Here is a 55116-nt window from a genome sequence, read left to right on the forward strand (position 1 = left end):
ACCATTCGCGGAAGCGGAACGTAAAGCCAGTCGTAACAGGATGAGCATAATACGGTTCCGCGCAAATTGCCTATGCTCAAAATTGAACTTTTCAGTAGGAGGTTGTCGATCATGGTTTAGGCGTCTCGAGTCTGAAGCGTCCCGCGCCGCCTTGACCGAGCGGCTTCTCGAGTTCGGGCAGGATGACCTTCAACTCATTCGCCAGCGTCCACGGCGGATTCACCAGCAAAAGCCCTGTGGAAACGAGGCCTGCGCCTGCTTCTTGCGGTGCCACACTGAATTCCAATCGCAGGCATTTGCCGGCGGGCCGGCTGCTTGCTGCTGCAGCAGCCACACTGCGCGTTAGCTCATCGGTGGCTCTCCGGGTTTTTACGGGGTACCACAAAAGATACGAGCCGGTCGGCCACTTCGCGTACGCTTCCGTGAAAGCACTGGCCAGCCGCTCGAACTCGTCCTTCGCTTCGAACGGCGGATCGATCAGCACCAGGCCGCGCCGTTCGTTCGGCGGCACGAATGCGGGCAGCGCCATCCAGCCGTCGAGATCGACGACGCGCGCTTGCGCGTCGCGTCGCAGCGCGTCGATCAGTTGTTTGCGCGCCGACGGTTCGATCTCGCAGGCGGTGAGGCGATCTTGCGGACGCAGCAGCGCCCGCGCGATCAACGGCGAACCAGGATAGGCTTTCAGCTCGCCTTTCGGATTGAATGCTCTGACGATGTCGAGATAGGGCGCGATCAGCGGCAATGCCTGGTCGGAGAGCCGCGCCTGCATCAGCCGCGCGATGCCGGTGAGCCATTCGCCGCCGCGCTGCGCTTCGCTCGACGTCAAATCATAGAGACCGGCGCCGGCATGGGTGTCGATGACGCGGAACGGCGCCGGCTTGTCCTGCAGATAGGTGAGCATGCGCACCAGCACGATGTGCTTGATGACGTCGGCAAAGCTGCCGGCATGAAAGGCGTGACGGTAGTTCATGTGATGATCGTGCTGCGCTCCCAAAGGGTGCGCATGTTGTACTCGTCATGCCCGGGCTTGTCCCGGCCTTCGCTAAAGCTTCGGCGGGGGTAACGTCCGAGCTCGGCGAAGCCTTGGCGTAGCCGGGGCTCCCGGGCATCTGCGCCTTATCTTGCTTGTTTCGCGATGGCGCAGGTGGCCGGGACATGCTGCGCGACGACGCGCAGCGCGGGTCTGCCGGCCATGACCCAGAGTTTCAGCCGCCGCGAACCGGCGGCATCAGCACCTGATCGCGGCGGCAGGCGCGGCGGTCGATTTCCTCGCAGGAGCGGAATTCCAGATCCTTGCTGAGGCAGATCCGCACCTCGCTGAGCCGCTTGCTGTCGCAGGTCACCGAGATCGCGGAGTTGCTGAGGCCCGGATTGACCTTGATGAATGCCGTCTCCAGCTCGTCGGGCGCGACCGTCTTCGGCTCCGACAATTGCAGGAATTCCTCGGGGATCTTCACCGTGGCGCGGGCCTTGCGGATGGCTTCGAAATAGGCGCGCTCGCCGAGACCGGAGCAGGTGCCGTGCTTGTCCCACTCGTTGTAGATCAGCCCGGGCGCCGGCATCAGGTCGAGCATCGAGCTCATGATGCTGCGGGCGAGTCGCGGCGAAGGCCGCTGGCAGTATTCCGGAAAGCCCCGCTCATATTGCGGCCACAGGCCGTGCACCACGAAGGAATATGGCCGTCCGCCGCATTGCGCCTGCGTGCCGCGGCCGTTGTTGCCGCGCTCGCTCGCCGCCTCGCAGAACGAGGGCGACCACGACAGCGACAGCACATAGAAATCGAACTCGCCGGGCGCATTCTGGCGGCGATCCTGGGCCGACGCCCCGACCGCACCGCACAGAATAATGGCAACCGAAATCAAAAATCGGGAAATCGTGTCCAACCGAGGCATCAAACGCTCCCTCACTCGACCGCCCAGAGCCTAGCAGGCCGCGAGAACATTTCAAGAACAAAAAGCCGCCGTCCAAATGGCGGCGGCTCCTGCTTTAGCAATCTGGTCGGAGATCAGGGCCGCGCGGCCTTGCAGGACGGGTTATAGGTCCAGTTGCGGTCGAGCCCCGCGACGCACCATTCGACGCCCTGATTGATGCTGGCAAAGCCGCCGTCCTCGATGATCGAATAGTGCACCTTGCGCACTTTGCCGTCGCTCAGCATCGCCTCGCCCGTGCAATAACGGCGCGGGATATTGTCGGACTGCCAGGGGCGGAAGGCGGTTTCGTGAATCCCGTTGAAGCCGGTGATCACGAGCGGCGAATTCCAGAAGGTGGCTTCCTTTTCCTGGAATTGCGTGCTGATGACCGTCAGGGCCTTCTCGCATGGGGCCACATTGCCGTCATAGCGCGGGCCGGACAGCCAGAAGTTCATTTCGAGCGGATTGGCGGCTTGGGCCGTACCCCCGAAAGCCAGCAGGCCGACCACGAGTGCGGCGCCGAGGCCGAGCTTGCGGCCGAGTTTATTGCGGGAGTTGAACAGGTTGCGCATGGGAATCCACCCGATTATCCGATGCCGCGGACGGTGCCGCGAAGCCCCGGCAAGGTCAAGTGCAGGGCGGCAACACCTGCGGAGAAGTCCACTTTGGGGAGCCGGCTCGTTCTTTTCACGGTCGCCGGCGCACTCTATGTTGGCTCGAAGCGAAATGGAGTCTGCGATGCGAAGGAAATTGGCCGCGTGCCTGGTTGCCGTTTGCGGGATGCTGGCCGTTGTGCCGGCGCGGGCGGATTGGATGCAGCCGGTACCGCCGTTCAAGGGCAATGATACCGGCGGTATCATCGCCTATACGCTGGCGACCCAGAGCGACGCCCGGCAACTCGCAGTCGATCACTGCGCCTCCTACGGCAAGGTGGTTAAGTTCCTTGCGATGCAGAACTATCCGGGCGGCTACATCTCTTTCGCCTGTCGCTGGGTGCCCTATGGCGCAGCCCAGAGGCCGCTGCGCACGCTCTACTGAGCGCGCACCGGATCTTTCGATCGTTCAGCCGGGAGCCGACCGCATGACCCGACAGCTTGCCTTGCTTGGTTCGGCTGTGTGCCTTGTCCTGTCCGCTGGCGCCGCAAGTGCCGTCGACCTGCCGATCCGCAAGGCCGGTCTGTGGGAGATGAAGATGGTGCGCACCGGCGGGCCGATGCCCGAAATCACCATGCAGCACTGCACCGACGAGACCACCGACAAGGAGATGAGCGCGGCGGCCTCGCCGATGGCCAAGGAAGTCTGCTCGAAGCAGGATATCAAGAAGACCGCGACCGGCTATGTCAGCGACAGCGTCTGCAGCGTCGCCGGCATGACGATGCAGAGCCATGCCGAGATCGTCGGCGATTTCAATTCCGCCTACACGGTGAAGAGCACCTCGCATGCCGAGGGCGGCGCGGCCGGCTCGCGCGACACCACGATGACCATCGAGGCGAAATGGCTCGGCGCCTGCAAGAGCGACCAGAAGGCCGGCGACATCATCATGCCCGGCGGCATGAAGATGAACGTCAAGGACATGGAAAAGCTGAAGGGCCTCATGCCCAAGCAGAAGTAGCGCGCAGCGCATCCGGCTGTTGCCGGGCGCCCGAATGCATCGCCTCGCATGCTGAGAGGCTGCGCAGCTTGCACCACCATCACTTCGAGTAGCTCGCGACAAAATTGCAAAGCAATCTTGCGCTGAGGCGATGTGAAATCCATCCGATCCCTCCCCGTCATCTCCGCGCAAAGGCGAAGCCTTTGCGCGGAGATGACGGTTCACCGCGTTCGTGCGCTCCTTGGCGCGCGATGACGTCGACGGATGCAACATCATCGAATGATCGCCGCGTGCTCCCGCGTTCGAGACTCTCTGCGAGAGACGACGCGCATCGCATTCGCATTCGTTGTGTCGAAAGCCTGACGCGCCAACATGTCGTTTTGAATCGTTCCAGCGTTGCGCATCTTGAATCACTCCAGTGTTGCGCTTCGTTTCTGCTTCCATCGATTCTATTTTGCGCGTGTGGAATTTCGATCATCCCGCCGATAGAAGTCCGCCCCAATCGATGCCGGCCTTGTCGCAAACGCGGCTCGATCGATGTCGGCGTAAGGCAATGTGGGGATTTGTTCGGTGGGAATGGCTTCGTTGCGGAGCAAGCGCGGCTTGCTCGCATCAACGGCTGCGATCAATGCGGCGCTACTCGGTTCGGTCATACTTGTGTCAATGGGTGCAGACGTCGCCAGCGCTCAGGCGCAGACAAGTCCTCCGCAGAGCAATGTCAGCGAACTTCCCGCAGTGACGGTGGATGAACCTGGCGCCGCAAGGAAGCGCGGTGCCGTCGTTTCAAGCCAGAACACCAGGACTTCGCGCGCGGTCGCGGCGAACCGGCGCCGCAGTGCCGCGGCGCCCGCCCGGAGCCAGGCTCCGCGGTCGCAAGGCACAGGAGGCGCGATCGGTACGACCACGGGGTACGTCGCAACCGCGAGCACGGCCGGCACCAAGACCAGCACAGCGCTGATCGAAACGCCGCAATCGCTCTCGGTCGTGACGCAAAAGGAGCTAAGGGATCGCAACGTTCAGACGCTCAAGGACGCCGTCAGCTACACGCCCGGCGTGACGACCACGGCGTTCGGCTATGATCCAAGGTTCGATAGTTTCTACATCCGTGGCTTCGACGCGACCTATACAGGGATCTATCGCGACGGCCTGCGCCAGGGCGGCGGCAACTTCGCAATTCCCAAGATCGAACCTTACGGTCTCGACAGCGTGTCGATCCTCCGCGGACCAGCCTCGGGCCTCTATGGCCTCGGCTCTCCGGGAGGCATCGTGGATGTCACGACCAAGCGGCCGCCTTTGACGGCATTCGGTGAGGTGCAGCTGCAGGGCGGCACCTACGACCGTTACCAGGGCAGTTTCGATGTCGGTGGTCCGGTGCCCGGCAGCGATCAGCTGTACTACCGGCTGACGGGCCTGCTTCGCGACGCAAAGACCTGGTACCCCGGCAACGACGACGATCGCGCCTATATCGCGCCGGCGCTGACCTGGCGGCCGGACGCCGACACGTCCTTCACCATCCTCAGCGAATATCAAAAGAGCCGAACCGCCGCCAGCATCGGCAATTTCCGCACGCCTGACGGACAGTTGACCAACATCTATTCGAATGATCCGGCGTTCAGCGCCATGGATCAGAAGCAATATCGCATCGGCTACGCGTTCGAGCACAATGTCGACGACGTGTGGACGGTGCGGCAGAACTTCCGCTTCTATCAGGTCGACGTCGACGCGAAATACACCCAGATCGATTCAATCGACAGCAGCACCAATCTGGCGTCGCGGTCCGCGTGGCGGATCCTGGACAGCTTCAACATGGTGACGCTCGACAATCAGGCCGAGGCCAAGTTCATGCTCGGCGCGATCAAGAATACCGTGCTGTTCGGCGTCGACTACGGTCACTCCTACTACAACGACAAGATCGGTTACGGCCCGGCGCCCGATCTCAATCTCCTGAGCATGAACTACGGCGCCCAGGCCATCGCGACGCCGGCATTCTCGATCTTCAACAAGCAGTCGACCGACGAGGTCGGTGTCTATGCGCAGGAGCAGGCCAAGCTCGGAGGCTTTATTCTGACGCTCAACGGCCGCCAGAGCTGGGTGTCGCAGACCACGACCGCGGGTCTCGACGGCGTGCCGTCAACGCAGAAGGCGACCGCCTTCACGGGCCGTGCGGGCCTGAGCTACGTCTTCGACAACGGCATTGCGCCCTATATCAGCTACGCGACGGCATTCGCCCCGCAGGTCGGCGTCGACGCATCCGGACTGCCGTTCAGGCCGACCACCGGCGAGCAGAAGGAAGTGGGCATCAAGTACCAGATGCCGAACGTTCCGGTGCTGTTGACCGCCGCGGTGTTCGACATCACGCAGGACAATGTGCTGCGTACCGATCCGAACAACATGGCATTCCAGGCAGCGACCGGGCAGGTCGAATCCAAGGGTGTGGAGCTCGAGGCGAAGCTCGCGCTCAAGCAGGGATTTGATCTCACCGCCGCCTACACCCATCTCAACGTCGTGATCACGCAGGGCAATCCCGATACGACCGGCAATGAGCTCTCCGGCATTCCGGGGAATTCCTTCGCCGCCTTCGGCAAGTATACGTTCCAGTCCGGCGTGCCCGTCGAAGGCCTCGGGCTTGGTCTCGGCGTGCGTTATATCGGCACGAACTTCGGCAACGACCAGAACACGTTCCAGAACGCTGCGACGACGTTGTTCGATGCGGTGATCGATTACGATCTGGGCAAGCTGGACCGGCGCTTCCTCGGCGCCACGATGCGCGTCAACGCGACCAATCTGTTCGACACGCACTACCAGACCTGCCAGTCCGGTTACTGTTATGCCGGCGAACGGCGGCAGGTCATCGGCACCTTGTCCTACCGCTGGTAGGTTACACCGGCACCCGCACGACGGCGCGCAGGCCGCCCATCGGGCTTTCGCTGAGCATGATGTCTCCGCCATGCGAGCGGGCGATGTCGCGGGCGATCGCAAGCCCGAGCCCGGTGCCGCCTTCGTCCTGGTTGCGGGCATCGTCGAGCCGCAGGAACGGCTTGAACACTTCCTCGCGCATGTCGGCGGGGATGCCCGGCCCGTCGTCGTCGACCGTGACGTTGAGATAGCGATGGTCGCGATGGCCGGTGATCGAGATCGTGTTGGCGTGGCGCGCGGCGTTGGAGACGAGGTTGGCGAGACAGCGCTTGAACGAGGCCGGCTTCACCGTGACGACGGGCAGGCCGTGGAACGCAACGGTCGCGGTGTGGCCGTGGCGCTCGGCGTCGCTGCGCAATTCCTCCAGCGCCAACGCCATGTCGGTCGGCTGCGCGACCTCGCCGGAATCGCCGCGCGCGAAGGCGAGATAATCCTCCAGCATCATCGACATCTCGTCGACGTCCTTGCGCATCGCCTCGATCTCGGGGCCTTCGCCGATCAGGGCAAGCTCGAGCTTGAACCGGGTCAGGATGGTGCGCAGATCGTGCGATACGCCGGCGAGCATCGCGGTGCGCTGCTCGATCGAACGTTCGACGCGCGCCTTCATCTCGATGAAGGCCTGCGCCGCGCGCCGCACCTCGCGCGCGCCGCGCGGCCGGAAGTTCGGTGCCTCGCGGCCCTTGCCGAAACTTTCGGCGGCGTCGGCGAGCCGCAGGATCGGCTTGATCTGATTGCGCAGGAACAGCACGGCGACGATCAGGAGGATCGTCGAGGTGCCGAGCATCCAGAAGATGAAGATCTCCGAATTGGAGGCGTAGGCCGCGCTGCGCTGGGCGAAGATCCGCATCACCGAATCGTCGAGCTGCACGCGGATCTCGACCAAATTGGATTTACCGACGGTGTCGATCCAGAACGGGCGGCTGATCTGGCGGCCGAGCTGCACCGACAGCGTCTGGTCGAGCAGCGAGAAGAACGGCTTCGGCCCCGGCGGCGGCATGTCGCCGGCGGGAAGGAAGTCGACCACCAGCTGCAGTTTCTGGGCGATGCGGCGAAGCTGCGCGCGGTCCTTGTCCTGCGGGTAGCTCTTGTAGACGTCGATCAGCGCGGCGATATCGGACACCACCGCGGCCGACAGGCGCCGCGTCACCGTGTTCCAGTGCCGCTCCATGAACACGAACGCCACCACGGTCTGCAGGATCACCATCGGCACGATCATAATCAACAGCGCGCGGGCATAGAGGCCGGTCGGCATCCAGCTCTTGAACGCGTTGCCCATCCAGCCGTTCGCCTTCGAGACGCGCTGCGAGGCGTTGCGGATCAGGGTCAGGCCGGAGTCGAGCGTGCTCATGTTCGATACTTATAGAGCGATGGGATTTCGTAGCCCGGATGAGCGAAGCGATATCCGGGGCTTGCTAACCCCGCATATCGCTTCGCTCATGCGGGCTACTTTCTGGGTCATGCTCAGGGCGAAGCCACCAGGCGATAGCCGATGCCGCGCACCGCCTGCAGAAACAGCGGATTGGCAGGATCGTGCTCGATCTTGCGGCGCAGGCGGTTGATCTGCACGTCGACCGCGCGTTCGTTGACGGTACCGCCGGAGGTCAGCTCGGCGCGCGGCACGGTCTCGCCGGGCGCGCTGGCGAGGATGCGCAGCATCTCGCGCTCGCGATCGGTGAGATGGATGATCTCCTCGCCCTGACGCAGTTCGCTGCGCTCGATGTGGAAAATATAGGGGCCGAACGCGATCTGCTCGACGACCGCGACCTGCGGCGGCGCGGTGCGCTTGAGGATATTGCCGATCCGGAGTACCAGCTCGCGCGGCTCGAATGGCTTGGCGACATAATCGTCGGCGCCGATCTGCAGGCCCTCGATGCGGGCTTCCGCCTCGTGGCGGGCGGTCAGCATGATGATCGGCACCGTCGAGGAGCTGCGGATGAAGCGGGCGAGGTCGAAGCCGTTCTCGCCGGGCATCATCACGTCGAGGATCAGCAGGTCGAAATGCAGCCCGAGCAGCTTGGCGCGCGCATCGGTGGCGCTCATTGCCGTCGTGACCCGGTAGCCTTCGCCTGAGAGAAAGCGCGACAACAGGTCGCGAATGCGGCGGTCGTCGTCGACCAGCAGAAGATGCGGCGCGTCGTCGGCCGGCTCGACCGGCGCGCGCATCATGGTTGCAGCCTGCACCAGCTCACTCCCTCGTTTTTCTGCCGCCGCCGAAGATCGCTTCGAGCACCTTGTCGGGATCGTCGCGGTCGATCATCGCGCGGAGGAATTGGCGAACCGTCTCGACGCCGGCCGGATCGATGCCGGCGACCGCGCGGTTGATGCGGTCGGTCTGCAGCCCCGCGAGCTTGGCGACCAGCGCCTCGCCCTTCGGTGTGGCGTAGAGCAGGCGCTGCCGGCGGTCGTTGTTGCCGGTCTTCTGCACGATATAGCCCTCGTCCAGGAGCTGCTTGAGCACGCGCCCGAGCGACTGCTTGGTGATGCGCAGGACGTCGAGCAGGTCGGCGACCTTCAGCCCCGGATAGCGGGTAACGAAGTGGATGACGCGGTGGTGGGCGCGGCCGAAGCCGAACGCCTCCAGCTCCTGGTCGGCATCGCCGACAAAGTCGCGGTAGGCGAAGAACAACAGCTCGATGATATCCCAGCGCAGGTCGCGCGCCCCCGCCGCCGGGGCGTTGTCGTCTCCCTGCGAATCGGGCTTGGCAGCCATGCCTGAGAAATTTATGTCAGTCATATTGACGTATCTTGGGTTCAATGTTACAAAACTGCCTGTCACGACGAAACATTAGGTCGTCTTGTCCTCGACAGCGTTTAAGGCGGCCTGAACGAGCCTGTGAGGCGGTTTGGGCCGCAAATTGGACTACCGTGCGATTGTCGAGCGGCATTTCGGCAAACATACTGGACTTCAGCATTCCGCAAAAGCATGTCTAAACGGCATGTTGGCGATGGAAGCCGGCGGCGCGGCCGGCGGTGGTGAAGTTCGGGCCAGCCGAGCCTGATGGCTCCGGGGGAAACAGGCCGGCGCCGGGTATCGCGCCGGTTCCGACAGCGGAAAGCAAGAAAAATGACTTTGAAATTTGACATCCAGCCTTCGCCGAATGCGACATCCGACAAGGATCGCGCGGCGAAGCTCGTGGACCCCGGCTTCGGCCGGGTCTTTACCGATCACATGGCGATCGTCCGCTACAGCCAGGGCAAGGGCTGGCACAGCGCCCGCATCGAGGCCCGCGCCAATTTTCCGCTCGATCCGGCCGGCGCGGTGCTGCACTACGCCCAGGAAATTTTCGAAGGCCTCAAGGCCTACAAGCGCGACGACGGCGGCGTGAACCTGTTTCGGCCGGACGCCAACGCCCGCCGCTTCCATGATTCGGCCGAGCGCATGGCGATGGCGCCGTTGCCCGAGGATTTGTTCATCGATGCGGTCGAGCAGTTGGTGCGGATCGATCGCGCCTGGATCCCGGGCGGCGAGGGCAGTCTCTATCTGCGGCCCTTCATGATCGCGAGCGAGGTCTTCCTCGGCGTGAAGCCGTCGGCCGAATACATCTTCTCGGTCATCGCCTCGCCGGTCGGTTCCTATTTCAAGGGCGGCCCTGCGCCGGTGTCGATCTGGGTGTCGGAGAATTACACGCGCGCCGCAATCGGCGGCACCGGCGCCGTCAAATGCGGCGGCAACTACGCCGCCAGCCTGCGCGCGCAGGCCGAGGCGATCGAACGGGGCTGCGACCAGGTCGTGTTCCTCGATGCGGTCGAGCGCCGCTACATCGAGGAGCTCGGCGGCATGAACGTGTTCTTCGCGTTCGACGACGGCTCGCTGCTGACGCCGCCGCTCGGCACCATCCTGCCCGGCATCACCCGCGACTCGATCATCGCGCTTGCCAAGGATGCCGGCACGCGTGTGCGCGAGGAGCCCTATACGATCCAGCAATGGCGCGCTGACGCCGCCAGCGGCAAGCTGAAGGAGGCGTTCGCCTGCGGCACCGCGGCCGTCATTTCGCCGATCGGCAAGGTGTGCTCGGCGAGCGGCGATTTCCAGATCAGCGGCGGCGTGGCCGGCCCGGTCGCCATGGGCCTGCGCAAGAAGCTGGTCGACATCCAGTACGGTCGCACCAACGACCCGCATAACTGGATCAGGAACGTCGCCTGACGCGCGGGCTGTACGGTAGGCACTCTCTCTCGCTCCCTCGCCCCGCTCTTGCGGGGAGAGGGTGGGGTGAGGGGCTGCTTGCGCAAACATGGTAAGAGCACGGCTCGCGGAGAGTCCCCCTCACCCGGAATTCAAGCTACGCTTGAATTCCGACCTCTCCCCGCAAGCGGGGCGAGGTAAGAGCGGCCGGATACCTTGCTCCGCGCCGCCTCGGCTGGTAACCCGGCGTATCTTTGTAAGCTACCGCGGCTTACAGACCTTGCAGCGCATGACATGGCCGAGAAACCCAAAAAACCCCAGAAACTGAAGGCGCGCCTGCCGCGCGGGCTGGAAGATCGCGGCCCGGCCGCGATCAATGCCACGCGGGCGATGGTCGAGAAGATCCGCGCCGTCTACGAGCTCTACGGCTTCGAGCCGGTGGAGACGCCGGCGATGGAATACACCGACGCGCTCGGCAAGTTCCTGCCCGACCAGGACCGGCCCAATGAGGGCGTGTTCTCGTTCCAGGACGATGACGAGCAGTGGATATCGCTGCGCTACGACCTCACCGCGCCGCTGGCGCGCTATGTCGCGGAAAACTTCGACGCGCTGCCGAAGCCTTATCGGTCGTATCGGTTCGGCTATGTCTTCCGCAACGAGAAGCCCGGTCCCGGCCGCTTCCGCCAGTTCATGCAGTTCGACGCCGACACGGTCGGCTCGGCGACGCCGGCGGCCGACGCCGAGATTTGCATGATGGCGGCCGACACGATGGAAGCGCTCGGCATTCCGCGCGGCTCCTATGTCGTGAAGGTGAACAACCGCAAGGTGCTCGACGGCGTGCTCGAGGCGATCGGCCTCGGCGGTGAGGAGAATGCGGGCCGCCGTCTCACGGTGCTGCGCGCGATCGACAAGCTGGACAAATTTCCCGCCGACGAGGTTCGCAAGCTGCTTGGTCCCGGACGATGGGATGGCGGCGAAGAAGGCAAGGGCGACTTTACCAAGGGCGCCGACCTGAGCCCCGCGGATGCCGATATCGTCCTGGCCGTCACGCAGCAGCGCGACGATTGGCGAGAGGCGATTGCTGCGGCGGAGACCTATCTGGCGAAGAGCGAAGTTGGTCAGGCCGGCGTGAGCGAGCTCGAGGAGATCGCCAAGCTGGTCGCGGCGTCCGGCTATGGCGCGGATCGCATCCGCATCGATCCCACCGTTGTTCGCGGCCTCGAATACTACACCGGCCCGGTCTACGAGGTTGAGCTGCTGCTCGACACCAAGGACGAGAAGGGGCGCCCGGTGCGATTCGGCTCGGTCGGTGGCGGTGGCCGCTATGACGGCCTGGTCTCGCGCTTCCGCGGCGAGCCGGTGCCGGCAACGGGCTTCTCGATCGGGGTGTCGCGCCTGCAGGCGGCGCTGACGATGCTCGGCGAGCTCGACACGCGGGCCGAGTTCGGCCCTGTCGTCGTCACCGTGTTCGACCGCGATCGTGTCGCCGACTACCAGAAGATGGTCGCGCAGTTGCGCCAGGCCGGCATCCGCGCCGAGCTCTATCTCGGCAATCCGAAGAACATGGGCAACCAGCTCAAATATGCCGATCGCCGCAACTCGCCCTGCGTGATCATCCAGGGCTCGGACGAGAAGGCGCGCGGCGAGGTGCAGATCAAGGATTTGATCGAAGGCGCCAAGGCCGCAGCTGCGATCGCCTCCAACCAGGAATGGCGTGAGACGCGTCCGGCGCAGTTCTCCTGCGCGGAGGCCGATCTGGTCGCCAGGGTCCGCGAGGTCCTGGCGCGGCATGACGTGGCGTGGGGATAGCCATTCGCTTGTGACGTCATGCCCGGCCTTGTGCCGGGCATCCACCTCTTGTTTGATGCGCGGCGACGTGAATGGCCGGGAGGAGCCCGGCCATGGCGACAACAAGAGGGAGAGCAACAATGCCTGAGATCACCGTGAGCATGGCCGCCGGCCGCACCGACGAGCAGAAGCTCGGCATGATGCGCGACATCACCCAGGCACTGGTGAAGAATCTCGGCGTCGATGCCGACGCGGTCGTGATCCAGATCAACGAAGCGCCGCTGCATCACAAGATGAAGGGCGGCAAGTCGTTCGTCGAGCGCGCGGCTGCGGCGAAGAAGTGACGCGCGAAAGCGCGTCATCCCGGGGCGCGCATTAGCGCGAGCCGGGGATCTCGATCAAAATCTCCAGATTCCGGGTTCACGCTTCGCGTGCCCCGGAATGACGAGCAAGGCATCCATGGACGCACGCGACTTCATCAGGATCGGCATGAGCGCCGAGCGCATGCTCGTGGTGCCGCCGGAGCGCACCGTCGGGCATTTCGTGCCGGGCATGCCGATGGTCTATGCGACGCCGATGATGATCCTCGAAATGGAGATGGCGTCGGGCGATGCCATTCGCGCCGCGCTGCAGCCCGGCTGGGTCACGGTCGGGACCGAGGTCGATATCCGCCATCTCGCCGCCGCGCTGGTCGGCGCCACCGTGCGGACGACCTCAAAAGTGATCGCGGTCGAGCGCCGCGTGATCCGCTTCGAGGTCGAGGCCTTTGAGGGCACGCGCAAGCTCGGCGAAGGCCGCCACGCCCGCGGTCTGATCAATGTCGAAAGCTTCAACAAGCGGCTGGCCGGGACGTCGGGTTCGGCGCAGTAGGCGGCCTGTGTCGTTGGTCCGGCGAACTCGTCATGCGCGGGCCTGACCCGCGCATCCATCAAGGAAGAAAGCGTCCTTGTTCGATGGATTGCCGGGTCAAGCCCGGCAATGACGGTGCATGCGCTACTTCGCCAATTCCCTTGAGCGCCTTGCCGCGGCGGCAATCGCGCGGGTCATCAGTGGCTGCATGCCGTCATTGGCCATCAGCACCTCGAGCGCCGCGGCGGTGGTGCCGCCGGGCGAGGTGACGTTCTGCCGCAGGGTCGCCGACGGCAGATCCGAGCGATGCAGCAACTCGCCGGAGCCGGCGACGGTCGCCCGCGCCAGCGTGGTCGCAAGCTGCTCGGGCAGGCCGGCCGCAACGCCGGCGCGCGCCAGCTCCTCGGCGAGCAGGAACACATAGGCAGGGCCCGAGCCGGAGACCGCGGTCACCGCGTCCATCAGGTTCTCATCGTCGACCCATTCGACGAGCCCGGTCGCTTTCAGCAACGCATCGGTCATCGCGCGCTGCGCGGCGGTGACGTGCTTCGACGGTACAGCGACGGTGATGCCGCGGCCGATCGCCGCCGGCGTGTTCGGCATCGCGCGCACCACCGCGCCGCCGACAACCTCTTCCAGCGCTGACATGGTCGTGCCGGCCATGATCGAGACGACGAGTGTCGAGGGACCGACGAAGGATTTCAGTGCGGCGCCGGCGTCGCGGAACGATTGCGGCTTCACCGCGACGACAAGCGTGTCGACCGTGCCGAGATCCTTCGCCTGCGGATTGAGCCGCACGCCCTTTGCGGCAAGCGCGGAAATCTCCGGCGAGAGATGCGGGTCGATCACCGCGACGCGCTCGGGTGCAAGGCCCTGCGCGAGCCAGCCGGTCAGCATGGCGCCGCCCATCTTGCCCGCGCCCGCGAGCGCGATGGTGCCGGAAGTATTCGTCAGTGCGCTGCTGGATGTGCTCACAGGTGACTCCGCAAACTCTCACGTCGTCCCGGCGAAGGCCGGGACCCATAACCACAGGCGGTTCTAGTGAGGCACGCGATCAGCCACAAGCAGTTTGCTTAAGCCCAGGGGCCGCGGAGTATGGGTCCCGGCCTTCGCCGGGACGACGCCGAGCGTGTGGGAGCGCTGGAGCGAAATCCTTACGCCTCGCCCTCGGTATCGAACATCGCCGCGGCCATCGCCTCGGCGGTCGACTTGCCGGCCCACACCACGAACTGGAACGCCGGGTAGTAGCGCTCGCAGGCGTGGATCGCGTTGACCACCATGGCCTCGCACTGCGCGGTGGAGGCGGTGAGGCCGCCGGGCAGCACCAGCGCCTGACGATGCATCACCATGCCGGTGTGGGTCCACAGATCGAAATGGCCGACCCACAATTGTTCGTTGATCGCAGCGACCAGCCGCTGCACCTCGGCGCGGCGCGCCTGCGGCATCTTCATGTCGAAGGCGCAGGCGAGATGCAGCGCCTCGATCTCGCCCATCCAGGTGAACGAGAGCTGATAATCGATCCAGTCTCCCTTGGAGACGATCGTCACCTCGTCTTCGCCGGAACGCTCGAACGCCCAGTTGTTGTCGGTGGCGATATCTTCGACCACCGCAAGCGGGTTATTCCGGGAATCGATAATGCTTTCGAGGAGGGACATGCCGTCTCGGACCTTGTTCTTATGATCGCTTGATACGCACACGGAAGCCGGCACTTGCGACATACTGCGTCGTGGCCGAGTGCAGTTCCTGATGCGGGCTTCCGGATGCCCCTGGACCTGACGCCGATGAAGTGATGTGATTTGCGGAATCCGCGCAACCGCACGCCGAGTCCGTCCACAGCCAAAGCGCGCATCGTCCACAGCTGATCTCCGCCACATCTGTGATTTTGAGAACAAATCGGAATCTAAGCGTTCGCGTAACGCTTTGTTAACCATTTGCCGGCGCTTCGCCGCGCCCGTGAATCAGCCGTCGGGCCCTCGCATCAACCTTGCAGAGCCGCAACGCGCTCATGGGGACATGCCGTTTCCCCATGCCAAAGGCCTTGCCCGGCTGTCGCGCTTTGGTCATATTTCGTCTCAGGCACGTCCATCCCGGGCGTGCCGAGTTCTCAGGGCGGGGTGAAAATCCCCACCGGCGGTAAGGGTGATGAGCCCAAGCCCGCGAGCGCCTTCCTCCGCGAAGCCGGGAGAAGGGTCAGCAGATTCGGTGCAATTCCGAAGCCGACGGTTACAGTCCGGATGAAAGAGAACGGTTGCGGCAGCCAACGCGATTTTCGCGTGGGCTCGTGTCGTTGTCCGTGTGCCCTGATTCTGGTCCTGAAAGAGGAAAGCCATGAATCAGATGTTGCAAGACCAAGACGTTCAAGCTTCTCAAGTCCAAACCCCCCAGGCAGAAAGCGCTCCCGATACGCCGGCCATTCCGCCGACGCCGGAGCATCCGCACTTCGCAAAGCCGCAGCGTGTTGCCTTCGTACAGTCGTCCTGGCATCGGGACGTGGTGGAAGAGTGCCGCATCTCCTTCCTGAAGGAGATCGAGGCGAGGCACATCACCAATGTCGATGTGTTCGAGGTGCCGGGCTCGTTCGAGATCCCGCTGCATGCCCAGCTGCTGGCGAAGACCCGCCGCTACACCGCGATCGTCGCGGCCGGGCTCGTCGTCGATGGCGGCATCTACCGCCACGAATTCGTCGCCGACACCGTGATCAAGGCGTTGATGGATGTGCAATTGCGCACCGAGGTGCCGGTGTTCTCGGCGGTGCTGACGCCGCAGCAATTCCACGAGACCGAGGTGCATTACGAGTTCTTCCGCAAGCACTTCGTCATCAAGGGGATCGAGGTCGCGGAAGCCTGCGCCAACACGCTGCTCAGCCTCGAGCGTCTGCGCGGCCAGGTCGCGGCGGGGATTCCCGGCTAGCATCGGCGGAAAAGCGATTCCGGCATGCGTGCCGGGATCGCTCTCGCCCGCGGCGCGTTCGGTTATGCTTGCGGCATAAAACCAAAACGCGCGGGAGGCGCCCCATGACCGAACAACATTCCTCCGACTGGCTCGGCCTGTCGGGCCGCGTTGCCGTCGTCACCGGCGGAGGCGGCGGTATCGGCCGCGCTACCGCGGTCAGTTTCGCGCGGGCCGGCGCCAGGGTCGCCGCGCTCGATCGCGACGAGCGCTCCCTCGCGGAGACCAAGGCAAAGCTTGGCGAGTTCGGCGACGGTCATCTCGTCGCGACCTGCGACACGACCAGCGAGGACAATGTCGCGGCAGCCGCCGACGCCGTCGCGCGCACGCTCGGCGCTTGCGACATCCTCGTCAACACCGCGGCGGTGCTGCGCCCGGGCGGGCTCGACACGCTGCCGCTCGCGGAGTGGAATGCGGTGCTGGCGGTCAATCTCACCGGCTATTTCATCTGCGCCCAGGCGTTCGGCCACCAGATGCGCAAGGCCGGACGCGGCAGCCTCATCCACGTCGCCTCGATCGCTGCCAGCAATGCGCAGGGGCAGAGCGGCGCCTACAGCGTCAGCAAGGCCGCGGTCGTCATGCTCTCGCAGCAACTCGCCGCCGAATGGGGGCCGCATGGCATCCGCAGCAATGTGGTGAGCCCCGGCCTTGTCGTGACGCCGATGAGCCAGGCCTTCTACGACACGCCAGGGGTCACCGAGCGGCGCACCGCCGTGGTGCCGATGCGCCGGATCGGCGCACCGCAGGACATGGCGGACGCGACCCTGTTCCTAGCCAGCGACCGCTCGTCATACGTCAATGGTGAGGAGATCATCGTCGATGGCGGCTATGCGCGGACGCTGATGAGCCACGTTCCACGGCCGGGGTTCTAACGCGTCTGGCGCCACATACTTGGTGTCGTCCCTGCGAAGGTGTTTGGTCCCTGCAGATTGGTTGGATGGAATCGGTGTAGAACGAGGCGTGGCCTTTGTTAGGGAGCGCCTCGTGTCATGGAACTGAGCTTGCACGCGAACGCCACGACGACGCCGAAGACGCGTGCCTACATCCAGCGCAGCAGGAAGTCGGTCGCCCAATTGGCGGCCGAGCTGGGGGTCAGCGAGACCACAATCTATCGCTGGCGCGGTCGCAGCACGGTCGAGGATCGCTCGCATCGGCCGAAGCACCTCACGACCAGCCTGTCCGCCCTTGAGGAACGGGCAGTGTGTGAGCTGCGGACATCGCTCCAATTGCCGCTGGACGACATCGTCGAGGTGATGCGGCGATGCATCAACGCCAAGCTGTCCCGTAGTGCGATCCACCGCTGCCTGCAGCGCAATGGCATCAGCCGGCTTGCCAAGCCTGACAAGCCCAAAGCCGGCGTCTTCGAGAATGCCAGTATCGGCTTCATCCATATCGACGTGAAGTATCTGCCGGCACTGCAGCGCCGCACCAGCTATGCCTTTGTCGCCATCGACCGCGCCACCCGCTACGTCTTCGTCGAGGTCCATTCCAGGCGGGACGGAGCGACCGCGACCGGTTTCCTTAAGCGCTTCCTGGCTGATTTTCCGCACCAGGTTCACACTATCCTCACCGACAACGGTGCCGAGTTCACCGACCGCTTCGCCGTCGACAAGAAGAACAAACCGGTCGGGAAGCCTTCCGGCGACCACCCCTTTGATCGGCTCTGCCGACAGTGCGGCATCCAGCATCGCCTGACCAAGCCCTACCATCCGCAGACCAACGGCCTCGTCGAACGCTTCAACCGGCGCATCGCCGAAGCCATTGGCCGCGAAACACAAACGGGGCAGCGCGCGCCGTACCTTTGTCAACCACGCCGACCGCGACACCTTCATCGCCAAGTTCGTCCACGACTACAATCGGACCCGCCTCAAATGCCTCGGCTACCTGGCGCCAATCCAGGCCCTCGCCAATCACACGGGACCGAACACGAAAGCAGGGACCCATAACCACGAATGTTTGTTGTCACGAAAGCTGGGGCCACAGTGGCTCTCCACAATGGAGGCCTGTGGTTATGGGTCCCGGCTTTCGCCGGGACGACAGTGGGGCTTAATCGAACAGGCTGGAAACCGACTCTTCCGCCGCGGTGCGGCCGATCGCTTCGGCAATCAGTCCGGCGATCGAGATCTGGCGGATGTTCGGTGCCTTGTTGACGGCTTCCGTCGGCAGGATCGAGTCGGTGATGACCAGTTCCTTCAGACGCGACGAGGCGATGCGCGCGGCGGCGCCGCCGGACAGCACGCCGTGGGTGATGTAGGCCGAGACTTCCTTGGCGCCGTGCGCGATCAGCGCCTCGGCCGCATTCACCAGAGTGCCGCCGGAATCGACGATGTCGTCGACCAGGATGCAGTTGTAGCCGGCGACGTCGCCGATCACGTTCATCACCTCGGACTCGCCGGGGCGCTCGCGGCGCTTGTCGACGATGGCGAGCGGGGTGTTGATGCGCTTGGCGAGGCCGCGGGCACGCGCCACGCCGCCGACGTCGGGCGACACCACCATCACCTTGGCGAGGTCGAACTTTTCTTTGATGTCGCGCACCATCAGGGGCGCCGCGAACAGGTTGTCGGTCGGGATGTCGAAGAAGCCCTGGATCTGGCCGGCATGCAGGTCGAGCGTCATGACGCGGTCGACGCCGGCGTGCGAGATCAGGTTGGCGACCAGCTTGGCCGAGATCGGCGTACGCGAGCCGGACCTGCGATCCTGCCTGGCATAACCGAAATAGGGCACCACCGCGGTGATGCGGCGCGCCGAGGAGCGGCGCAGCGCGTCGGTGATGATCAACAGTTCCATCAGATTGTCGTTGGCCGGAAACGACGTCGACTGCAGGATGAACATGTCCGAGCCGCGGACGTTCTCCTGGATCTCGACGAAGATCTCCATGTCGGCGAAGCGCCGGACCACGGCCTTGGTCAGTTCGATGCCAAGTCCCTTGGCGATGTCCTGCGCCAGCGCAGGATTGGAGTTGCCGGCGACGAGTTTGATTGATCCGTTCTTTGCCGACATCGATGCTTCCCCCCGCGCCTTGCTGGATACGACGTTCAGCATCTCAAGTCCTTACAGAACCGGCGGGTTTTCGGTGCGCGAGGGAATATCAGGCAGGCGCATCCGATGGCAACCCATTAGCCGGGCTTGGCCGCCGTTTTCCTGGGCAAAAAACGCATTTCCCCGGGCGATAACGGGGTTTAGTCGGCGGAATAGCCGAGCGCCACGGTCTCGGGCGCGGCGGCGGCCGGGGCGCTTGCCACCGTGGGCCCGCGGAGGTCCGGTGCCGGGGCGGGCGCGGGGCCGTCCGCCGGGCCGCCATTGATCATGCCGGACAGGCCGCTGAGGCCGGCCTGGGCGATCTTGCGCAGCACCAGGTCGTCGGCGGCGGCCCACGCGTCGCGGCCGGCCTTGCCGGCGGGCTCCTCGCCGGAGAGCCGCAGCGCGCGTTGCTGGTTGCTGTCGTAGACGTCCCACACCCACGCGATCATGGTGCGGCCGCGCACCACCTGAGCCGACAGATAGCTGCGCACGCGATAGGCGGCAGCGCCCTGGCGCGACACGATCGACAGGCTGCGCAGCTTGGACTCGCTGTCGAGCACGCCGACCATGCGGTCGAACACCTGGGGCGGCGGGCCGTCGATCGATTCGAACGCAACCGTTGCGCCGCTGCTTGCCGGCGTGGCCATGGCGTAGGAATCGGCCACGTTGCCGCCGGCCGCGCAGCCGCCAAGCGCGCACGCGATCGCGAGCCACGAGCATGCGATCGCGGCACGCACGGCTGTCCCAGTTTGAAACTGGCGGTTCGACGCTTCCCTCATTGCGTCCTGCGATATCGTTAAAACGGCTTAACGTCTAGGGCAGGACGGCCACAGCACTTAACCGATCCGGGCGGCGCGCCGCGAGGTTTCGGATTTCCCTGCTCAGTCAGAGAGATGGTGCCGCATGGCTGCAGTGATCCAGGCCCATTCGCGGTTCGGGCTCGCGTCCGGCGATTGCCCGCGCATGATGGCGACGAGCTCCCAATAGCGCGCCGCACGGGCGTCGTGCAGGGCATATTTGCCGCGGATCCAGTTGCGGAATTCCAGATCAGGTTTTCGCTTCAGCAATCGCGCCGATGTTTCCAGCCAGTCGCGGGCCAGCGCCTGGCCCACCTCCGACGTCGGGCCGAGGTCGGTCGCGATAATCTCCTTGGCTCTCGCCAGCACGGTTTCGTTGGCCGCTTGCCAGGCGGTGAGATCCAGCACGTGGTGATTCCAGACGTCCTCCGCGTTGGCGCGGATGTTGGCGACGAGGGAAGGGTCGTTGAGCATCTCCGAAAGCTCGATCCAGGCATCGCACTGCTCGGGCGTCGGCTCGTCGGGCAATTCGGGCACGCTGGTCTCGATCATCTGCCGGATCCATTTCCGGTCGATGTTGATACCGTCGGACACCTTCTCGAAAAAGCGTTCGACGACGTTGCGGCGCTCGGCGCGGGACAGCTGCGTCATGGTCAAAAATCTCCTCAAGTCTGCTTCGGTGAGTTGCGGTGAACGCAACGCAGCCCGCAGGGCCGAGGCGACGCGGCGCTGTGCCGCGATCTCCGCTTCCAGCGTCTCGAGGCGAAGCTGCAGCGCCTCGACCAGCGAGAGTTCCTTGGTCAGGACCTCGCGGATAGCATCGAGACCGAGCCCCGCATCGCGCAGACAGCGGATCAGGTCGAGGCGAACCAGTTCGTCGTCGGTGAAGACGCGATAGCCGCTCGCGGTGCGGCCGGCCGGCGGCAGCACCCCCTGGTCCGAATAGAAGCGGAGCTTGCGGACGGAAATTCCGCTGAGCCGTGCCGCCTCGCCGATGCTGTAGGTGCGTTGTGTCATGCGCCGCTTGTCCGGTCTCCAGCAGGTGGAGAGTCAAGACGCTTGTCGCACAAAAATCGCCAGATTTTATCTTGACGCGTTTTCTTCACCGCGAACCGGTATCCACTTCGCGGGAAAACGCGTTGGATGCCCGGCGTCAGCCTTCCAGCGCGATGGCGTGAACGAGTCGGCCGTAATCGGCTTCCTTGCGGTGCACGGAGCGGCGGTAGCTGAAGCAGCGCTCGTCGGAATAGGTGTCGATGCCGAGATCGTCGATCATCAGCACGCCGGCATTTTCCAGCCGCATGCGGATGAAGCCGGCAAGATCGAACATCGCGTGTCCGTCGCGTTCGGCGGGCATGAAGAACATGCCGTTCTCCGCATCGGCCTCGATGAAGCGTTCGACGAATTCGTTGCCAACCTCGTAGGATTCCTTGCGGATCAGCGGGCCGATGGCGGCGACGATGCCGCCGCGCTCGGCGCCGAGCTTCTCCATCGCGTCGATGGTCGATTCCAGCACGCCGGTCAGCGCGCCCTTCCAGCCGGCATGCGCCGCGCCGATCACCCGCGCATTGGGATCGACGAACAGGATCGGGCCGCAGTCGGCCGTCGTGACCGATATCGCAAGGCCCTCGGTGCGGGTGACGAGCGCGTCCGCCTTCGGGCGCGCGGCGCCATTCCATGGACCGGTCACGGCCACGACGTCAGGCGAGTGAACCTGATGCACGCTGACGAGGTGATCGAGCGGCACGCCGAGCTGCGCCGCCATCCGCCGCCGGTTCTCCGCGACCTTGGCTGGATCGTCACGCGAGCCGAGCCCGCCATTCAGCGCGGCATAGATGCCCTCCGACACGCCGCCCTCGCGCGAGAAGAAGGCATGGCGCAGGCCCGGAATGGCCGACAGCAGCGGTGATCCCAATGTCATTGTTCGGTCTCGTCAGGCTGATCGCTCAATCCGGCGATCGAGGTGAGGCGCGGGTCGGAGATGGCCATGACCTTGAACATCGAGCCCATCCCGCCGCGCCCGGAATCGGTCAGGCGCTTCAGCGCACCGGCAACGTCGGCGGAGACTTCGGGGCTTGCCTTCGCCATCAGCCCGGCCGCACGGGCCTCGACGCCGAGACGCTTGAGGAAGTCACCCTGCGTCGCCGGTCCGTGGACGCGCGCGCCGACATCCTCGGCGGCCCGCGCCAGGGCCTGGAAATCGACATGCGCGGTCACGTCGGCCTGTCCGGGGTTCTTCAGCGGGTCGGCGAAGCTGTGGCGCGCGATCGCCTGGAAGGTGTCGCCGGCGTCGCTGCGCAGATGGCCGTAATCGATGATCAGCGCGGCGCCGTCCTGGTCGCGCAGCCGCGTGGCGAGCTTCATGATCTCGTTGTCGGGCCGCCATTCGAACACTGCCCCGAGTGGCGCGGCGCGCACCAGCGGCGGCAGCAGCACCTCGAAATGCGGTGTCGGCTCGGGCGCGGGCGCGAAATACAGGTTGCCATTGGCATCCATCCCGACCGTCCGCTCGTGCCAGCCGGTCTCGCGGCGGACCATCTGGTGGATCGGCAGCACGTCGAAATATTCGTTGGCGAGGATCACCGCCGGTCCCTCGGGCACGTCGTCGATGTTGTCGTGCCAGGTGATGTTGCGCACGCCCGTCAGCGTGGCGTACTGCTTCTCGCGCAGCACCGGGTTGACCTCGACGAGGTGGATGCTGAGCGACTGGTAGAGCGGCGGCAGCACGCGCAGCGCACGCAGCGCGTCGGACATCATGGTGCCGCGGCCGGGCCCGAGCTCGATCAGGCGGAACGTCTCCGGCGAGCCGATCGCGCGCCAGATCGAGGCGCTCCACAGCCCGAGCAGTTCGCCGAACATCTGGCTGACCTCGGGCGCCGTGGTGAAATCGCCCTCGCGGCCGAGCGGATCACGCGACAGATAGTAGCCGTACCGCGGATGCATCAGGCACAATTCCATGTAGCGCCAGACCGGCATCGGCCCGGACAGCTTGATCAGCTTCCTGATCTCATCCAGCAGCGGGGAGGGTTCGTTCACGGCCTTCCTTGGATTGCACTTGCTTTGGATTGAACTTGTTCAGGTTGAACTCGGTGCCGGACCGTTCGCCCTGCGGCGGACGGCGGCCGTGATGATGATAACGCCCACGATGATCATTGGCACCGACAGCAGCATGCCCATGGTTAGTCCGCCCCACAGGAATCCGAGTTGCGGGTCGGGCTCCCTGAAGTGCTCGCCGATGATTCGGGCAACGCCATAGATCGTGATGAAGCTGCCGAGGATCAGGCCGGGACGCTTGAGCGCACCCATCCGGATCATGATCGCCAGCGCCGCGAACAGCACGATGCCCTCGAGCCCGGCCTCGTAGAGCTGGCTCGGATGCCGCGGCAGCGGCCCGCCATTAGGGAAGATCATGGCCCAGGGCAGGCTCGGATCGGCGTGACGGCCCCATAATTCGCTGTTGATGAAATTGGCAAGCCGGCCGAGGAACAGCCCGATCGGCGCGACCGCGGTGGTGATGTCACCGAGCGACAGGATCGGGATGTTGTTGCGGCGGGCAAACAGCATCACCGCGGCGACGCAGCCGAGGAAGCCGCCGTGGAACGACATGCCGCCCTTCCACAATTCGAGGATTTCGGCCGGATGCGCGATGAAGAAGGGCAAATTGTAGAACAGCACATAGCCGGTGCGGCCGCCGACGATGATGCCGATGGTGACCCAGAGGATGAAATCGTCGAGCTGCGGCAGCGTGATCGGCGCCGGGCCGCCCCACAGCCGCTCCTTCTTGATCAGCGAGCGAGCGTAGATCCAGCCCAGCACGATGCCGACGATGTAGGCAAGCGCATACCAGCGGATCACGATCGGCCCGAGCGAGAGCGCGACGGGATTGAACACCGGAAAGTCGATCAGCAGGAACGGCATCGTGCGTCTTGAGGCTCAGCCCACGAGGTTGCGCCGGTAAAGCGCGAGGAGCCGCTCCCAATGGCGTTCGGCGGCGTCGCGGTCATAGACCGGACGCTTGGGGAACGCAAAGCCGTGATGCGTGCCGGGATAGATCTCGACCTCGTTGTTCGATCCCTTCATGCCGGCCTTCACCTGCTCGATGATGTCCTGTGGCGCGTAGATATCGGTCTCGGCGCAGGCGAAATAGAGTTCGGCCTTTGTCTTTTGCGCGGCAAGATGCGGACTGTCGGGCTGGTCGGTCGCCAGATGCGTGCCGTAGACCGAGGCGGCGGCCTTCACGCGATCGCCGAAATGCGTCGCCGCGTTCACCGCATAGCGGCCGCTCATGCAATAGCCGACAGTGCCGATGATCCTGGTGTTGGCGGCCTTCTGCGTCTCGGCATAGGCGAGCAGGCCCTTGGTGTCTTCCATCACCAGCGGGATGTTGAGCGAGTGCATCAGCTCGAACATGCGCTTGCGCTCGGGCGATTCCGGATCGGGATTGATCGGGCCGAGCTCCATCACGCCGGCGCGGTAATACATATTGGGCAGCATCACATAATAGCCTGACGTGCCGAGCCGGCGCGCCATGTCGCGCAGCTCCTCGCGGATCGCCGGCGCGTCCATGTAGAAGATGACGACGGGGAAGGGGCCGCCGCGCTCGGGATGGGTGATGAAGGTGGTGGTCTTGCCGTCCTTGGTCGGGATCTCGACGGTCTGGTCGATCATGGCGTTTCTGCTCGCGTTATGTGTGCGATTTCTGTTGTGAGTTCATACGATTGCAAGGAAACCGGAGCATGACAAGGCAAGCCTCGGGAGGCCTGCCATTCGCGGCGGACTTGAACCGGATGGCTGAGATCGCCATTGTCTTTGGCGCGAGGCAGTGAACGCGGAGAGTTTTGCGAAATGACCCAGACCAGCAACCGGTTTTTCGATGAGATCGGCCGTCTGATGAACGATGCCGCGGGCGCCGCCCAGGGCGTCAAGCGCGAGGTCGACACGGTCATGCGCAACCAGGCGGAACGGATCTTGCGCGACCTCGACGTGGTCAAGCGCGAGGAATTCGACGCGGTCAAGGACATGGCCCGCCTGGCGCGCGAGGAGAACGAGGCGCTGAAGGCGAGGATCGCGGCGCTGGAGGCCAAGCTCGGCGGTACGGTCGGCTGATACGGCCCGGAGCGCAGCCCCGTAGCGGATGGAGCGAAGCGCAATCCGGGGCCGGCCCGCGGAGGCAGTGGTCCCGGATTTCGCTTCGCTCCATCCGGGCTACGATCCTCGCTCGGTAACCCAAGAAAAATCCCTTCATTTCCTTGTCATTTCGGCCCTTTGGGGCTAAAAGCCCGCCACGTCCGCGGCCCCCGCACCCCTGGAGGCTTGCTGTGGACCTGAGCATGGGCCGCGCTGCGGCCTTTAACTTTTTAAATACAAGGACTTAACGCTATGGCGACCGTCAAGGAATTGAAGGCGACCGCGCGTCCGAAGAGCGGCAAGGGGGCCGCCCGGGCAGAGCGTCGCGCCGGGAGAGTTCCCGGAGTGATCTACGGAGACAACCAGCCCCCCGTCACCATCTCGGTCGACGACCGTGAACTGCGCCAGCGCATCCTGGCGGGCCGGTTCCTCACCACGCTGTTCGACATCGATCTCGAGGGCAAGAAGCATCGCGTGATTCCGCGCGACTACCACCTCGACCCGGTGAAGGACTTCCCGGTCCATGTCGACTTCATGCGGCTCGGCGAAGGCGCCACCATCCGCGTCAGCGTGCCGCTGCACGTCGTGAACGCCGAAACCGCCCCCGGCGTCAAGCGCGGCGGCACCGTGAACATCGTCACCCACGCGCTCGAGCTCGAATGCGCGGTCGACAACATTCCGCAATACATCGAAGCCGACGTCGGCAGCCTCGAGATCAGCCACTCGCTGCATCTCACCGACATCAAGCTGCCCAAGGGCGTGAAGTCGCTGACCCGCGAGGACGCGACCCTGGTCACCCTCGTGCCGCCGTCCGGCTACGCCGAAGAGCAGAAGGCCGCGGCTGCGGCTGCTGCCGGTGGCGCTGCTCCGGCCGCGGGTGCTGCAGCTCCGGCCGCTGCGGCGGTTCCGGCTGCGGGTGCTGCGGCTCCGGCCGCGGGTGCCAAGGCTCCCGCCGGTGGCGACAAGAAGAAGTAATCGATCAGGTCGGCGCGCGATCGTCTGATGGCGCGCCGACGCGGGATGCCGCGCCATGCGCCTCTTTGTCGGTCTCGGTAATCCCGGCGCGAAATACGCCAGCAACCGGCACAATATCGGTTTCCTGGCGGTCGATGAGATTGCACGGCGTCATGGTTTCGGACCATGGCGCCGTCGCTTTCAGGGCGAGACCTCCGAGGGCGTCGTCGATCGCGAGAAGGTCGTGCTGCTGAAGCCGACCACCTACATGAACGAGTCCGGGCGCGCGGTGCAGGAAGCGGCGAACTTCTTCAAGCTCGCGCCCTCCGACATCATCGTGTTCCAGGACGAGCTCGAACTGCCGCCCGCCAAGGTGCGGGTCAAGATCGGCGGCGGGATCGCCGGCCACAACGGCCTGCGCTCGATCTCCGCGCATATCGGCAACGAGTATCGGCGGGTGCGGCTCGGGATCGGTCATCCCGGCGTCAAGGAGCTCGTGCACAGCCACGTGCTGTCGGACTTCGCCAAGAGCGACCGGGCGTGGGTGGAGGCCTTGTGCCAGGCCGTCGCCGACAATGCCGGCCTGCTGGCTGCGGGGCACGACGCGTCGTTCGCCAACAAGGTGCATCTGACGATGCAGGCCAAAGGATTTTTCGACAAGGGTGAGAACGGCGGCGAGAAGCCGGCCTGATCTCCCTTTCGTCATCGGCACGAGCCCGCCATGACGAACCAGAGATTATTGAGGAAGACATGGGATTCAAATGCGGGATCGTCGGGCTGCCTAACGTCGGCAAGTCGACGCTGTTCAATGCGCTGACCGAGACGGCGGCCGCCCAGGCGGCGAACTATCCGTTCTGCACCATCGAGCCGAATGTCGGCGAGGTTGCGGTGCCCGATCCGCGGCTGGAGAAGCTCGCGGCGGTCGCGAAGTCGGCGCAGATCATTCCGACCCGGCTGACCTTCGTCGACATCGCGGGCCTCGTCCGCGGCGCGTCGCAGGGCGAAGGTCTCGGCAACCAGTTCCTCGCCAACATCCGCGAGGTCGACGCCATCGCCCATGTGGTGCGCTGCTTCGAGGATTCCGACATCACCCATGTCGAAGGCAAGATCGCGCCGCTCGCCGACGTCGAGACCATCGAGACCGAGCTGATGCTGTCCGATCTCGACAGCCTCGAGAAGCGCGTCGACAACCTCTCGAAGAAGGCCAAGGGCAACGACAAGGAAGCCAAGGAGCAGCTCGAGCTGGTCAACCGCGCGCTGGTGTTGCTGCGCGACGGCAAGCCTGCCCGCGGACTGGAACGCAAGCCGGAGGAGGAGCGTGCGTTCCGCATGCTCGGGCTCTTGACCTCGAAGCCCGTGCTCTACGTCTGCAACGTCGAGGAAGGCTCGGCCAAGGACGGCAACAATTTCTCCAAGGCAGTGTTCGAGCGCGCCAAGGAGGAGGGCGCGGTCGCGGTCGTGATCTCGGCCAAGATCGAATCCGAAATCGCGACGTTGTCGCGTGAGGAACGCACTGACTTCCTGGAGACGCTGGGTCTGGAAGAGGCCGGCCTCGATCGGCTGATCCGCGCCGGCTACCGGCTGCTCGATCTCATCACCTATTTCACCGTCGGCCCGAAGGAAGCCCGCGCCTGGACCATCGACCGCGGCACCAAGGCGCCCGCTGCCGCCGGCGTGATCCATACCGATTTCGAGAAGGGCTTCATCCGTGCCGAGACCATCGCCTATGCCGACTACATCGCCGGCAACGGCGAAGCCGGCGCGCGCGATGCCGGCAAGCTGCGGCTTGAAGGCAAGGAGTACGTCGTCGCCGACGGCGACGTCATGCATTTCAGATTCAATACCTGAGCATCGATTTCGAGAGAGCTTTTTCCCCACGTCGTCCCGGCGAAGGCCGGGACGACGCTGAATGTGCGGGTGCCGCTCTTTCCCACGTCGTCCCGGGCAAGCGAAGCGCGACCCGGGACCCATAACCACAGGGTCGCGTTGTTGAAGCGAGCTGTGGCCTAGCTCGCTCCATCCCGGCGTCCTGTGATTATGGGTCCCTGCTTTCGCAGGGACGACATCGAGTATGGGGTGGCGCTTAGATCACCTATCCGCACGGCCGATCACGTCCATCAACTCGGCGATCTTGCGCCGCTGGTCGGCCTTGTCGCCGGACGAGATCGCATGCTCGACGCAATGCGCCACATGATCGCGCAGCACCTCTTCCTCGACGCGGCGCAGCGCCGCGCGCGCGGCCGCGATCTGCGTCACCACGTCGATGCAATAGCGGTCGTCCTCGACCATGGCGGCCAATCCGCGGATCTGACCTTCGATCCGTTTGAGCCGTTTTAAGCAGGATGTCTTGACCTCGTCTCTCATAGGTCTCATATACCCCCCTAGGGTATCTAAATCAAGAGGTCGGATTACCGGCCGGGAAGAGTTTCGTGGCACACGCAAAGCACGACCATTCGCACGCGGATCATCACCACAATGGCGCGGCCGCGCATTCCTGCTGCGGCGGCAAGCATGATCACGACACGCCGCCGGCCGAGACGGCGTTCGCGATCGATCCGGTCTGCGGCATGAAGGTCGACCCGGCGACCGCCAAGCATCGCTTCAGCTACCAGGGCGAGGAGTACCTGTTCTGCAGCGGCCGCTGCCGCGAGCGTTTCGAGGCCGACCCTCAGAAGTATCTCAAGCCGCGTGAAGAGGAGCCGCCGGCGCCCGCGGGCACCATCTACACCTGCCCGATGCATCCCGAGGTGCGCCAGGTCGGCCCCGGCAGCTGCCCGATCTGCGGCATGGCGCTGGAGCCCGAGCAGGTCTCGCTCGACGACGGTCCCGATCCTGAACTGATCGACATGACGCGGCGGTTCTGGATCGGTCTCGCGCTGACCGTGCCGGTGTTCGTGCTCGAGATGGGCAGCCATCTCGGATTGATGCAGCTGGTGCCGCAGCACTGGTCGAACTGGGTCTCACTCGTGCTGGCGACGCCGGTCGTGCTGTGGGCCGGCGCGCCGTTCTTCGTGCGCGGCTGGCAGTCGCTGGTCACCCGCAATCTCAACATGTTCACGCTGATCGCGATGGGCACCGGCGTTGCCTATGTCTACAGCGTGGTCGCGACGCTGGCGCCGCAGCTATTCCCGCCCGCGTTCCGCGACATGCATGGCGCGGTCGCGGTGTATTTCGAGGCGGCGGCGGTGATCACGGTGCTGGTGCTGCTTGGCCAGGTGCTGGAATTGCGCGCCCGCGCGCAGACCTCGGGCGCGATCCGCGCGCTGCTCGGTCTCGCGCCGAAGACCGCGCGGCGCATCACCGATCATGGCGACGAGGACATCGACATCGATGCGATCAAGGTCGGCGACCGCCTTCGCGTGCGGCCGGGCGAGAAGGTTCCGGTCGACGGCGTCGTCGTCGAGGGCAGTGCGGTCATTGATGAGTCCATGGTCACAGGCGAGTCGATGCCGGTCACGAAGGCCGAAGGCGCGAGCGTGATCGGCGGTACGGTCAACCAGAGCGGCGGCCTCGTGATGCGCGCCGAGAAGATCGGCCGCGACACCATGCTGTCGCGGATCGTCGACATGGTGGCGAAGGCGCAGCGCTCACGCGCGCCGATTCAGCGGCTCGCCGATCGCGTCGCCGGCTGGTTCGTGCCGGCGGTGATCGCCGCTGCCGTGCTCGCCTTCATCGCCTGGACGGTGTTCGGCCCTGAGCCGCGCCTGACCTTCGCGCTGGTCGCCGCCGTCACGGTGCTGATCATCGCCTGTCCGTGCGCGCTGGGATTGGCGACGCCGATGTCGATCATGGTCGGCGTCGGCCGCGGCGCGCATTCCGGCATCCTGATCCGCGACGCGCAGGCGCTGGAGCGGATGGAGGCGATCGACACGCTGGTCATCGACAAGACCGGAACGCTCACCGAAGGCAAGCCGAAGGTCGTGCGCGTCATTGCCGCCGAAGGATTCGACGAGAGCGATCTGCTGCGCGTTGCCGCCAGTGTCGAGCAGGGCAGCGAGCACCCGCTGGCGCAGGCGATTATCGCCGCCGCCGGGGAGCGCAAGCTCGCATCGTCCGCCGTCAGCAATTTCGCCTCGCCCTCCGGCAAGGGCGCGACCGGCACGGTCGGGGGCAGGCAGGTTGCGCTCGGCAACGCGGTGCTGATGGCCGAGCTGAAGATCGCGACGGCAGCGCTCGACGAGGCGGCCGAGGCCGCACGGCGGGACGGCGCGACGGCGATCTATGTCGCGGTCGACGGCCGCATCGCCGGGGTGATCGCGATTGCCGATCCGGTGAAGCCGTCCGCGACCAGCGCGCTGCAGGCACTGCGTGCCGAGGGCCTGCGCATCGTGATGCTGACCGGCGACAACGAGACCACCGCGCGGGCGGTGGCAAAGACGCTCGGCATCGGCGACGTCGAGGCCGGCGTTCTGCCGGAGCGCAAGAGCGAGGTCGTGCAGCGGCTGCGCGGCGAGGGGCGCACCGTCGCGATGGCCGGCGACGGCGTCAATGACGCACCGGCGCTCGCCGCCGCCGATGTCGGCATCGCGATGGGCGGCGGCACCGACGTCGCGATCGAGAGCGCCGGCGTCACGCTGCTCACCGGCGACCTGATGGGCCTGGTGCGCGCGCGGCGGCTGTCGGTCGCGACCATGCGCAACATCCGCCAGAACCTGGCGTTCGCGTTCGTCTACAACGCCGCCGGCGTGCCAATCGCAGCCGGCGTGCTGTATCCGCTGTTCGGCATCCTGCTGTCGCCGATGGTCGGCGCCGCCGCGATGGCGCTGTCTTCGGTCAGCGTGATCGGCAATGCGCTGCGGCTTTCGCAGGTGAAGCTGGACTAGGCGTCTCTTACCTCGCCCCGCTTGCGGGGAGAGGTCGGATCGCATCGCAAAATGCGATCCGGGTGAGGGGGACTCTCCACGAGTCTGTCTCTCGCCTTTTGTGCGGAAGCAGCCCCTCACCCCAGCCCTCTCCCCGTAAGAACGGGGAGAGGGAGCGGAGCGATCACGCTGGCAGCAGCAGCTGCGCGCGGCGCTCCATCTCGGCGTCGAGCCAGGTTGCGAGATCCTCGCTGACCGCGACCATTGGCAGCCGCACCTCGGGGCTGTCGATCAGCCCCTGCCGCCACAGCCAGTGCTTGGCCGGCGCGGGGCTCGGTTCGGCGAACAGCAGCCTCGTCAGGCCGACGACGCTCTGCCAGGCGGCCAGCGCCGCGTCGCGCTGGCCCTGCTGCAGCAGCGTGCGGATCGCAGCGAAGGTGTTTGTTTCCAGATGTGCGGACAGCAGGATCGCGCCGTCGGCGCCGTCCGAGAGCGCATCGAAGGTTTGCGCGTCCTCGCCGGTCAGCACGCGAAAGCCGGCCGGCCGGCGGTTGAGGAAGTCGATCGACTGCGCGCGGTCGGCGCAGCAATCCTTCATGCCGGCGATGTTCGGATGGTCCGCGAGCGCCAGCAGCGTCTCGTTGGTCAGGTTCACCGCCGTGCGATAGGGAATGTTGTAAAGCACGATCGGCCACGACGCGTGATCAGCGAGCGCGTTGAAGTGCTGCACGAGCCCGCGCTGCGAGGGCCTGATGTAATAGGGGCTGGCGATCAGATAGCCGTTGATCGGCCAGTCGGCCGTATCATCCAGCGCTTCCTTCATCCGGGCGGTCGAGGCGCCGGAGAGCCCGAGACAGACCGGCAAATGGCGGGAGCTGGCACTGAGCTCGTCGAGCACGACGCTCACCAGCCCCTCCAGTTCGTCCACGCTGAGCGCCATGCCCTCGCCGGAGGTTGCGCCGAGAATGAACCCGTCGACGGGGCCATCGGCGTAGTGCCGTACGAGACGCCGCAGCGACGTGACGTCGAGCTCGCCGTTACGGAATGGCGTGATCAAAGGCAGCCAGAGGCCCTGCAATTGCTGATGTAGATCGGTCATGTTCCATCTCCTTAAGAAGGCAAAGCCGGAGACGGGACCAACAAAAAACCCCGTCCAGGCGGCGGGGTTTCGGGATCGGTCTGAATGCGAAGGTGATCTTATCGCGCGCGATCTCGTGTCCCCGGGAGGGGAGCTTTTTTCGACGACAGAACGGCGCACGAAGTCGTGATCATGGGATAATGATGCTGCGCTGCGAGGTTGTTGTCAATGCACATGCTGACCGGCGCGTGCGGCGCGTTTTGCGCATGCCATGGAGGTGAAAAGGCACGGCGATGAAAAAAAGCCGGGCTCGAGTGAGCCCGGCTTAAGGTATTGGCCACGTGAGGCCGACACAATCACCTTCCAAGAGGGATTACTGAACTTCCGCGCCACTGGAGGAGGGGGACATATGCGCGACGCGAACGCTCAGCGTGTAAGCACTATGATCCCCATCGACGGCTTGCAGCAACTATCCAGGTCGCATGTCAGTCATGCGGAGACCGGGGGCAGCACGGATATCCCTATAAAGCAGCCCTATAAGGGCGGCTTAATCACGACGGCCAGCGCTGCGCCTTGCTGACCACGAAGTCGCGGAACACCTGCACCCGGGCCACCGTCTTCAGCTCTTCCGGATAGACGAAGTAGGTGTCGAGCGCGATCGAGTCGGACTCGCCGAACAGCTGCACGAGGTTGTTCTGTTCGACCAGATAGTCCGGCAGCGCGGCGATGCCGAGGCCCTGCTGGCAGGCGCGCACGAGGCCGAGGATGTTGTTGACCTTGAAGTAGGGCTCGCGCGGACCGGAGCCGTTGCGGCCGGCATCGATCAGCCAGCTGCGGTTCTGCAGATGCGCCGGCACCTGCGAGTCGCCGAGCATGATGATGCGGTGCGAGTCGAGATCATCGAGCGTGCGCGGCGTGCCGAAGCGCTTGATGTATTCCGGCGAGCAGTAGGCATGGAAGCCGATCGAGAACAGCTTGCGCTGGATCAGGTCCGGCTGGGTCGGCTTGCGGGTGCGGATCGCGACGTCGGCCTCGCGCATCGAGAGGTCGAGATCCTCGTCGGTGACGATCAGCGAAATCCGGATGTCGGGATAGAGCGCGGTGAACTCGTCGAGCCGCGGGATCAGCCAGTTGATGCCGAGCGCCGGGGGCGTCGTGATCTTGAGGTCGCCGCTCGGCCGCTCGCGGCTGTCGGTGAGCTTTGCGCGGGCCGCCTGCAGCTGCATGAACACGTCATGCGCGGTGCGGAACAGGAGGTCGCCCTGCTCGGTGAGGATCAGGCCGCGGGCGTGGCGGTGAAACAACGACACCGAGAGCTCCTGCTCCAGCGCGCTGACCTGGCGGGAGACTGCCGATTGCGACAGGCCAAGCTGTTCGCCGGCATGCGTGAAGCTGCCCGCCTCCGCCGCTGCGTGAAAGACCTTCAGCTTGTCCCAATCCATATCCGTAAATCCGTCGCGAGATCGTGCCATGATTATTCCGCCGCTGCGCGATCGCTCGCGCGAAGAGCCAGGAAGCGTTCCGCCTCGAGCGCAGCCATGCAGCCGAGGCCGGCGGCGGTGACCGCCTGCCGGAAGGTTTCATCCGCCACGTCGCCCGCGGCGAACAGGCCGGGCATCGAGGTCGCGGTGGAGTTCGGCGCAACCTCGACGTAGCCCGACGGTTTCAGCTTGATCTGGCCTTTGACGAGCTCCGTCGCCGGCGCATGGCCGATCGCGATGAAGACGCCGTCGGTTTTGAGGTTCGTGAGCGCGCCGGTCTTGACGTTCTTCAGCCGCACATGGGTGACCTTGTTCGGGTTCTCCGATCCGCAGATTTCGTCGATCGCCGAATCCCACACCACCTTGATCTTGGGATTCTTGAACAGCCGCTCCTGCAGGATGCGCTCGGCGCGGAAATGATCGCGGCGATGCACGATGGTGACCTGGGAGGCGTGATTGGTCAGGTACAGCGCTTCCTCGACGGCGGTGTTGCCGCCCCCGACCACCACGACGTCCTTGCCGCGGTAGAAGAAGCCGTCGCAGGTCGCGCAGGCCGACACCCCGCCGCCCTGGAACTTTGCTTCCGAGGGCAGTCCGAGCCAGCGCGCCTGGGCGCCGGTGGCGAGGATCACGGTCTCGGCGAGATAGACGTCGCCGGAATCGCAGGTCAGGCGAAACGGGCGCTGGCCGAGTTCCAGCTTGTTGACGAGATCGGTGACGATCTTGGTGCCGACATGGGCCGCCTGCTTCTCCATCTGCTCCATCAGCCAGGGGCCCTGGATCACATCGGCGAAGCCGGGATAGTTCTCGACGTCGGTGGTGATGGTGAGTTGCCCGCCCGGCTGGATGCCCTGGATCAGCACCGGCTCGAGCATCGCGCGTGCCGCGTAGATCGCTGCGGTGTAACCGGCGGGGCCGGACCCGATGATGACGACCTTGGCGTGGACAGGCGCGGGCATTAGCTGATCCCTCTCTGCTGGGGACTTTGACGGGGACTTGTGTGGGAAGCACCCCGGAAGCAGGTCACGGCGGTGCTGAAAGTGTCAAATCCAAGTCTAAGATATCTGGGAAGCTATGCAAGATTTGCAATCCATGGCAGCGATTTTTCCCCGGAACTGAAGTCACATTCGCGAAATCGTGCGCTGCACGCGCAATAAAATTGCGCAATGCCAGCGGGCTGCGCTATGAGAGTTGCCGGCGGACCCGCCAAGCCTTCCAAACCCCTAGGGAACTGTAGTCGCGTGTCGAAGAACCTTGACGAGATCGACCTCAAAATCCTCGCCGAGATCCAGGCCGATGGCCGAATCACCAATGTGGAACTGGCCAAACGCGTCGGTATCTCGCCGCCGCCCTGCCTGCGCAGGGTCCGGGCGCTGGAGGAGGAAGGCTACATCCAGGGATACCGCGGCCTGCTCGATCCGCGCCGCCTCGGCTACGACGTCACGGTGTTCGCCTCGGTGCATCTGTCGAGCCAGGCTGACGCCGATCTCCGCGCCTTCGAGAATTTCGTGCGCGCCGAGCCGCTGGTGCGGGAATGCTGGATGCTGTCGGGCGAAGTCGACTTCATCCTCAAATGCGTCGCGCCCGACATGGCGACGTTCCAGGATTTCGTCACCCACCTGACGGCGGCGCCGCATGTGCGCAACGTCAGGACGTCACTGGTGCTGCACAATTCGAAATATGAGGCCGCGGTGCCGCTGGGATTGAAGGCGGTCGGCTAGAGCGCCGTGCGCGTCATTCCGGGGCGATGCGTTAGCATCGAGCCCGGAATCTCGAGATTCCGGGTCTGACGCTAACGCGCCATCCCGGAATGACGTCGTCAATGAGTGGGAAGCGCCTAGCGCTGCTACCTCTTCCCCATCGCAGCGTCGACGCTGATCGGACCCGGACCCGAGGTCGCGAGGTAGAGGCAGGCGAAGCAGAACGCGATCGCCAGACTGCCGTTATTGAGCAGCGGGTAGAACCCTTTTGGGAAATGGCCGATGAAGTAAGCGAAGGCCATTTCACCCGCCAGGATAAAGGCTACGATCCGCGAGAACAGGCCAATCATCAGGAGCCCGCCGAGCACCAATTCGAGGGCGCCGGCCGCGCCGATCAATGAGAACAGCTCGACCTTCTCGAACATTGTCCCGGGTGGGAATTTGAAAATTTTGGCAACGCCGAACTGAAACAGCAGCAGTCCGGTGATGAACCGGAACAGGCTGAGCGCCACCGGCTGGAGCTTGGAGAACATCTGGTCCATTGTCATTTACCCCCTGTTTGACACACTGGAACGTTGCAAGATGCAGAAACACACGGTGTCCGCCACCGGAGTGTGATGTCAACACCTTGCGCCTGGAATCATTCCTCGCGCGATGGCAGTTGCGAGAGAACGCGGCAGTGACACGGTGACGCGCAGCGATGCGTGTTGCGACGCAATCGTCAGCCCGAACTCCGTCCCCCGACATGATTATACTGCATAAACATGTCACGGCCTCACTGGCATGGCGTGCAGCGGCTCTCCATTCACATTGCTGTCAGACCGGGGAGAAACGCGGGGCATAAAAAAAGCCGCGTGCGGGACGCGGCTTTTCTGCACCAGTCACGTGAAGGTAACTACCGCCACTCGACCTTGGTGATCTCGTAGGCCTTGGCGCCGCCCGGCGCCATCACCTCGACGGTGGTCCCCTTCTTCTTGCCGATCAGCGCGCGCGCGAGCGGCGAGGTGATGGAGATGCGGCCCTTCTTGGCGTCGGCCTCGACTTCGCCGACGATCTGCCACACCGCCTTCTTCTCGGTGTCCTCATCGATCAGCGTCACGGTCGCGCCGAACTTGATGGTGTCGCCTGACAGTTTCGAAATGTCGATGATGTCGGCGCGCGCGAGCTTGTCCTCGAGCTCGGCGATGCGGCCCTCGTTGTGCGACTGCTCTTCCTTGGCGGCGTGATACTCGGCGTTCTCCGAGAGGTCGCCGTGCGAGCGCGCCTCCGCGATGTGTTCGATGATGCGCGGACGATCCACCGATTGGCGATGCTTCAACTCGTCCGTCAGCGCGGCGTATCCGCCCGCGGTCATCGGAACCTTATCCATCATCTTCGTCCTTCATCGCGCGCGCCCGGCGGCCGTGCACGAATATCCAGTTCAGCTAACGCAGGAATCAGGGCGCCAACGCGCCCGGAAGCCCAGTGATATTCGGCCCCGCTAAGGGCCGTGACAACATCCAATCGCGCGGTGAGTTCCAGCCATTCGGCTAATTGACCGCTTCGGGCCTTCAGCCCGGGCAGCGGTCAGCTTTCGGAAAAGTAACTCTGAAGCGTGCGGACCTCAAGGTCCCCGGCCCGATAGGCCCGGATTCCCCGTGCGGCCGCCACCGCGCCCGAAAGAGTGGTGTAATATGGCACTTTATGCAAGAGGGCAGCCCGCCGCAGCGAGCGGCTGTCGGCCAGCGCCTGCGGACCTTCGGTGGTATTGAAGACCAGCTGGACGTCGCCATTGGTGATGGCGTCGACGATGTGCGGACGGCCTTCGAGCACCTTGTTCACCTTTTCCGTCGGCACGCCGTTGTCGCTGAGGTAGCGCTGCGTGCCCGAGGTTGCCATCACCTTGAAGCCGAGCGAGTGCAACAGCCGCACCGCATCCGCGATGCGCATCTTGTCGTCGCCGCGCACCGAGACGAACACCGTGCCCTGCCGCGGCACGCGCGTGCCGCCGCCGAGCTGGCTCTTCGCGAACGCGACCTCGAAGGAGCGGTCGATGCCCATCACTTCGCCGGTCGAACGCATCTCCGGTCCGAGCACAGTATCGACGCCGGGGAAACGCGCGAACGGGAATACCGATTCCTTCACGCCGACATGGCCGAGCTTCTTCTTCTTCAGCTTGAAGTCGGCGAGCTTTTCGCCGGCCATGATCCGCGCCGCGATCTTGGCGACCGGCGTGCCGATCACCTTGGCGACGAACGGCACGGTGCGGGATGCGCGCGGGTTGACCTCGAGCACGTAGATCTCGCCGTCCTTGATGGCGTATTGCACGTTCATCAGGCCGACCACGTCGAGCCCGAGCGCGAGCTCGCGGGTCTGCCGCTCCAGCTCCTCGATGGTCTTGGCGTCGAGCGAATGCGGCGGCAGCGAGCAGGCGGAGTCGCCGGAATGGATGCCGGCTTCCTCGATGTGCTCCATGATGCCGACGATGAAGGTGTCCTTGCCGTCGCAGAGGCAGTCGACGTCGACTTCGGTTGCGTCGGACAGATAGCGGTCGAACAGCAGCGGGTTCTTGCCGAGCACGGTGTTGATTTGCCCGGTCTTGTCGTTCGGGTAGCGCGCCTTGATGTCGGCGGGCACCAGCTCGGGCAGCGTTCCCAGCAGGTAGTCGTTGAGCTGGTTCTCCTCGCGGATGATCTGCATCGCGCGGCCGCCGAGCACGTAGGACGGACGCACCACCAGCGGCAGGTCGAGATCGGCGGCGACGAGGCGGGCCTGCTCGACCGAATAGGCGATGCCGTTCTTCGGCTGCTTGAGACGCAGCTTGTCGAGCACGCGCTTGAAGCGGTCGCGGTCCTCGGCGAGGTCGATCGCGTCGGGCGAGGTGCCGAGGATCGGCACTTCGGCGGCTTCGAGCGCGCGGGCAAGCTTCAGCGGGGTCTGGCCGCCGAACTGCACGATCACGCCGTGCAGCGTGCCGTACTTGCGCTCGGTCGCGATGATCTCGAGCACGTCCTCGGCGGTCAGCGGCTCGAAATACAGCCGGTCGGCGGTGTCGTAGTCGGTCGACACCGTTTCCGGGTTGCAGTTGACCATGATGGTCTCGTAACCGGCGTCCTCGAGCGCGAAGCAGGCGTGGCAGCAGCAATAGTCGAACTCGATGCCCTGGCCGATGCGGTTCGGGCCGCCGCCGAGGATGATCACCTTCTTGCGGTCCGACGGCGCGCTCTCGTCGGCAAATTCGCCGGCGAACGGCCGCTCATAGGTCGAATACATGTAGGCGGTCGGTGAAGCGAACTCCGCCGCGCAGGTGTCGATGCGCTTGAATACCGGGCGCACCCCGAGCGCGTGGCGCTTGGCGGTGACGTCGGCCTCGGTGGTCTCCGTGAGCACGGCGAGCCGTGCGTCGGAGAAGCCCATCGCCTTCAGCATCCGCATGGCGAACGCATTGGTCGGCAGGCCGCTGCTGCGGATCTTGCCTTCCATCTCGACGATGGCGCGCAGCTCCGCGAGGAACCAGGGATCGATCTTGCAGGAATTGAAGATATCCTCGTTGGACCAGCCGAGCCGCATCGCCTGCGCGACCTGCAGCAGGCGGTTCGGCGTCGGCGTGCCGAGCGCCGCGCGGATCGCGTTCTTGTCGTCGCTGCGGCCGAGGCCCTCGATGTCGATCTCGTCGAGGCCGGTCAGCCCGGTCTCGAGCCCGCGCAGGGCCTTCTGCAGGCTCTCCTGGAAAGTGCGACCGATCGCCATCACCTCGCCGACCGACTTCATCGAGGTGGTCAGCGTGGAGGAGGCGCCGGGGAATTTCTCGAACGCAAAGCGCGGAATCTTGGTGACGACGTAGTCAATCGTCGGCTCGAACGAGGCCGGCGTCGCGCCGCCGGTGATGTCGTTGGCGATCTCGTCGAGCGTGTAGCCGATCGCAAGCTTGGCGGCGACCTTGGCGATCGGAAAGCCGGTGGCCTTGGAGGCCAGCGCCGACGAGCGCGACACGCGGGGATTCATCTCGATCACGACCATGCGGCCGTCGTCCGGATTGATGCCGAACTGCACGTTGGAGCCGCCGGTCTCGACGCCGATCTCGCGCAGCACCGCAATCGATGCGTCGCGCATGATCTGGTATTCCTTGTCGGTGAGCGTCAGTGCCGGCGCCACCGTGATCGAATCGCCGGTGTGCACGCCCATCGGATCGACGTTCTCGATTGAGCAGATGATGATGCAATTGTCCTTCTTGTCGCGCACCACCTCCATCTCGAACTCTTTCCAGCCGAGGACGGATTCCTCGATCAGCACCTCGTTGGTCGGCGAGGCATCGAGGCCGCGCTCGATGATGTCGAGATATTCTTCCTTGTTGTAGGCGATGCCGCCGCCGGTGCCGCCGAGCGTGAAGGAGGGGCGGATGATCGCGGGCAGGCCGATGTCGGACAGCGCCATCAGCGCTTCGGCCAAGGCCTGCTGCTGGTAGCGCTTGCGCCGCTCGTTCTCGCCACCTTCCCACTGCCGTTCGAAGGCTTCGAGCTCGGGGCCGGACAGCTTGGCCTGATCGGCGAGGTATTTGTCGCGGTCGGACTTCTTCAGCGCCGACGCATTGGCGAGCCGCGACCTCGGCGTCTGCAGCCCGATCTTCTCCATGGCGTCGCGGAACAACTGGCGGTCTTCGGCCTTGTCGATGGCGTCGGCGGTGGCGCCGATCATCTCGACGTCGAACTTCTCCAGCGTACCCTGCTTGCGCAGCGACAGCGCGCAGTTCAGCGCGGTCTGGCCGCCCATGGTCGGCAGCAGCGCGAAGCCGCCGGGCACGACGTGGCGTTCCTTTTCGATGATCTTGGCGACGATTTCGGGCGTGATCGGCTCGATATAGGTCGCATCCGCCAGCTCCGGGTCGGTCATGATCGTCGCCGGGTTGGAATTGACCAGGACGATCCGATAGCCCTCTTCCTTGAGCGTCTTGCAGGCCTGCGTGCCGGAATAGTCGAACTCGCAGGCTTGGCCGATCACGATGGGACCGGCGCCGATGATCAGGATGGTGGAGATGTCGGTTCTTTTGGGCATCAGCTCTCGCGGACTGGAATTTAGGCACAAAAAAAGGGCGCGCTTCCCGCGCGTCCCTCGAGCCATGCGCTACATGTTGTAGCACTGGAAGCGCGATCCCTCGCGCGCGGGTGGTCTTTAGACCAGTTTCCGTACCCGCGAAACCCCCAAAAACGCGCAATCAACCGCGATTCTGGGGGAAAATCCGCATTCGGCGTATGCCCGGTTGGGGGGTGAGGGATTGGGAGGGGCTACCGGCCCGGCTTCGCCCTGCGGGCTACGCCGCGGCAGCCTTCGCTACGAGAAGGCCTGCCGAGCCGAAGCTGCGTCAGCAGCGAAGGCTGGAGGCCCGGCCTGGATTTGAACCAGGATAAACAGTGTTGCACCACTGCCGCGTCGAAGCTTCCGCCACCGGGCCGAGTGGATCATTGCTGATTATTTCAGAGGCCGCCACGTTTACTGGTGGGTAACGTTAATAGCTGGCGCAACCCAGGATCAGTGGTGCGCCACGAACGTCATCCGCCACGGATTGTGCCCGATGTTGCGCGGCGCGCGTCGGGCGCTGAACCCCGCGGCGCCGAGCTTGGCGATCATCTCGTCCTCGCGGTAGCGCTGCAGTCCGATCCGGGTGCGCAGCTGGCGGTAGTCGGACAGCGCGGTTGAAGCCAGCCCGACCAGCGCATCGCGCAGGAAACCGTGGGTCGCCGCGAAGCGCAGCAGGGCCGCGACGTCCCTCGCCATCCCGACTTCAGGCCGCAGGATATCGCCGAGCACGAACCGGCCCGAGGGCTTCAGCAGGCGGTGGATCACGTCGAACGCGGAATCGAGCTCCTGCGGCGTCATGTATTGCGCCACCGAGTTCATCACCACGAGGTCGATCGAGTCCGCGTCCATGTGCTTCAGGTCATCGAGCGAGCGGACACGGATGCGGGTGTCGGGCGCAAAGCGCGCGACCAGACGGCCGCGTACGCCGGGCGCCGGCTCCGCCAGATAGAGCTGGGCGCAGGCATTGGCGACCTTCGCCGCCGACAGCGCCTCGCCGCAGGCATAGTCGAGCACCACGGCATCCGGCGAAGCGATGTAGCCGATGATGTCGTTTGCGATGATCTGGAAATGCAGGTCACGGTGCAGTCGGCTCGCATAGATCGTATGCGTGGAATCGTAATAATCGATCCATTCATCCATCGCGTTTGGTATCCGGCAGAACGGGTTCCTGGCCTCAGGAACGGGTGGGCTGATGATGCGTTAGCGGTCCGGCGGCCAATGTTCAATGCGCCGAAATACGGGTTCCTAACAGGAAGGTCCAACGTGAGCAAAGCCAAGACTGACAAGATCTCGCCCGATCTCGACACGCCGAGCGACCTGCCGCAGGCTGCGGTGGACACGATCTCGGCCTCGCTCAACACGCTTCTGGCCGACGCCTTCGCGCTCTATTTGAAAACCAAGAATTTCCATTGGCACGTCAGCGGCCGGCATTTCCATGATTACCATTTGTTGCTGGACGAGCAGTCGGAGGCGATCTTCGCGACCACCGACCAGCTCGCCGAGCGGGTGCGCAAGCTTGGCGGCGCGACGCTGAAGTCGATCGGCGATATCGCCAAGCATCAGACCATCAAGGACAATGACGACGATTATGTGCCGCCGCGCGAAATGCTGCGCGAGTTGATGGAAGACAACAAGCACATGGCGGCTGCGATGCGCAAGGCGCACAAGCTGGCTGACGACCAGGAGGACTCCGGCACCGCAGGCCTGCTCGAAACCTTCATCGACGAAACCGAGCGCCGCACCTGGTTCCTGTTCGAGGCCAGCCGCCAGGAAGGCAGCAACGCGGCGTAAGCTGCGTTGCCGCACCCGCGAGGAAGCAATCCAGAGCTGCTTTGCTCCGGACTGCTTCGCGAAGCTTGCGGTCTGGCCCCCCGGCTGCGGTCAGTGCGGTTGAAGCCTACTGAGCTGACAGACCCACCGCTGTCTCCAATCGCACGATCGGCGGAGGATTCCACTTTCCGGTCAGCGCCTCCGATTTCGGACCGTAAAGGCGCATGGTCAGGTTGAAAGCGCCCTTCGGCGCCGGGAGCCAGTTGGCTTGTTTGTCCGCGCCCGGACTTTCGTTCTGGAAGTAGAGATCGAGCGAGCCGTCCGGGTTGTATTTGAACGGCATCCAGCTGGACACAGCGAAGCGGTTCAGCACGTTGCCGACCTGGAATCCTTCCTGGTCGTAAAGCGTGATCGACCAGAAGGCATTGACCGGCGGGGCCGCGCCCTTCTCAAAGGTGATCGTATACTTGTTGGCGCCGTCGAGCGGTTTGCCGGTATTGTCGGCGAGATTGAGCGGATAAATCGCGTCCTCCGGCAGGTTGGCGCCAAGCCCGAGCTGCGCGACGATCGCACGCTTCAAATAGTAGTTGCCGTAAACGCCCATCGTGTCGGTGTTCATCGACCAGCCGTTCGCAACGCGCGCCAGCGTCGGCACCTTCCATGCCATCAGCTTCTGCCCGTCCTGCGGCGCCGTCTCCAGCGCCCGTTGCAGGACCGGGTCCACCTTGCTGATTTCGAAGCTCTTGCCGGGCTCGATGCCGATCCTCTTCATCTGCGCGATGATTGGTTCATCGGTGATGTGCGGCGGGTGAAGCTTGAGCAGCTCGGCGGCCTGCGCGAAGTAGACGCCGGCCGACATCGTGTCGACCTGCACCTTGGGCGCCGTCTTCATGTCGACGCTGGGATCGATCCTGACCTCGGTCGGCTTCTGAGTCTTGCCGAACTCGGAAAGAGGCGTGACCTTGTAGCCGGCCTGTATCTTGTGGACCGCATCGTAGTCCGGCGGGCCGTCCGTCTTGGTGCGGCCAATGACCCAGACGTAAGGCGTCGGCGCGTCGATGCGCTGGGTATCCTTCGGAAGCTTGAACTCCTCCGCAAACCTGTCGCGCAGATCAGGCCGCCATCCCGGAGCCGTCACCAGAAAGGTCCCCGCTTTGGTGCCCGTGGTGCGCCAGCCGGGCGAGGCGAACACATCCGACCACATGTCCAGCATCGGCAGCAAATAGAAGCGTCCATCGGTATCGGGAACGGAGACGACAACCGGCTCCTTGGTCATGTCCAGCCATGAAACGGAATAGAGCGTATCGAAGTTGGACCGCACCACGCCCTTGAAATTCGCCGGTGGGTATTCGGGCACGTTGACGAAGGTATTCATCGGGCCCTTGAAGTTATCCTTGCCGGGCTCGACGTTGGTGAACTGCTTTCGCGTGATGTCCATCGTCAGGAGCGGGTAGAAGTAAATATAGGCGTCCACCGCGATCGCGTGTGCCTCCTGCTCGTTGATTGCCGGCGCCGTCTGGGCCAGCGCTGCAGGCGCGGTAGCCGCGCCAATGCAGAGCGACAATGTCAGCGTCAGAATTCCTCGAAACATGTCGAATTCTCCTCTCCTGATCTCTGTTGCGGTTGCTTGTGGGAAGCGCGGAGCATCTGATGCCGTCAGGTGATGTGTATGACCTCCATTGCTCCTGCAAAAAGAGCAGCAGCGGACGCGGAAGCTCTGTCACTCCCGCAGATGAATCGCGCGCTTTAAGGTGTCATTGGCGGCATAAATCGCCGCAGCGATGCTGACTTAAATCAAGGAGCTTGGAAATGTGAAGCCGGCAGGCTTGATTGAAATGGCCTGCAATTCCGATGATCGATTCAGGTTGCCTGTATCCGGTCACCTCTCGCGAGGGGGCAGGGCAAGAGCAACCCGTTCGACCATCCTAGATCTTATCGCTTCCACAGCCGCACCAGCGGCCCGTCCTTGCCTATCACCGGATCGGTCGCGGGGGTCGCAACCTGTGGGATCGTCTTCAGCGCCTTGGCGTGGTTCTCCGGCGTCAGCCGCTGCAGATCCATCGGCGGGCCCGGCGGATAGGCGCCGATGACGCAGAAATCGTCGCTCGCCGACAGGCATTGATGCCCGGTGCCGGCCGGCAGGATCGCAACGTCGCCGGCCGCGATCTCGATTGCTCGCCCGCGCTCGCCGCCAAACTGCACGCGCGCGCGGCCGCGCGCGACGCCCAGCACCTCGTGCACGGTGGCGTGGTAATGCGCGAAGTCGTAGACGCCGTTGCGCCACATCGCGCCCCAGCCGTTCTCGGCCGAACAGCTGCTCGATGGTGGCCTCAGGATTCTTGCTGACGTCGACGGCGGCCTTGTAGACCAGGAACGGCATCGGATTGTTCGGCACCAGGCCGTCGTCCCGGAAGACGATGGTCTGGGGTTCGATATCGGTACGGACGACCGACATGGTGGCTCTCCAGCGCTGCGAGGTGGTCTCCAGACCATCAAACCGTCGGTCCGCAAACCGTTCCAGCTAGATTTTGAACTTCAACACGTCTTCCCTGAACCTGAGCCCGTGCCCGGGCCGCTCCGGCGCGGTGATCATGCCGTTGGCGATTTCGGGCGGGTCGACCCAGAGATCGTCGATCAGCGCCATGTTCTCGCACCAGATCCCGTTCGGAATCGAAGCCAAGAGGTGCACATTGAGTTCGGGAAACAGATGCGGCGCGATCGTGATGCCGAACGTGTCCGCAAGCGCCGCGATCTTGCGCAGGTCGGTCATGCCGCCGCGCATCGGGTCGGGTTGCAGGATCGGCAGGCAGGGATTGAGAAAGAACGGCCGCAGATCGTAGCGCGTGAAATGCGTCTCGCCGCCGACGACGCGCATGTCCAGCGCCGCCGCGATCCGCTGATAGCCGGCGAAATCATCGGCCGGCACCGGCTCCTCAAGCCAGTAGATATCGTACTTCTCGAACTTGCGTCCCATCTCGATCGCGACATCGGCGCTCCAGCCCATGTTGACGTCGATCATGATGTCGATGTCGGGCCCGAGCGCCTCGCGCATGCGGCGCACATTGTCGAGGTCCTGCGCCGGCGTGTGGACGTGCGCGACCTGCATCTTGATCGCCTTGTAGCCCTGCTTCACGAAATGCAGCGCCTTCTCGATCATCCCGTCGCCGCCGGCGCCCCGGAAGCAGCCGGAACCATAGATCGGGATTTCCGAGCGATAGTGCCCCCACAGCCGGTGCAGCGGCAGGCCGGCCCGTTTCCCGACCGCGTCCCACAGCGCGATGTCGAGCGCCGACATGGCCATCGCGGCGATGCCGCCGCGGCCATAGGTCATCGTCGCCGTCCACAGATCGCGCCAGATCGCCTCGATCGCGGTGGCGTCCTTGCCGATGACGCGCGGGATGATGCATTCCTCGAGACAGGCCGCGATCGACTTCATCGCCGGCTTGAACACGAACAGATAGCCCATGCCGGTAACGCCGCCGGACGTTTCGACGTCGCAGATCAGAATGTCGCGCGTCGCGCCGAGCGCCGCGCCTTTCAGCCAGGGATCGTCGGCCCAGGGCAGCCGCAGCATCGTCACGCGGATGTCGCGGATGGTCATGTCTGAATGGGCTGAAATCATCGGCGTTTCCTTTCCAGGCCGGATCATGTTTGCCTGATCTCGGACAGCGAAACTCAATCACAGAGCGCAGGCCGCGATCCAGCGCGCTTCGTCATGGCTCCAATGCGCCAAGATCTGGCGCCAAGATCTGGCGCCAAGACGCGATTGCCTTCAGGTCGTCTTGGGCAACTCGAACACCAGGCAGGTCGTGGTGGCATGGGCGAGCAGCTTGCCATTGTCGTCGGTAATCCGCGCTTCCGCCGTCGCAACCCGGCGGCCGGCGTTGAGCACATGGCCCTCGGTGCGGATTTTGCCGGTGTCCTGGCTCATGCCGCGGACGAAGGAGATCTTGAACTCCAGCGTGGTGTAGCCAAAGCCTTGCGGCAGCGTGGTCTGCACCGCAAGCCCCATCGCGGAATCCAAGAGGATCGCGGCGTAGCCGCCATGCACCGAGCCGATCGGGTTGTAGTGGCGCAGGCCCGGGACGCTGTGGATCACCACATGGCCGGTCTCGGCGGTGCAGTCGAACGGCTCGACATTCTCCATGATCGGCGGCTCCGGCAGGGTCCGGGCGAAGATGCCGCGCACGAAGTCGAGCCCCGGCATCGACGTCATCACCGCCGTCGAGGAGACGCCGTAGACGGGCTTCGGGGTGGCGGGGGCGGTCATTGAGAAAAATCTCCGTCATTGCGAGCGAAGCGAAGCAATCCATCGCTCCAGGCTGGGATAGATGGATTGCTTCGTCGCTGCGCTCCTCGCAATGACGGGTGTGTCTACGCGGCCTGCTTGTTCTTCCGCATCAGATCGGCGAAGCGCTGGAACAGATAGTGCGAGTCGCGCGGGCCGGGCGAGGCTTCCGGGTGGTACTGCACCGAGAACACCGGCTTGCCCTCAAGCGCGATGCCGCAATTGGAGCCGTCGAACAGCGAGATATGGGTCTGGGTCGCGCCTTTCGGCAGCGTCGCCTGGTCCACGGCAAAGCCGTGGTTCATCGAGGTGATCTCGACCTTGCCGGTGGTCTCGTCCTTGACCGGATGGTTGGCGCCGTGATGGCCCTGATGCATCTTCATGGTCTTGGCCCCGACGGCAAGGCCAAGCATCTGATGGCCGAGGCAGATGCCGAAGGTCGGCGTCCCCGACGCGATCACCTTCTGGATCACGGGCACGGCATATTTGCCGGTGGCGGCGGGATCGCCGGGGCCGTTCGACAGGAACACGCCGTCCGGCTTCATCGCCAGGATGTCTTCGGCGGCGGTCGTCGCCGGCACCACGGTCACCTTGGCGCCGACGCCGGCGAGCAGGCGCAGGATGTTGCGCTTGATGCCGTAATCGATCGCGACCACGTTGAATTCCGGCGCGGTTTGCTGGCCGAAACCGTTGCCCCACACCCAGGGCGTCTCGTCCCAGGTGAAGCGCTGGCCGGAGGTGACCATCGGCACCAGGTCCATGCCCTCGAGGCCGGGCCATTCGCGGGCTTCTTCCTTCAGGCCGTGCAGGTCGAACTCGCCGTTTCTGGCGTGCACGATCACCGCATTGGGCATGCCCTTGGAGCGGATCAGCGCGGTCAGCGCGCGGGTGTCGATACCGGAGAGGCCGATGATGCCGCGCGCCTTCAACCACAGGTCGAGATGGCGGGTGGCGCGGTAATTCGAGGGATCTGATATCGCCGAGCGCAGGATCACGCCGCGCGCGCCGGGCGTCGCCGCCATGTTCACCGTCTCGATGTCTTCCTCGTTGGTACCGACATTGCCGATATGCGGGAAGGTGAAGGTGATGATCTGGCCGGCATAGGACGGATCGGTGAGGATCTCCTCATAGCCGGTCATCGCGGTGTTGAAGCAGACCTCGCCGACGGCGTGGCCTTCCGCGCCGAGACCGAAGCCTTCCAGCACGGTACCATCGGCGAGCACAAGGAGCGCGGTCGGTTTATGGTCCGGCCAGGCGGGAGCGTTTTCGGATGTTGTCATGAGCCCTTTAAATAGACGCCGCACCCGGCGGCGTCAAAGCGAAAGGGCACGGATTCACACGGCAATACCGGCCGATTTGACAGGCCCGAACGGCCTTTTAATCTAAAGTTCCCTGAAGCGGCCGTTTGCTTGCCGAAAATGACCCCTCCGGAGCTCCCGCATGGATAATACGATGCCGATCCTGCTCGTCCCGGGCCTCATCTGCTCGCCGCGGATTTTCGCCCCCGTCATTCCGGCGCTGTGGCGATGCGGGCCGGTGACGGTCGCCAACCATATCAGGGACGACAATATGGGGGCCATCGCCCGCCGGATCCTGGCCGAGGCGCCGCCGCGCTTTGCGCTCGCCGGGCACTCGATGGGCGGCTACATCGCCTTCGAGATCATGCGGCAGGCGCCGGACCGGGTTGCGAAGCTGGCGCTGATGAGCACCCAGGCGCGGGCCGATACGCCGGAAGCGACCGCGCGTCGCCGCGGCATGATCGAGCGTGCCAGAAGCGGCCAATATCGCAGCGTGGTCGATGAGCTGTTTCCGGGCTTCGTGCATCCGTCGCGGCAGGGCGATGCAAGCCTGCGCCGGATCGTCGACGACATGAGCGAGGACATCGGCGCCGAGGCTTTCATCCGCCAGCAGAACGCGGTGCTCAGCCGGCCGGATTCGCGGCCGAGCATGGCCTGGATCAAGTGCCCGACCTTGGTGCTGACGTCGGATACCGACAACACCGTGCCAAATTCGCTGTCGGACGAGATGGCCAACGGCATTCCCGGCGCAAAACTTGTAGTGCTCGCCAATTGCGGTCACCTGCCGCAGCTGGAACTGCCGCAGGCCTGCGCCGATGCGCTGGTCGAATGGCTGAGGAACTAGGTTGTTCTGCCGGTGCAAACTGCCTAGATGAGGGGATTGCTGGCTCAAGGACAACGAAATGCTGCGCGACGACATCAATACTGCGGTCAAGGAAGCGATGAAGGCGAAGGACGAGCGCAAGCTGTCCACGCTGCGCATGGTCAATTCGACCATCAAGAACGCCGACATCGACGCGCGCGGGCAGGGCAAGCCGCCCCTCTCCGATGCCGACCTGCTCGGCCTGCTGCAGAAGATGATCAAGCAGCGCCAGGAGTCGGTCGAGCTCTATGACAAGGGCGGCCGCGCCGAGCTCGCGGCCCAGGAGCGCGAGGAGATCGCCGTGATCTCGGCGTACCTGCCGAAGCAGATGTCCGATGACGACGTGAAGGCCGCGATCTCGGCGATCATCGCCGAGACGGGTGCCGCCGGCATCAAGGACATGGGCAAGGTGATCGGCGCGTTGAAGGCGAAATACGCCGGCCAGATGGATTTCGGCAAGGCCAGCGGCCTGGTGAAGGCGGCGCTGACGGGTTAGCCGTTCGTCCGGGCTGGCTTGCGGCGCAAAGTGCCGCGGACCGAATTGCGGGAACCTTTCTGCTGACGGAGCATCTGACGGGCATGACCTCGCGATGACTCCGCAAAGGAAAGGCCCCGATGAACCCGATTGTGCATGCGCTGGATCGTGCAAGAGCCGCTCAAACCGAATCCGACAAGCCGACCCGGGCCGAAGTCGAGGCAGCAGTCCGCACCATCATCCGCTGGACTGGTGACGATCCCGAGCGGGATGGTTTGCTTGAAACTCCGGCGCGTGTGACGCGTTCGTTCGAGGAATTCTTTGCGGGTTACGACCAACGTCCCGCGGAGATCCTGGAAAAGACCTTCGAGGAGATCGAAGGCTACGACGAAATGATTGCCCTGCGGGGCATCCGCTTCGAGAGCCATTGCGAGCATCATATGGCGCCGATCATCGGTCAGGCCTGGGTTGCCTACATCCCGAACGGCCGCGTGGTCGGCATCAGCAAGCTGGCGCGGGTGGTCGACATCTATGCCAGGCGTTTGCAGATCCAGGAGAAGATGACGGCGCAGATCGCCAACACCATCAACGACGTCTTGAAGCCTCAGGGCGTAGGCGTCATCATCAAGGCGTCGCATCACTGCATGACGACCCGCGGCGTGCACAAGCCGGATACCGATCTCGTGACCAGCCGCATGCTGGGTTGCTTTCGCGACAATGCGCTAACCCGCCAGGAATTCCTCGGCATAGCGGTTTAGAGCGTCACAGGGCGATGGAGGAATGATATGGCCGATCAGCAAGCTCCTTCCGGTCCGGATCTGACACAAGGCGTTGCCCTCTCCGACTTCACGGGCGCGATGTTGCTCGGCCATGTCGGCGACGAGGACGTGCTGCTGGTGCGCTCGGGGGCGGATATCTTCGCCATCGACGCGCATTGCAGCCATTACCACGGCCCGCTCGCCGAAGGCCTCCTTGAGGGCGAGACCGTCCATTGCCCCTGGCATCACGCCTGCTTCGATATTCGCACCGGTGAAGCGACCGCCGCGCCCGCCTTCAACGCGCTCGCTGTCTGGAAGGTCGAGCGGGAGGGCGATCGCATCATCGTGCGCGAGAAGCGCGCGCAGCCGAAACTCCGCGTCAAGGGCCCGGTCGATGCGCCCGGCAGCATCGTGATTGTCGGCGGCGGCGGGGCGGGGTTTGCCGCCGCCGAGATGCTGCGACGGCAGGACTATCGCGGCAGCATCGTCATGCTGAGCGGCGAGGCCGCGCCGCCGGTGGATCGTCCGAACCTGTCAAAGGACTTCCTCGCTGGCAGCGCGCCGGAAGACTGGCTGCCGCTGAAGCCGGACGATTTTTATCGTGACGCGGCGATCGATCTGAAACTCAGGACCGAGGTCAAGTCGATCGATACCGGCCGCCGCAACGTCGTGCTCGCCGGCGGCGAAACGCTCGCCTATGACCGGCTGCTGCTGGCGACCGGCGCGGAGCCGGTGCGGCTGCCGATCCCGGGCGCGGACCAGCCCCACGTTCATGTGCTACGCACCGTCGACGATTGCCGGGCCATCATCGCCGCGGCCAGCGGAGCGCGCCGCGCGGTGGTGATCGGTGCAAGCTTCATCGGTCTCGAGGTGGCGGCCTCGCTCCGCGCGCGCCAGATCGAGGTTCACGTGGTCGGGCTGGAACAGCGGCCGATGGAGCGCATACTCGGGCCGGAGATGGGCGATTTCGTCCGTGCGCTGCACGAAGAGCATGGTGTTGTATTCCACCTCGGCGACACGGTGACCGCGATCGAGGGCAAGCGAGCCCGCCTGAAGAGCGGGCCTGTGCTCGATGCCGATCTCGTCGTGGTCGGTGTCGGCGTGAAGCCGCGGCTGGCGCTGGCGGAAGCGGCTGGGCTCGCCATCGACCGCGGCGTGACAGTCGACGCCTATCTCGAGACCAGCGTTCCCGGCATCTACGCGGCCGGCGATATCGCGCGCTGGCCCGATCCGCACAGCGGCGAGACGATCCGGGTCGAGCATTGGGTGGTGGCGGAGCGCCAGGGCCAGACCGCCGCGCGGAATATGCTTGGGCAGCGCGAGGTGTTCGACGCGGTGCCGTTCTTCTGGAGCCAGCATTACGACGTGCCGATCAACTATGTCGGCCATGCCGAGCAGTGGGACGAGATCGCGGTGGACGGCAGCATTGCCGGCAGGGATTGCGTGCTGCGCTACAAGCGCGGCGGGCGCGTGCTCGCGGTCGCGTCGATCTATCGCGACCTCGATAGCCTCAAGGCCGAGGTCGCAATGGAGCGGGCGTCAGCCTGACGGCTTTCTCCTCAAGGATGTTCGTAGCCCGGATGCAGTGAAGCGAAATCCGGGGGAGTCTGTCCACTCGATGAGAACCCCGGATTGCGCGGAGCCTGTCATCGGGCGCGCGTTCGCGCGACCGCTCCATCCGGGGGTCTTTATCCGGGCATCACATTCTTCGTCAGCCCGGGCTTGTCCCGGGCATCGACGTCTCTACAATCTGCCGCAGCAAATGCGGATGGCAGGGGAAAGGCCCGGCCATGACGAGGGACGGAAGCAACACACACCATGCTCAAGGAAGCCGCTACTTACGACGAACTCTATCGCAACTTCCGCTGGGACGTTCCCGCGCGCTTCAACATGGCGACCGCGTGCTGCGACCGCCATGCCGACGGCACCGGGCGGCTCGCGCTGGTCTATGTCGACGAGGATGGCGGCACCACGCGCACCTCGTTCGACGAGGTCGCGGACGCCTCGCGCCGTTTCGCCAATGTGCTGACCAACGACGGGCTGGTGCGCGGCGACCGCGTCGCGGTGTTCCTGTCGCAATCGCTCGAACTGCCGGTCGCGCATCTCGCGGCGTTTCGCGCAGCGATGATCTCGATCCCGCTGTTCGCACTGTTCGGCGAGGATGCGCTCGAATTCCGCCTGTCGAATTCTGCTGCCAAGGCCGTGATCACCGATGAAGCAGGCTGGGAGAAGATCGCGAAAGTCCGCGATCGTCTGCCCGAGTTGAAGAGCGTCTATATCGTCGGCGATAAGACGCCGGCGGGGACGAAACCGTTCTGGAGCGCGGTCAAGTCGGCATCGCCCGAGTTCGCGACCGTCGACACCTCGGCCGACGATCCCGCGCTGATCATCTACACGTCGGGCACCACGGGTAACCCGAAGGGCGCGCTACATGCGCATCGCGTCGTGCTCGGCCATCTGCCCAATGTCGAGATGTGCCACAACTTCCTGCCGAGGCCCGGCGACCTGATGTGGACGCCGGCCGACTGGGCCTGGATCGGCGGCCTGATCAACGGCCTGTTCGCATTCTGGTACCACGGCATCCCGATGGTTGGACACCGCGCCCGCAAGTTCGAGCCGCAGGCGGCGATGCGGATGATGGCCGAGCTCGGCATCCGCAACGTGTTCCTGCCGCCGACCGCGCTGAAGCTGATGCGGCAGGCCAATGTAAAGAATTCCGGCGTCAGGCTGCGCAGCATCTTCACCGGCGGCGAGTCGCTCGGCGGCCAATTGCTGGATTGGGTGCGCGACACCTTCGGCATCGACGCCCATGAGGTGTTCGGGCAGACCGAATGCAATCTCGTGATCGGCAGCAATTCCAATCTGTTTCCGATCCGTCCGGGCTCGATGGGCCGCGCTACGCCGGGCTTCGACGTCCGCATCGTCGACGAGAAGGGCGAGGAGCTGCCGCGGGGCCAGCGCGGCATCATCGGCGTGCGCCAACCGTGCCCCTGCACCATGATCGAGTACTGGCGCAATCCGGAAGCGACCGCGAAGAAATATGCCGGCGAATTCCTGCTGACCGGCGATCTCGGCGTGCAGGATGAGGACGGCTATTTCTGGTACGTCAGCCGCGAGGACGACGTCATCACCACGGCCGGCTATCGTGTCGGCCCGTCCGAGATCGAGCACACGCTGATGAAGCATCCGGCGGTCGCGATGTCGGCGGTGGTCGGCATCCCCGATCCGATCCGCACCGAATCGATCAAGGCCTGGATCGTGCTGCGGCCGGGCTACGCGCCGGGCGATGCCCTGGCGCGCGAGATCCAGGAGTTCGTCAAGGTCCAGCTCGCCGCCCACGAGTATCCGCGCTTCGTGCAGTTCGCCGATAGCCTGCCGATGACGGCGACGGGCAAGGTGCTGCGCCGGGAGCTGAGGGCGCTGGGGTAGTTTTCTCCGTCGTCGTCCCGGGCAAGCGCAGCGCGGCCCGGGACCCATAACACAAGGTAAAGTTGTTGTGCGACGCTATGGCCCCAGCGAACTCTAAACGTTTGGAGCGGTGGTTATGGGTCCCTGCTTTCGCATTGCGTTCGCAGGGACGACAGCGGAGTATGGAGCGGCTGTATCGCCAACCTCACGTCGGCATCGCAATTCCCAATTCCTTCAGCGCGGCCATCATGCGCGCTGGCGGCTGCATGGGGATCACCATGGCCTTGCCGGTCTCCACGAGGCTCTTCAGGCTGGAGAGGATCGCCGGCCAGCCGGTGCGGCCGCCTGCGAGAATGTCGTCGCTGATCGGACGGTCATGCGATTGCAGGAGCGTCAGCTTCACGCCGTCGCCTGCCGGTTCGATCTCCCAGGTGACGAGCGTCGGCCCGAGCTTTTCGACCAGCTGCGGCCAGTTGACGTTGAAGGTGACGGTCAGCCGCTTCAGGGGATCGCATTCGATCACCTCGCCGGAGATGTGCAGCGCGCCGTCGGGCGTCCGCACGACGTAGGCGCCGCCGATCCGAAGGTCGACCTCGACCGCGTTGCCGGAGAAATACTGCCGGCTGAGTTCGGCAGTCGTCAAAGCCTGCCACACCTTCTCGGGCGTGGCGGCGATGTAGATCGCGTAGACGATTGCCGGTTTGAATTTCTCGATGTTCATGTCTGTACGCACCCGTCGATAGATTTTCATTGTCATTCGAAGCCGTCGATCCCGAGCGCGGCCGGCGGGATCGTGACCGCCTTGCCGGTCTCGAGCAGGCTCTTGAGTCCCGACAGGATCGCCGGCCAGCCCTTGGAAATGCCGTCGAGCAGCTTGCTGCCCGCACCGAAGCCCTCATGAGTCACGGTCAGCTTCACGATCTTGCCATGGGCCTCCAGCGTGAAGACCACCTTGGTTGCCGGCTCCTTGCGCATGTCCTCGTCGAGCACGTGCTTGAAGGTGTAGGCGAGGCGTCGCGGCCGGTCGGCCTCGAGGATCTCACCGGTGTCGGTGGTCTTGCCGCCCATCACCAGCGCGAGCGGCGAGCCGACCTTCCAGTCCGATTGTAGCTCGGTGTCGAACCAGTATTGCCGCGTGAACGCGCTCTTGGTTAGCGCGTCCCACAGTTTGTCCGGCGTGGTCTCGATGTAGGTGACGTAGGCGAATTCGGGCTTAGGCATGGTAGGCCTCCCTGGCGCCGCTGGTGAGCAGGTCGGCCGGCAGTTCGCGCCCGGTCTCCAGGAAACTCTTCAGGCTTGCGATCACCATCGGCCAGCCGCCGGAGATGTCGCGCAGCGTCTTCGGGCCGAGATTGTCGTGCGTCACGGTCAGCTTGACGACCGTGCCGTGCGGTTCGATGTCGAAGGTCACGCGCGAGACCTGCTCGCGCTCGACGCCTTCCTTCACGACGTCCCAGCTGTAGGCGAGCTTGTTCGGTGGATCGGCGATCAGCACCTCGCCCTGCACGCTGCGTCGCCCGTCCTTGGTGAGGTGGTGGGGGGAGCCGACCTTCCAGTCGGAGCTGACGCGATAGCCGAACCAGAAGCGTTCGGTGAATTCGCTCGAGGTCAACGCGTGCCACAGTTTGTCGGCGGTGGTCTCGATATAGGTGACGTAGACGTAGTCCGGTTTACTCATCACGCTTCTCCAATTGTCTTTTCAACTCGCTCAGCGCGGCGAGTTTCCCGCGCTCGAACTTCCTGATCCACCGCTCGCCGATCTGATGGATCGGAACCGGGTTGAGATAGTGCAGCTTCTCGCGGCCATGCTTGATCGTGGTGACGACGTTGGCCTCCTCGAGAATCACAAGGTGCTTGGTGACGGCCTGACGCGTCATGTCGAGGCCGTCGCAGAGCTCACCGAGCGTCTGCCCGTTCTGATCGTGAAGCCGGTCAAGCAGCGTTCGCCGTGAGGCATCCGCGAGGGCTTTGAAGACTTCATCCATGGGTCGGATAATAGGCAACCAAATGGTTGCATGTCAAGAGCGTGTGTTTTGGCATCGGCAGCGCCGTGCTAGCCTTGCCGGCAGCCAACGCAGATTGGTGTGGAACATTGGGTGGTGCGCATGGGCGGTCG

At 64.5% G+C, this 55116-nt stretch carries 55 protein-coding genes, 1 tRNA gene, 1 pseudogene and 1 riboswitch (1 of these 58 cut by a window edge); of the genes and pseudogenes, 23 read left to right on the plus strand and 34 right to left on the minus strand.

Going from position 1 to position 55116, the window contains the following annotated elements; translation table 11 throughout:
- Positions 1-109: 109 nt before the first annotated feature.
- The 3 genes from ACVMDN_RS01070 to ACVMDN_RS01080 form a co-directional block, all read right to left on the minus strand.
- Entirely contained in the window at positions 110-970 is an 861-nt protein-coding gene (locus tag ACVMDN_RS01070) for a 23S rRNA (adenine(2030)-N(6))-methyltransferase RlmJ (RefSeq protein WP_076825539.1), read from the minus strand.
- Positions 971-1205: 235 nt separating this feature from the next.
- Positions 1206-1892, minus strand: a complete 687-nt coding sequence (locus ACVMDN_RS01075) for a ribonuclease T2 family protein (protein WP_076825537.1) — start codon at positions 1890-1892, stop codon at positions 1206-1208.
- Positions 1893-2005: 113 nt separating this feature from the next.
- Positions 2006-2482 (minus strand): hypothetical protein, encoded by a 477-nt coding sequence (locus ACVMDN_RS01080; RefSeq protein WP_057016620.1) that lies wholly within the window; start codon positions 2480-2482, stop codon positions 2006-2008.
- Positions 2483-2648: 166 nt separating this feature from the next.
- Between ACVMDN_RS01080 and ACVMDN_RS01085 the strand changes: the two genes are divergently transcribed.
- Both ACVMDN_RS01085 and ACVMDN_RS01090 read left to right on the plus strand, forming a co-directional pair.
- On the plus strand, positions 2649-2948 hold the full coding sequence (locus ACVMDN_RS01085; protein ID WP_028341043.1) for a hypothetical protein: 300 nt from the start codon (positions 2649-2651) through the stop codon (positions 2946-2948).
- 43 nt (positions 2949-2991) lie between these two features.
- Positions 2992-3522, plus strand: coding sequence for a DUF3617 domain-containing protein (locus tag ACVMDN_RS01090; RefSeq protein WP_057016619.1), 531 nt, complete (start codon positions 2992-2994; stop codon positions 3520-3522).
- 428 nt (positions 3523-3950) lie between these two features.
- Here ACVMDN_RS01090 and ACVMDN_RS01095 read toward each other — a convergent pair whose 3' ends face one another.
- Positions 3951-4154 (minus strand): hypothetical protein, encoded by a 204-nt coding sequence (locus tag ACVMDN_RS01095; protein ID WP_194295320.1) that lies wholly within the window; start codon positions 4152-4154, stop codon positions 3951-3953.
- Between the two features lie 88 nt (positions 4155-4242).
- Here ACVMDN_RS01095 and ACVMDN_RS01100 point away from each other — a divergent pair, with 88 nt between their 5' ends.
- Entirely contained in the window at positions 4243-6378 is a 2136-nt protein-coding gene (locus ACVMDN_RS01100) for a TonB-dependent siderophore receptor (RefSeq protein WP_244558687.1), read from the plus strand.
- A 1-nt stretch (position 6379) separates the two neighbouring features.
- On the opposite strand, the gene ACVMDN_RS01105 is transcribed toward ACVMDN_RS01100, so the two are convergent.
- The 3 genes from ACVMDN_RS01105 to ACVMDN_RS01115 all read right to left on the minus strand — a co-directional run bounded on the left by ACVMDN_RS01105 (position 6380) and on the right by ACVMDN_RS01115 (position 9151).
- A complete protein-coding gene (locus ACVMDN_RS01105; RefSeq protein WP_057016618.1) occupies positions 6380-7765 on the minus strand; it encodes an ATP-binding protein in 1386 nt (461 codons plus the stop codon).
- A gap of 113 nt (positions 7766-7878) precedes the next feature.
- Positions 7879-8583, minus strand: coding sequence for a response regulator (locus tag ACVMDN_RS01110; RefSeq protein WP_038377300.1), 705 nt, complete (start codon positions 8581-8583; stop codon positions 7879-7881).
- 19 nt (positions 8584-8602) lie between these two features.
- Entirely contained in the window at positions 8603-9151 is a 549-nt protein-coding gene (locus tag ACVMDN_RS01115; RefSeq protein ID WP_038375766.1) for a MarR family winged helix-turn-helix transcriptional regulator, read from the minus strand.
- 330 nt (positions 9152-9481) lie between these two features.
- On the opposite strand from ACVMDN_RS01115, the gene ACVMDN_RS01120 reads away from it, so the two are divergent.
- The 4 genes from ACVMDN_RS01120 to ACVMDN_RS01135 all read left to right on the plus strand — a co-directional run bounded on the left by ACVMDN_RS01120 (position 9482) and on the right by ACVMDN_RS01135 (position 13198).
- Positions 9482-10561, plus strand: a complete 1080-nt coding sequence (locus tag ACVMDN_RS01120; protein WP_076825532.1) for a branched-chain amino acid aminotransferase — start codon at positions 9482-9484, stop codon at positions 10559-10561.
- 273 nt (positions 10562-10834) lie between these two features.
- Positions 10835-12349, plus strand: coding sequence for a histidine--tRNA ligase (hisS, locus tag ACVMDN_RS01125; RefSeq protein ID WP_076825529.1), 1515 nt, complete (start codon positions 10835-10837; stop codon positions 12347-12349).
- A 119-nt stretch (positions 12350-12468) separates the two neighbouring features.
- A complete protein-coding gene (locus ACVMDN_RS01130) occupies positions 12469-12672 on the plus strand; it encodes a tautomerase family protein (RefSeq protein WP_018269806.1) in 204 nt (67 codons plus the stop codon).
- 115 nt (positions 12673-12787) lie between these two features.
- Positions 12788-13198, plus strand: coding sequence for a thioesterase family protein (locus ACVMDN_RS01135; protein ID WP_057016658.1), 411 nt, complete (start codon positions 12788-12790; stop codon positions 13196-13198).
- A 123-nt stretch (positions 13199-13321) separates the two neighbouring features.
- On the opposite strand, the gene proC is transcribed toward ACVMDN_RS01135, so the two are convergent.
- Both proC and ACVMDN_RS01145 read right to left on the minus strand, forming a co-directional pair.
- Positions 13322-14152, minus strand: a complete 831-nt coding sequence (gene proC / locus ACVMDN_RS01140) for a pyrroline-5-carboxylate reductase (RefSeq protein ID WP_076825528.1) — start codon at positions 14150-14152, stop codon at positions 13322-13324.
- 179 nt (positions 14153-14331) lie between these two features.
- On the minus strand, positions 14332-14832 hold the full coding sequence (locus ACVMDN_RS01145) for a type III secretion system chaperone family protein (protein ID WP_016844492.1): 501 nt from the start codon (positions 14830-14832) through the stop codon (positions 14332-14334).
- Positions 14833-15273: 441 nt separating this feature from the next.
- Positions 15274-15427, plus strand: a riboswitch (FMN riboswitch).
- A gap of 78 nt (positions 15428-15505) precedes the next feature.
- On the opposite strand from ACVMDN_RS01145, the gene ACVMDN_RS01150 reads away from it, so the two are divergent.
- The 3 genes from ACVMDN_RS01150 to ACVMDN_RS01160 all read left to right on the plus strand — a co-directional run bounded on the left by ACVMDN_RS01150 (position 15506) and on the right by ACVMDN_RS01160 (position 18072).
- Positions 15506-16087 carry a 6,7-dimethyl-8-ribityllumazine synthase gene (locus ACVMDN_RS01150; RefSeq protein WP_057016614.1) on the plus strand — a complete coding sequence of 194 codons (582 nt, stop codon included), beginning with the start codon at positions 15506-15508 and terminating at the stop codon, positions 16085-16087.
- 104 nt (positions 16088-16191) lie between these two features.
- Entirely contained in the window at positions 16192-16998 is an 807-nt protein-coding gene (locus ACVMDN_RS01155; protein WP_076825526.1) for an SDR family NAD(P)-dependent oxidoreductase, read from the plus strand.
- Positions 16999-17115: 117 nt separating this feature from the next.
- Positions 17116-18072 carry a DDE-type integrase/transposase/recombinase gene (locus ACVMDN_RS01160; RefSeq protein WP_141342031.1) on the plus strand — a complete coding sequence of 319 codons (957 nt, stop codon included), beginning with the start codon at positions 17116-17118 and terminating at the stop codon, positions 18070-18072.
- A gap of 100 nt (positions 18073-18172) precedes the next feature.
- Here the strand turns inward: ACVMDN_RS01160 and ACVMDN_RS01165 are convergent, their stop codons facing one another.
- The 7 genes from ACVMDN_RS01165 to ACVMDN_RS01195 all read right to left on the minus strand — a co-directional run bounded on the left by ACVMDN_RS01165 (position 18173) and on the right by ACVMDN_RS01195 (position 24612).
- On the minus strand, positions 18173-19126 hold the full coding sequence (locus tag ACVMDN_RS01165) for a ribose-phosphate pyrophosphokinase (protein ID WP_028344316.1): 954 nt from the start codon (positions 19124-19126) through the stop codon (positions 18173-18175).
- Positions 19127-19305: 179 nt separating this feature from the next.
- Positions 19306-19926, minus strand: a complete 621-nt coding sequence (locus ACVMDN_RS01170) for a hypothetical protein (RefSeq protein ID WP_076825524.1) — start codon at positions 19924-19926, stop codon at positions 19306-19308.
- 102 nt (positions 19927-20028) lie between these two features.
- Entirely contained in the window at positions 20029-20961 is a 933-nt protein-coding gene (locus tag ACVMDN_RS01175) for a MerR family transcriptional regulator (protein ID WP_076825522.1), read from the minus strand.
- Between the two features lie 136 nt (positions 20962-21097).
- A complete protein-coding gene (gene pgeF / locus ACVMDN_RS01180; RefSeq protein WP_076825521.1) occupies positions 21098-21865 on the minus strand; it encodes a peptidoglycan editing factor PgeF in 768 nt (255 codons plus the stop codon).
- Entirely contained in the window at positions 21862-22920 is a 1059-nt protein-coding gene (locus tag ACVMDN_RS01185; RefSeq protein WP_076825587.1) for a class I SAM-dependent methyltransferase, read from the minus strand. The genes pgeF and ACVMDN_RS01185 overlap by 4 nt, the downstream gene beginning before the upstream one ends.
- A 99-nt stretch (positions 22921-23019) precedes the next feature.
- On the minus strand, positions 23020-23862 hold the full coding sequence (gene lgt / locus ACVMDN_RS01190) for a prolipoprotein diacylglyceryl transferase (RefSeq protein ID WP_057016609.1): 843 nt from the start codon (positions 23860-23862) through the stop codon (positions 23020-23022).
- A gap of 15 nt (positions 23863-23877) precedes the next feature.
- Positions 23878-24612: a dienelactone hydrolase family protein gene (locus tag ACVMDN_RS01195; RefSeq protein WP_057016608.1), complete on the minus strand. Its 735-nt coding sequence runs from the start codon at positions 24610-24612 to the stop codon at positions 23878-23880.
- A gap of 177 nt (positions 24613-24789) precedes the next feature.
- Between ACVMDN_RS01195 and ACVMDN_RS01200 the strand changes: the two genes are divergently transcribed.
- The 4 genes from ACVMDN_RS01200 to ychF all read left to right on the plus strand — a co-directional run bounded on the left by ACVMDN_RS01200 (position 24790) and on the right by ychF (position 27873).
- A complete protein-coding gene (locus tag ACVMDN_RS01200; protein WP_028333099.1) occupies positions 24790-25050 on the plus strand; it encodes an accessory factor UbiK family protein in 261 nt (86 codons plus the stop codon).
- 273 nt (positions 25051-25323) lie between these two features.
- The gene (locus ACVMDN_RS01205; RefSeq protein ID WP_141340935.1) at positions 25324-26046 is read left to right on the plus strand and encodes a 50S ribosomal protein L25/general stress protein Ctc; all 723 of its coding nucleotides are present in this window, start codon (positions 25324-25326) and stop codon (positions 26044-26046) included.
- A 55-nt stretch (positions 26047-26101) separates the two neighbouring features.
- A complete protein-coding gene (gene pth / locus ACVMDN_RS01210) occupies positions 26102-26716 on the plus strand; it encodes an aminoacyl-tRNA hydrolase (protein ID WP_076825517.1) in 615 nt (204 codons plus the stop codon).
- Positions 26717-26775: 59 nt separating this feature from the next.
- Positions 26776-27873, plus strand: a complete 1098-nt coding sequence (gene ychF / locus ACVMDN_RS01215; RefSeq protein WP_076825515.1) for a redox-regulated ATPase YchF — start codon at positions 26776-26778, stop codon at positions 27871-27873.
- Positions 27874-28113: 240 nt separating this feature from the next.
- Here the strand turns inward: ychF and ACVMDN_RS01220 are convergent, their stop codons facing one another.
- Complete coding sequence (locus ACVMDN_RS01220; RefSeq protein ID WP_018269815.1) at positions 28114-28389, minus strand: metal-sensitive transcriptional regulator; 276 nt, start codon at positions 28387-28389, stop codon at positions 28114-28116.
- A gap of 65 nt (positions 28390-28454) precedes the next feature.
- Here ACVMDN_RS01220 and ACVMDN_RS01225 point away from each other — a divergent pair, with 65 nt between their 5' ends.
- The gene (locus tag ACVMDN_RS01225; protein ID WP_057017025.1) at positions 28455-30848 is read left to right on the plus strand and encodes a heavy metal translocating P-type ATPase; all 2394 of its coding nucleotides are present in this window, start codon (positions 28455-28457) and stop codon (positions 30846-30848) included.
- Between the two features lie 163 nt (positions 30849-31011).
- On the opposite strand, the gene ACVMDN_RS01230 is transcribed toward ACVMDN_RS01225, so the two are convergent.
- The 3 genes from ACVMDN_RS01230 to trxB form a co-directional block, all read right to left on the minus strand.
- Positions 31012-31926 (minus strand): 4-hydroxy-tetrahydrodipicolinate synthase family protein, encoded by a 915-nt coding sequence (locus ACVMDN_RS01230; RefSeq protein ID WP_076827990.1) that lies wholly within the window; start codon positions 31924-31926, stop codon positions 31012-31014.
- A 530-nt stretch (positions 31927-32456) separates the two neighbouring features.
- A complete protein-coding gene (locus ACVMDN_RS01235; protein WP_026192264.1) occupies positions 32457-33377 on the minus strand; it encodes a LysR family transcriptional regulator in 921 nt (306 codons plus the stop codon).
- 2 nt (positions 33378-33379) lie between these two features.
- Positions 33380-34345 carry a thioredoxin-disulfide reductase gene (trxB, locus tag ACVMDN_RS01240; protein ID WP_057017037.1) on the minus strand — a complete coding sequence of 322 codons (966 nt, stop codon included), beginning with the start codon at positions 34343-34345 and terminating at the stop codon, positions 33380-33382.
- Positions 34346-34627: 282 nt separating this feature from the next.
- On the opposite strand from trxB, the gene ACVMDN_RS01245 reads away from it, so the two are divergent.
- The gene (locus ACVMDN_RS01245) at positions 34628-35107 is read left to right on the plus strand and encodes an Lrp/AsnC family transcriptional regulator (protein WP_016845095.1); all 480 of its coding nucleotides are present in this window, start codon (positions 34628-34630) and stop codon (positions 35105-35107) included.
- Between the two features lie 125 nt (positions 35108-35232).
- On the opposite strand, the gene ACVMDN_RS01250 is transcribed toward ACVMDN_RS01245, so the two are convergent.
- The 5 genes from ACVMDN_RS01250 to ACVMDN_RS01270 all read right to left on the minus strand — a co-directional run bounded on the left by ACVMDN_RS01250 (position 35233) and on the right by ACVMDN_RS01270 (position 41281).
- Complete coding sequence (locus ACVMDN_RS01250) at positions 35233-35628, minus strand: DoxX family protein (protein ID WP_057017035.1); 396 nt, start codon at positions 35626-35628, stop codon at positions 35233-35235.
- 353 nt (positions 35629-35981) lie between these two features.
- Positions 35982-36455, minus strand: a complete 474-nt coding sequence (greA, locus tag ACVMDN_RS01255) for a transcription elongation factor GreA (protein ID WP_018269816.1) — start codon at positions 36453-36455, stop codon at positions 35982-35984.
- A gap of 197 nt (positions 36456-36652) precedes the next feature.
- On the minus strand, positions 36653-40117 hold the full coding sequence (gene carB / locus ACVMDN_RS01260) for a carbamoyl-phosphate synthase large subunit (RefSeq protein WP_076827988.1): 3465 nt from the start codon (positions 40115-40117) through the stop codon (positions 36653-36655).
- Positions 40118-40438: 321 nt separating this feature from the next.
- Positions 40439-40514: transfer RNA gene (locus tag ACVMDN_RS01265), tRNA-OTHER, on the minus strand.
- A gap of 77 nt (positions 40515-40591) precedes the next feature.
- The gene (locus tag ACVMDN_RS01270; protein WP_057017034.1) at positions 40592-41281 is read right to left on the minus strand and encodes a class I SAM-dependent methyltransferase; all 690 of its coding nucleotides are present in this window, start codon (positions 41279-41281) and stop codon (positions 40592-40594) included.
- A gap of 123 nt (positions 41282-41404) precedes the next feature.
- Between ACVMDN_RS01270 and ACVMDN_RS01275 the strand changes: the two genes are divergently transcribed.
- Positions 41405-41932: a Dps family protein gene (locus tag ACVMDN_RS01275; protein ID WP_057017033.1), complete on the plus strand. Its 528-nt coding sequence runs from the start codon at positions 41405-41407 to the stop codon at positions 41930-41932.
- Between the two features lie 106 nt (positions 41933-42038).
- On the opposite strand, the gene ACVMDN_RS01280 is transcribed toward ACVMDN_RS01275, so the two are convergent.
- The 5 genes and pseudogenes from ACVMDN_RS01280 to carA all read right to left on the minus strand — a co-directional run bounded on the left by ACVMDN_RS01280 (position 42039) and on the right by carA (position 47479).
- Positions 42039-43502, minus strand: coding sequence for a DUF1254 domain-containing protein (locus tag ACVMDN_RS01280; protein ID WP_076827986.1), 1464 nt, complete (start codon positions 43500-43502; stop codon positions 42039-42041).
- Positions 43503-43843: 341 nt separating this feature from the next.
- Positions 43844-44366: pseudogene (locus tag ACVMDN_RS01285) on the minus strand (cupin domain-containing protein).
- A gap of 66 nt (positions 44367-44432) precedes the next feature.
- A complete protein-coding gene (locus tag ACVMDN_RS01290) occupies positions 44433-45533 on the minus strand; it encodes a mandelate racemase/muconate lactonizing enzyme family protein (protein WP_158074194.1) in 1101 nt (366 codons plus the stop codon).
- Between the two features lie 150 nt (positions 45534-45683).
- Positions 45684-46181 carry a PaaI family thioesterase gene (locus ACVMDN_RS01295; RefSeq protein ID WP_076827980.1) on the minus strand — a complete coding sequence of 166 codons (498 nt, stop codon included), beginning with the start codon at positions 46179-46181 and terminating at the stop codon, positions 45684-45686.
- A gap of 104 nt (positions 46182-46285) precedes the next feature.
- A complete protein-coding gene (carA, locus tag ACVMDN_RS01300) occupies positions 46286-47479 on the minus strand; it encodes a glutamine-hydrolyzing carbamoyl-phosphate synthase small subunit (RefSeq protein ID WP_076827979.1) in 1194 nt (397 codons plus the stop codon).
- Between the two features lie 160 nt (positions 47480-47639).
- On the opposite strand from carA, the gene ACVMDN_RS01305 reads away from it, so the two are divergent.
- The 5 genes from ACVMDN_RS01305 (at position 47640) to ACVMDN_RS01325 (ending at position 53021) form a co-directional block, all read left to right on the plus strand.
- On the plus strand, positions 47640-48341 hold the full coding sequence (locus tag ACVMDN_RS01305) for an alpha/beta fold hydrolase (protein WP_141340933.1): 702 nt from the start codon (positions 47640-47642) through the stop codon (positions 48339-48341).
- Between the two features lie 58 nt (positions 48342-48399).
- Positions 48400-48855: a GatB/YqeY domain-containing protein gene (locus ACVMDN_RS01310; RefSeq protein ID WP_028333117.1), complete on the plus strand. Its 456-nt coding sequence runs from the start codon at positions 48400-48402 to the stop codon at positions 48853-48855.
- 119 nt (positions 48856-48974) lie between these two features.
- Positions 48975-49592, plus strand: coding sequence for a GTP cyclohydrolase I FolE (gene folE, locus ACVMDN_RS01315; protein ID WP_028333118.1), 618 nt, complete (start codon positions 48975-48977; stop codon positions 49590-49592).
- A gap of 27 nt (positions 49593-49619) precedes the next feature.
- Complete coding sequence (locus ACVMDN_RS01320) at positions 49620-51140, plus strand: FAD-dependent oxidoreductase (RefSeq protein ID WP_076827975.1); 1521 nt, start codon at positions 49620-49622, stop codon at positions 51138-51140.
- Positions 51141-51410: 270 nt separating this feature from the next.
- Complete coding sequence (locus ACVMDN_RS01325; protein WP_076827973.1) at positions 51411-53021, plus strand: acyl-CoA synthetase; 1611 nt, start codon at positions 51411-51413, stop codon at positions 53019-53021.
- Positions 53022-53205: 184 nt separating this feature from the next.
- Here ACVMDN_RS01325 and ACVMDN_RS01330 read toward each other — a convergent pair whose 3' ends face one another.
- The 4 genes from ACVMDN_RS01330 to ACVMDN_RS01345 are packed head-to-tail and all read right to left on the minus strand — an operon-like array spanning position 53206 to position 54985.
- Entirely contained in the window at positions 53206-53721 is a 516-nt protein-coding gene (locus tag ACVMDN_RS01330) for an SRPBCC family protein (RefSeq protein ID WP_057018078.1), read from the minus strand.
- Between the two features lie 32 nt (positions 53722-53753).
- The gene (locus tag ACVMDN_RS01335; protein ID WP_057018077.1) at positions 53754-54221 is read right to left on the minus strand and encodes an SRPBCC family protein; all 468 of its coding nucleotides are present in this window, start codon (positions 54219-54221) and stop codon (positions 53754-53756) included.
- Complete coding sequence (locus ACVMDN_RS01340) at positions 54214-54678, minus strand: SRPBCC family protein (RefSeq protein ID WP_076827971.1); 465 nt, start codon at positions 54676-54678, stop codon at positions 54214-54216. The genes ACVMDN_RS01335 and ACVMDN_RS01340 overlap by 8 nt, the downstream gene beginning before the upstream one ends.
- Entirely contained in the window at positions 54671-54985 is a 315-nt protein-coding gene (locus tag ACVMDN_RS01345; RefSeq protein WP_076827969.1) for an ArsR/SmtB family transcription factor, read from the minus strand. The genes ACVMDN_RS01340 and ACVMDN_RS01345 overlap by 8 nt, the downstream gene beginning before the upstream one ends.
- Before the next feature lie 120 nt (positions 54986-55105).
- Between ACVMDN_RS01345 and ACVMDN_RS01350 the strand changes: the two genes are divergently transcribed.
- Positions 55106-55116 carry the 5' end (the start) of an LVIVD repeat-containing protein gene (locus ACVMDN_RS01350; protein WP_076827967.1) on the plus strand. Its footprint extends 1429 nt past the window's final position, so 11 of the gene's 1440 nt are visible here — the first part of the coding sequence; it begins with the start codon at positions 55106-55108; its stop codon lies beyond the right edge, outside the window.

This window comes from Bradyrhizobium sp. USDA 4510, from assembly GCF_054059095.1.

Bases quoted from the DNA above. Each gene is read 5' to 3' on its own strand.
- ACVMDN_RS01310 (WP_028333117.1), top strand. From the start codon at position 48,400: ATGCTGCGCGACGACATCAATACTGCGGTCAAGGAAGCGATGAAGGCG.
- carB (WP_076827988.1), bottom strand. From the start codon at position 40,117: ATGCCCAAAAGAACCGACATCTCCACCATCCTGATCATCGGCGCCGGT.
- ACVMDN_RS01295 (WP_076827980.1), bottom strand. From the start codon at position 46,181: ATGACCGCCCCCGCCACCCCGAAGCCCGTCTACGGCGTCTCCTCGACG.
- ACVMDN_RS01335 (WP_057018077.1), bottom strand. From the start codon at position 54,221: ATGCCTAAGCCCGAATTCGCCTACGTCACCTACATCGAGACCACGCCG.
- ychF (WP_076825515.1), top strand. From the start codon at position 26,776: ATGGGATTCAAATGCGGGATCGTCGGGCTGCCTAACGTCGGCAAGTCG.
- ACVMDN_RS01160 (WP_141342031.1), top strand. From the start codon at position 17,116: ATGGAACTGAGCTTGCACGCGAACGCCACGACGACGCCGAAGACGCGT.
- ACVMDN_RS01085 (WP_028341043.1), top strand. From the start codon at position 2,649: ATGCGAAGGAAATTGGCCGCGTGCCTGGTTGCCGTTTGCGGGATGCTG.
- ACVMDN_RS01220 (WP_018269815.1), bottom strand. From the start codon at position 28,389: ATGAGAGACGAGGTCAAGACATCCTGCTTAAAACGGCTCAAACGGATC.
- ACVMDN_RS01270 (WP_057017034.1), bottom strand. From the start codon at position 41,281: ATGGATGAATGGATCGATTATTACGATTCCACGCATACGATCTATGCG.
- pth (WP_076825517.1), top strand. From the start codon at position 26,102: ATGCGCCTCTTTGTCGGTCTCGGTAATCCCGGCGCGAAATACGCCAGC.
- ACVMDN_RS01340 (WP_076827971.1), bottom strand. From the start codon at position 54,678: ATGAGTAAACCGGACTACGTCTACGTCACCTATATCGAGACCACCGCC.
- ACVMDN_RS01230 (WP_076827990.1), bottom strand. From the start codon at position 31,926: ATGACCGATCTACATCAGCAATTGCAGGGCCTCTGGCTGCCTTTGATC.
- ACVMDN_RS01205 (WP_141340935.1), top strand. From the start codon at position 25,324: ATGGCGACCGTCAAGGAATTGAAGGCGACCGCGCGTCCGAAGAGCGGC.
- folE (WP_028333118.1), top strand. From the start codon at position 48,975: ATGAACCCGATTGTGCATGCGCTGGATCGTGCAAGAGCCGCTCAAACC.
- hisS (WP_076825529.1), top strand. From the start codon at position 10,835: ATGGCCGAGAAACCCAAAAAACCCCAGAAACTGAAGGCGCGCCTGCCG.
- ACVMDN_RS01345 (WP_076827969.1), bottom strand. From the start codon at position 54,985: ATGGATGAAGTCTTCAAAGCCCTCGCGGATGCCTCACGGCGAACGCTG.
- ACVMDN_RS01325 (WP_076827973.1), top strand. From the start codon at position 51,411: ATGCTCAAGGAAGCCGCTACTTACGACGAACTCTATCGCAACTTCCGC.
- ACVMDN_RS01175 (WP_076825522.1), bottom strand. From the start codon at position 20,961: ATGACACAACGCACCTACAGCATCGGCGAGGCGGCACGGCTCAGCGGA.
- ACVMDN_RS01170 (WP_076825524.1), bottom strand. From the start codon at position 19,926: ATGAGGGAAGCGTCGAACCGCCAGTTTCAAACTGGGACAGCCGTGCGT.
- ACVMDN_RS01090 (WP_057016619.1), top strand. From the start codon at position 2,992: ATGACCCGACAGCTTGCCTTGCTTGGTTCGGCTGTGTGCCTTGTCCTG.
- lgt (WP_057016609.1), bottom strand. From the start codon at position 23,862: ATGCCGTTCCTGCTGATCGACTTTCCGGTGTTCAATCCCGTCGCGCTC.
- ACVMDN_RS01130 (WP_018269806.1), top strand. From the start codon at position 12,469: ATGCCTGAGATCACCGTGAGCATGGCCGCCGGCCGCACCGACGAGCAG.
- ACVMDN_RS01135 (WP_057016658.1), top strand. From the start codon at position 12,788: ATGGACGCACGCGACTTCATCAGGATCGGCATGAGCGCCGAGCGCATG.
- ACVMDN_RS01320 (WP_076827975.1), top strand. From the start codon at position 49,620: ATGGCCGATCAGCAAGCTCCTTCCGGTCCGGATCTGACACAAGGCGTT.
- ACVMDN_RS01155 (WP_076825526.1), top strand. From the start codon at position 16,192: ATGACCGAACAACATTCCTCCGACTGGCTCGGCCTGTCGGGCCGCGTT.
- ACVMDN_RS01200 (WP_028333099.1), top strand. From the start codon at position 24,790: ATGACCCAGACCAGCAACCGGTTTTTCGATGAGATCGGCCGTCTGATG.
- greA (WP_018269816.1), bottom strand. From the start codon at position 36,455: ATGGATAAGGTTCCGATGACCGCGGGCGGATACGCCGCGCTGACGGAC.
- ACVMDN_RS01165 (WP_028344316.1), bottom strand. From the start codon at position 19,126: ATGTCGGCAAAGAACGGATCAATCAAACTCGTCGCCGGCAACTCCAAT.
- ACVMDN_RS01070 (WP_076825539.1), bottom strand. From the start codon at position 970: ATGAACTACCGTCACGCCTTTCATGCCGGCAGCTTTGCCGACGTCATC.
- trxB (WP_057017037.1), bottom strand. From the start codon at position 34,345: ATGCCCGCGCCTGTCCACGCCAAGGTCGTCATCATCGGGTCCGGCCCC.
- carA (WP_076827979.1), bottom strand. From the start codon at position 47,479: ATGACAACATCCGAAAACGCTCCCGCCTGGCCGGACCATAAACCGACC.
- ACVMDN_RS01120 (WP_076825532.1), top strand. From the start codon at position 9,482: ATGACTTTGAAATTTGACATCCAGCCTTCGCCGAATGCGACATCCGAC.
- ACVMDN_RS01290 (WP_158074194.1), bottom strand. From the start codon at position 45,533: ATGATTTCAGCCCATTCAGACATGACCATCCGCGACATCCGCGTGACG.
- ACVMDN_RS01095 (WP_194295320.1), bottom strand. From the start codon at position 4,154: ATGACCGAACCGAGTAGCGCCGCATTGATCGCAGCCGTTGATGCGAGC.
- ACVMDN_RS01150 (WP_057016614.1), top strand. From the start codon at position 15,506: ATGAATCAGATGTTGCAAGACCAAGACGTTCAAGCTTCTCAAGTCCAA.
- ACVMDN_RS01280 (WP_076827986.1), bottom strand. From the start codon at position 43,502: ATGTTTCGAGGAATTCTGACGCTGACATTGTCGCTCTGCATTGGCGCG.
- ACVMDN_RS01250 (WP_057017035.1), bottom strand. From the start codon at position 35,628: ATGGACCAGATGTTCTCCAAGCTCCAGCCGGTGGCGCTCAGCCTGTTC.
- ACVMDN_RS01195 (WP_057016608.1), bottom strand. From the start codon at position 24,612: ATGATCGACCAGACCGTCGAGATCCCGACCAAGGACGGCAAGACCACC.
- ACVMDN_RS01075 (WP_076825537.1), bottom strand. From the start codon at position 1,892: ATGCCTCGGTTGGACACGATTTCCCGATTTTTGATTTCGGTTGCCATT.
- ACVMDN_RS01330 (WP_057018078.1), bottom strand. From the start codon at position 53,721: ATGAACATCGAGAAATTCAAACCGGCAATCGTCTACGCGATCTACATC.
- ACVMDN_RS01110 (WP_038377300.1), bottom strand. From the start codon at position 8,583: ATGATGCGCGCGCCGGTCGAGCCGGCCGACGACGCGCCGCATCTTCTG.
- ACVMDN_RS01145 (WP_016844492.1), bottom strand. From the start codon at position 14,832: ATGTCCCTCCTCGAAAGCATTATCGATTCCCGGAATAACCCGCTTGCG.
- ACVMDN_RS01235 (WP_026192264.1), bottom strand. From the start codon at position 33,377: ATGGCACGATCTCGCGACGGATTTACGGATATGGATTGGGACAAGCTG.
- ACVMDN_RS01185 (WP_076825587.1), bottom strand. From the start codon at position 22,920: ATGCCGGTCTGGCGCTACATGGAATTGTGCCTGATGCATCCGCGGTAC.
- ACVMDN_RS01305 (WP_141340933.1), top strand. From the start codon at position 47,640: ATGGATAATACGATGCCGATCCTGCTCGTCCCGGGCCTCATCTGCTCG.
- ACVMDN_RS01115 (WP_038375766.1), bottom strand. From the start codon at position 9,151: ATGACTGACATAAATTTCTCAGGCATGGCTGCCAAGCCCGATTCGCAG.
- ACVMDN_RS01080 (WP_057016620.1), bottom strand. From the start codon at position 2,482: ATGCGCAACCTGTTCAACTCCCGCAATAAACTCGGCCGCAAGCTCGGC.
- pgeF (WP_076825521.1), bottom strand. From the start codon at position 21,865: ATGACATTGGGATCACCGCTGCTGTCGGCCATTCCGGGCCTGCGCCAT.
- ACVMDN_RS01105 (WP_057016618.1), bottom strand. From the start codon at position 7,765: ATGAGCACGCTCGACTCCGGCCTGACCCTGATCCGCAACGCCTCGCAG.